General features: G+C 71.1%; 49 protein-coding genes and 1 rRNA gene (1 of these 50 running past the window's edge). 22 read left to right on the forward strand and 28 right to left on the reverse strand.

Annotated features, from left to right (window positions below):
• Together rrf and ABEA43_RS60585 are read left to right on the forward strand one after the other, a co-directional pair.
• Positions 1–85 (forward strand): 5S ribosomal RNA (gene rrf / locus ABEA43_RS60580); the annotation flags it as partial.
• Between the two features lie 805 nt (positions 86–890).
• Positions 891–4340: a tetratricopeptide repeat protein gene (locus tag ABEA43_RS60585; RefSeq protein WP_345577477.1), complete on the forward strand. Its 3450-nt coding sequence runs from the start codon at positions 891–893 to the stop codon at positions 4338–4340.
• 8 nt (positions 4341–4348) lie between these two features.
• Here the strand turns inward: ABEA43_RS60585 and ABEA43_RS60590 are convergent, their stop codons facing one another.
• Positions 4349–4975, reverse strand: coding sequence for a LysE family translocator (locus ABEA43_RS60590; RefSeq protein ID WP_345577480.1), 627 nt, complete (start codon positions 4973–4975; stop codon positions 4349–4351).
• A 100-nt stretch (positions 4976–5075) separates the two neighbouring features.
• Here ABEA43_RS60590 and ABEA43_RS60595 point away from each other — a divergent pair, with 100 nt between their 5' ends.
• Positions 5076–5531 (forward strand): Lrp/AsnC family transcriptional regulator, encoded by a 456-nt coding sequence (locus ABEA43_RS60595; protein ID WP_345577483.1) that lies wholly within the window; start codon positions 5076–5078, stop codon positions 5529–5531.
• Between the two features lie 53 nt (positions 5532–5584).
• Here the strand turns inward: ABEA43_RS60595 and ABEA43_RS60600 are convergent, their stop codons facing one another.
• On the reverse strand, positions 5585–7054 hold the full coding sequence (locus tag ABEA43_RS60600) for a phosphodiester glycosidase family protein (protein ID WP_345577486.1): 1470 nt from the start codon (positions 7052–7054) through the stop codon (positions 5585–5587).
• Between the two features lie 257 nt (positions 7055–7311).
• On the opposite strand from ABEA43_RS60600, the gene trpS reads away from it, so the two are divergent.
• Positions 7312–8274 carry a tryptophan--tRNA ligase gene (trpS, locus tag ABEA43_RS60605; protein WP_345577489.1) on the forward strand — a complete coding sequence of 321 codons (963 nt, stop codon included), beginning with the start codon at positions 7312–7314 and terminating at the stop codon, positions 8272–8274.
• A 64-nt stretch (positions 8275–8338) separates the two neighbouring features.
• Here trpS and ABEA43_RS60610 read toward each other — a convergent pair whose 3' ends face one another.
• The 5 genes from ABEA43_RS60610 to ABEA43_RS60630 all read right to left on the reverse strand — a co-directional run bounded on the left by ABEA43_RS60610 (position 8339) and on the right by ABEA43_RS60630 (position 13826).
• Positions 8339–9367 carry a methyltransferase gene (locus ABEA43_RS60610; RefSeq protein WP_345577492.1) on the reverse strand — a complete coding sequence of 343 codons (1029 nt, stop codon included), beginning with the start codon at positions 9365–9367 and terminating at the stop codon, positions 8339–8341.
• 22 nt (positions 9368–9389) lie between these two features.
• Positions 9390–9773 carry a cupin domain-containing protein gene (locus ABEA43_RS60615; RefSeq protein WP_345577495.1) on the reverse strand — a complete coding sequence of 128 codons (384 nt, stop codon included), beginning with the start codon at positions 9771–9773 and terminating at the stop codon, positions 9390–9392.
• 27 nt (positions 9774–9800) lie between these two features.
• Positions 9801–11417 (reverse strand): PucR family transcriptional regulator, encoded by a 1617-nt coding sequence (locus ABEA43_RS60620; protein WP_345577498.1) that lies wholly within the window; start codon positions 11415–11417, stop codon positions 9801–9803.
• Positions 11418–11483: 66 nt separating this feature from the next.
• Positions 11484–13112, reverse strand: coding sequence for an AMP-binding protein (locus tag ABEA43_RS60625; RefSeq protein WP_345577501.1), 1629 nt, complete (start codon positions 13110–13112; stop codon positions 11484–11486).
• A gap of 12 nt (positions 13113–13124) precedes the next feature.
• On the reverse strand, positions 13125–13826 hold the full coding sequence (locus ABEA43_RS60630) for a TetR/AcrR family transcriptional regulator (RefSeq protein WP_345577504.1): 702 nt from the start codon (positions 13824–13826) through the stop codon (positions 13125–13127).
• Between the two features lie 54 nt (positions 13827–13880).
• Here ABEA43_RS60630 and ABEA43_RS60635 point away from each other — a divergent pair, with 54 nt between their 5' ends.
• Positions 13881–15335 carry an MFS transporter gene (locus ABEA43_RS60635; protein WP_345577507.1) on the forward strand — a complete coding sequence of 485 codons (1455 nt, stop codon included), beginning with the start codon at positions 13881–13883 and terminating at the stop codon, positions 15333–15335.
• Here the strand turns inward: ABEA43_RS60635 and ABEA43_RS60640 are convergent.
• On the reverse strand, positions 15332–16159 hold the full coding sequence (locus tag ABEA43_RS60640; RefSeq protein WP_345577511.1) for an alternative oxidase: 828 nt from the start codon (positions 16157–16159) through the stop codon (positions 15332–15334). The two genes, ABEA43_RS60635 and ABEA43_RS60640, sit on opposite strands and share 4 nt — an antisense overlap.
• A gap of 104 nt (positions 16160–16263) precedes the next feature.
• On the opposite strand from ABEA43_RS60640, the gene ABEA43_RS60645 reads away from it, so the two are divergent.
• The 3 genes from ABEA43_RS60645 to ABEA43_RS60655 all read left to right on the forward strand — a co-directional run bounded on the left by ABEA43_RS60645 (position 16264) and on the right by ABEA43_RS60655 (position 20308).
• Positions 16264–17544 (forward strand): aspartate aminotransferase family protein, encoded by a 1281-nt coding sequence (locus tag ABEA43_RS60645; RefSeq protein WP_345577514.1) that lies wholly within the window; start codon positions 16264–16266, stop codon positions 17542–17544.
• Positions 17541–19046, forward strand: a complete 1506-nt coding sequence (locus tag ABEA43_RS60650; RefSeq protein WP_345577517.1) for a CoA-acylating methylmalonate-semialdehyde dehydrogenase — start codon at positions 17541–17543, stop codon at positions 19044–19046. Before ABEA43_RS60645 ends, ABEA43_RS60650 begins: the two co-directional genes overlap by 4 nt.
• An 80-nt stretch (positions 19047–19126) precedes the next feature.
• The gene (locus ABEA43_RS60655) at positions 19127–20308 is read left to right on the forward strand and encodes an extracellular solute-binding protein (RefSeq protein ID WP_345577520.1); all 1182 of its coding nucleotides are present in this window, start codon (positions 19127–19129) and stop codon (positions 20306–20308) included.
• A 159-nt stretch (positions 20309–20467) separates the two neighbouring features.
• Here the strand turns inward: ABEA43_RS60655 and ABEA43_RS60660 are convergent, their stop codons facing one another.
• Both ABEA43_RS60660 and gabT read right to left on the reverse strand, forming a co-directional pair.
• On the reverse strand, positions 20468–20668 hold the full coding sequence (locus tag ABEA43_RS60660) for a hypothetical protein (protein WP_345577523.1): 201 nt from the start codon (positions 20666–20668) through the stop codon (positions 20468–20470).
• 211 nt (positions 20669–20879) lie between these two features.
• Positions 20880–22208: a 4-aminobutyrate--2-oxoglutarate transaminase gene (gene gabT / locus ABEA43_RS60665; protein WP_345577526.1), complete on the reverse strand. Its 1329-nt coding sequence runs from the start codon at positions 22206–22208 to the stop codon at positions 20880–20882.
• 90 nt (positions 22209–22298) lie between these two features.
• Between gabT and ABEA43_RS60670 the strand changes: the two genes are divergently transcribed.
• Positions 22299–24224, forward strand: a complete 1926-nt coding sequence (locus ABEA43_RS60670; RefSeq protein WP_345577529.1) for a PucR family transcriptional regulator ligand-binding domain-containing protein — start codon at positions 22299–22301, stop codon at positions 24222–24224.
• Positions 24225–24280: 56 nt separating this feature from the next.
• Here the strand turns inward: ABEA43_RS60670 and ABEA43_RS60675 are convergent, their stop codons facing one another.
• The gene (locus ABEA43_RS60675; RefSeq protein WP_345577533.1) at positions 24281–24907 is read right to left on the reverse strand and encodes a TetR/AcrR family transcriptional regulator; all 627 of its coding nucleotides are present in this window, start codon (positions 24905–24907) and stop codon (positions 24281–24283) included.
• Between the two features lie 291 nt (positions 24908–25198).
• Here ABEA43_RS60675 and ABEA43_RS60680 point away from each other — a divergent pair, with 291 nt between their 5' ends.
• Positions 25199–26626, forward strand: a complete 1428-nt coding sequence (locus ABEA43_RS60680) for an aldehyde dehydrogenase family protein (protein ID WP_345577536.1) — start codon at positions 25199–25201, stop codon at positions 26624–26626.
• A gap of 11 nt (positions 26627–26637) precedes the next feature.
• Here ABEA43_RS60680 and ABEA43_RS60685 read toward each other — a convergent pair whose 3' ends face one another.
• The 3 genes from ABEA43_RS60685 to ABEA43_RS60695 all read right to left on the reverse strand — a co-directional run bounded on the left by ABEA43_RS60685 (position 26638) and on the right by ABEA43_RS60695 (position 29335).
• On the reverse strand, positions 26638–27336 hold the full coding sequence (locus ABEA43_RS60685) for a hypothetical protein (protein WP_345577539.1): 699 nt from the start codon (positions 27334–27336) through the stop codon (positions 26638–26640).
• Entirely contained in the window at positions 27333–28562 is a 1230-nt protein-coding gene (locus tag ABEA43_RS60690) for an AAA family ATPase (protein WP_345577542.1), read from the reverse strand. The genes ABEA43_RS60685 and ABEA43_RS60690 overlap by 4 nt, the downstream gene beginning before the upstream one ends.
• Before the next feature lie 164 nt (positions 28563–28726).
• The gene (locus tag ABEA43_RS60695; protein WP_345577545.1) at positions 28727–29335 is read right to left on the reverse strand and encodes a hypothetical protein; all 609 of its coding nucleotides are present in this window, start codon (positions 29333–29335) and stop codon (positions 28727–28729) included.
• 101 nt (positions 29336–29436) lie between these two features.
• On the opposite strand from ABEA43_RS60695, the gene ABEA43_RS60700 reads away from it, so the two are divergent.
• Positions 29437–29625, forward strand: coding sequence for a hypothetical protein (locus ABEA43_RS60700; RefSeq protein ID WP_345577548.1), 189 nt, complete (start codon positions 29437–29439; stop codon positions 29623–29625).
• A gap of 219 nt (positions 29626–29844) precedes the next feature.
• Here ABEA43_RS60700 and ispG read toward each other — a convergent pair whose 3' ends face one another.
• Together ispG and dxr are read right to left on the reverse strand one after the other, a co-directional pair.
• On the reverse strand, positions 29845–31008 hold the full coding sequence (gene ispG, locus ABEA43_RS60705; protein ID WP_345577551.1) for a flavodoxin-dependent (E)-4-hydroxy-3-methylbut-2-enyl-diphosphate synthase: 1164 nt from the start codon (positions 31006–31008) through the stop codon (positions 29845–29847).
• Between the two features lie 39 nt (positions 31009–31047).
• Positions 31048–32241: a 1-deoxy-D-xylulose-5-phosphate reductoisomerase gene (dxr, locus tag ABEA43_RS60710; protein ID WP_345577553.1), complete on the reverse strand. Its 1194-nt coding sequence runs from the start codon at positions 32239–32241 to the stop codon at positions 31048–31050.
• A gap of 196 nt (positions 32242–32437) precedes the next feature.
• Between dxr and ABEA43_RS60715 the strand changes: the two genes are divergently transcribed.
• The 4 genes from ABEA43_RS60715 (at position 32438) to ABEA43_RS60730 (ending at position 37337) form a co-directional block, all read left to right on the forward strand.
• A complete protein-coding gene (locus ABEA43_RS60715; RefSeq protein ID WP_345577556.1) occupies positions 32438–33490 on the forward strand; it encodes a trypsin-like serine peptidase in 1053 nt (350 codons plus the stop codon).
• Positions 33491–33545: 55 nt separating this feature from the next.
• Complete coding sequence (locus tag ABEA43_RS60720; protein ID WP_345577559.1) at positions 33546–34718, forward strand: trypsin-like serine peptidase; 1173 nt, start codon at positions 33546–33548, stop codon at positions 34716–34718.
• A 110-nt stretch (positions 34719–34828) separates the two neighbouring features.
• Positions 34829–36421: an alpha/beta hydrolase gene (locus ABEA43_RS60725; protein ID WP_345577562.1), complete on the forward strand. Its 1593-nt coding sequence runs from the start codon at positions 34829–34831 to the stop codon at positions 36419–36421.
• A gap of 73 nt (positions 36422–36494) precedes the next feature.
• A complete protein-coding gene (locus tag ABEA43_RS60730) occupies positions 36495–37337 on the forward strand; it encodes a GNAT family N-acetyltransferase (protein WP_345577703.1) in 843 nt (280 codons plus the stop codon).
• A gap of 15 nt (positions 37338–37352) precedes the next feature.
• On the opposite strand, the gene ABEA43_RS60735 is transcribed toward ABEA43_RS60730, so the two are convergent.
• The 4 genes from ABEA43_RS60735 to ABEA43_RS60750 form a co-directional block, all read right to left on the reverse strand.
• Positions 37353–37730 (reverse strand): DUF3037 domain-containing protein, encoded by a 378-nt coding sequence (locus tag ABEA43_RS60735; protein ID WP_425570660.1) that lies wholly within the window; start codon positions 37728–37730, stop codon positions 37353–37355.
• Entirely contained in the window at positions 37727–38548 is an 822-nt protein-coding gene (locus ABEA43_RS60740; RefSeq protein WP_345577565.1) for a HipA family kinase, read from the reverse strand. The genes ABEA43_RS60735 and ABEA43_RS60740 overlap by 4 nt, the downstream gene beginning before the upstream one ends.
• Before the next feature lie 68 nt (positions 38549–38616).
• Positions 38617–39486 carry a TIGR03619 family F420-dependent LLM class oxidoreductase gene (locus ABEA43_RS60745; RefSeq protein ID WP_345577568.1) on the reverse strand — a complete coding sequence of 290 codons (870 nt, stop codon included), beginning with the start codon at positions 39484–39486 and terminating at the stop codon, positions 38617–38619.
• A complete protein-coding gene (locus tag ABEA43_RS60750; protein WP_345577571.1) occupies positions 39483–40730 on the reverse strand; it encodes an LLM class flavin-dependent oxidoreductase in 1248 nt (415 codons plus the stop codon). Before ABEA43_RS60750 ends, ABEA43_RS60745 begins: the two co-directional genes overlap by 4 nt.
• Before the next feature lie 88 nt (positions 40731–40818).
• On the opposite strand from ABEA43_RS60750, the gene ABEA43_RS60755 reads away from it, so the two are divergent.
• The 3 genes from ABEA43_RS60755 to ABEA43_RS60765 all read left to right on the forward strand — a co-directional run bounded on the left by ABEA43_RS60755 (position 40819) and on the right by ABEA43_RS60765 (position 45350).
• Complete coding sequence (locus tag ABEA43_RS60755) at positions 40819–41628, forward strand: TIGR03619 family F420-dependent LLM class oxidoreductase (RefSeq protein WP_345577574.1); 810 nt, start codon at positions 40819–40821, stop codon at positions 41626–41628.
• Between the two features lie 20 nt (positions 41629–41648).
• Positions 41649–43097, forward strand: coding sequence for a serine/threonine-protein kinase (locus tag ABEA43_RS60760; protein WP_345577577.1), 1449 nt, complete (start codon positions 41649–41651; stop codon positions 43095–43097).
• Positions 43098–43205: 108 nt separating this feature from the next.
• Entirely contained in the window at positions 43206–45350 is a 2145-nt protein-coding gene (locus tag ABEA43_RS60765) for a protein kinase domain-containing protein (RefSeq protein ID WP_345577580.1), read from the forward strand.
• Positions 45351–45489: 139 nt separating this feature from the next.
• On the opposite strand, the gene ABEA43_RS60770 is transcribed toward ABEA43_RS60765, so the two are convergent.
• Positions 45490–46719, reverse strand: coding sequence for a Gfo/Idh/MocA family protein (locus ABEA43_RS60770; RefSeq protein ID WP_345577583.1), 1230 nt, complete (start codon positions 46717–46719; stop codon positions 45490–45492).
• A 100-nt stretch (positions 46720–46819) separates the two neighbouring features.
• On the opposite strand from ABEA43_RS60770, the gene ABEA43_RS60775 reads away from it, so the two are divergent.
• The gene (locus ABEA43_RS60775; protein ID WP_345577585.1) at positions 46820–47917 is read left to right on the forward strand and encodes an ROK family transcriptional regulator; all 1098 of its coding nucleotides are present in this window, start codon (positions 46820–46822) and stop codon (positions 47915–47917) included.
• Positions 47918–47970: 53 nt separating this feature from the next.
• Here the strand turns inward: ABEA43_RS60775 and ABEA43_RS60780 are convergent, their stop codons facing one another.
• Positions 47971–48492, reverse strand: a complete 522-nt coding sequence (locus ABEA43_RS60780) for a TetR family transcriptional regulator (protein ID WP_345577587.1) — start codon at positions 48490–48492, stop codon at positions 47971–47973.
• Between the two features lie 153 nt (positions 48493–48645).
• Between ABEA43_RS60780 and ABEA43_RS60785 the strand changes: the two genes are divergently transcribed.
• Positions 48646–50805, forward strand: a complete 2160-nt coding sequence (locus ABEA43_RS60785; RefSeq protein ID WP_345577590.1) for an MMPL family transporter — start codon at positions 48646–48648, stop codon at positions 50803–50805.
• Positions 50806–50840: 35 nt separating this feature from the next.
• On the opposite strand, the gene ABEA43_RS60790 is transcribed toward ABEA43_RS60785, so the two are convergent.
• From ABEA43_RS60790 to ABEA43_RS60815, 6 genes are read right to left on the reverse strand one after another with little or no spacing between them, the layout of a single operon-like run.
• The gene (locus tag ABEA43_RS60790) at positions 50841–51140 is read right to left on the reverse strand and encodes a hypothetical protein (RefSeq protein ID WP_345577593.1); all 300 of its coding nucleotides are present in this window, start codon (positions 51138–51140) and stop codon (positions 50841–50843) included.
• A gap of 49 nt (positions 51141–51189) precedes the next feature.
• Positions 51190–51507, reverse strand: a complete 318-nt coding sequence (locus tag ABEA43_RS60795) for a hypothetical protein (RefSeq protein WP_345577597.1) — start codon at positions 51505–51507, stop codon at positions 51190–51192.
• A gap of 51 nt (positions 51508–51558) precedes the next feature.
• The gene (locus tag ABEA43_RS60800; RefSeq protein WP_345577600.1) at positions 51559–52206 is read right to left on the reverse strand and encodes an ArsR/SmtB family transcription factor; all 648 of its coding nucleotides are present in this window, start codon (positions 52204–52206) and stop codon (positions 51559–51561) included.
• The gene (locus tag ABEA43_RS60805; protein ID WP_345577603.1) at positions 52206–52700 is read right to left on the reverse strand and encodes a cupin domain-containing protein; all 495 of its coding nucleotides are present in this window, start codon (positions 52698–52700) and stop codon (positions 52206–52208) included. The genes ABEA43_RS60800 and ABEA43_RS60805 overlap by 1 nt, the downstream gene beginning before the upstream one ends.
• A gap of 37 nt (positions 52701–52737) precedes the next feature.
• Complete coding sequence (locus ABEA43_RS60810; RefSeq protein ID WP_345577606.1) at positions 52738–52893, reverse strand: hypothetical protein; 156 nt, start codon at positions 52891–52893, stop codon at positions 52738–52740.
• 51 nt (positions 52894–52944) lie between these two features.
• On the reverse strand, positions 52945–54033 hold the full coding sequence (locus ABEA43_RS60815; protein WP_345577609.1) for an alcohol dehydrogenase catalytic domain-containing protein: 1089 nt from the start codon (positions 54031–54033) through the stop codon (positions 52945–52947).
• A 131-nt stretch (positions 54034–54164) separates the two neighbouring features.
• On the opposite strand from ABEA43_RS60815, the gene ABEA43_RS60820 reads away from it, so the two are divergent.
• Both ABEA43_RS60820 and ABEA43_RS60825 read left to right on the forward strand, forming a co-directional pair.
• Positions 54165–55406, forward strand: a complete 1242-nt coding sequence (locus ABEA43_RS60820; protein ID WP_345577612.1) for an ABC transporter substrate-binding protein — start codon at positions 54165–54167, stop codon at positions 55404–55406.
• Positions 55403–57449 carry the 5' portion of an ABC transporter permease subunit gene (locus ABEA43_RS60825; RefSeq protein ID WP_345577615.1) on the forward strand. Its footprint extends 722 nt past the window's final position, so the window shows 2047 of its 2769 coding nt (coding positions 1–2047); it begins with the start codon at positions 55403–55405; its stop codon lies beyond the right edge, outside the window. Before ABEA43_RS60820 ends, ABEA43_RS60825 begins: the two co-directional genes overlap by 4 nt.

The following is a 57449-nucleotide window of genomic DNA, read 5'->3' on the forward strand; positions in this document are numbered from 1 at the left end:
TTACATTCCGAACCCGGAAGTTAAGCTTCTCTGCGCCGATGGTACTGCACTCGGGAGGGTGTGGGAGAGTAGGTCACCGCCGGACAATCTTTTGAAGGGGCTCGACGCTGAACGCGTCGGGCCCTTTCTGTTTTTCAGGAGCGAATCGGGCCTTTTCTGCTTACCGGGGCATGCTTGTCTTCCGGTGGCGACCCCCACGCGACGCCGTCACTCTTGGGAGTGTGACGGCACCCCCTTCGCCGGCGCGACGTAACCGACGGCGCCCGCGTTTCCTGACTGCTCTGGTCATGGCTTTGTCGATCGTCCTGTTGATGGCAGGACTTGTCGGGTTGTTCGCCGCGCCATTAGGTCTGTCCGGGCGGTTGCTGGAAGTGCTGGACGAGTGGGCCGGCAGGATCAGCATTCTCGTGGGGCTCGCGGGTCTGCTGTCGGCAGGCGCGGTGACGTGGGTTCGACGCCGTTCGCACACCAAGGCTCGGCCACCGGCTGGATCGTCCGGGCAACTGTCCAATCAGTCCTCCGAGCAACCGTCTGAACATCCCGCCGGCATTCCGTCGGAACGGTCCTCCGGGATTTCCTCTGGGCGTCCCGGCGGGAATTCGTCTGAGCATCCGGGTATGGACTCGGCCGACCTGGCCGGCGGCAACGCTGCCGAGTTGGTGGAGGGGGATTCTGGTGGGTTGCGACCGGGCCCCTCTGATGGACCGGGCGGAGACACGTCTGAGGGATCGGGCGGGAACGCGTCTGGATTGGGCGGGGACGCGCCTGAGGGATCGGGCGGGGACGCGCCTGAACGGTCGGGAGAGAGGTCCCCTGGAGGGCCAGGTGACGCGGCCGGAGAGGATGGTGAGACGGCCGAGGGGGGTGCGGAGGCGAGCGAGTCCCCTGCCGTGGGTGAGGTGGATGCGGGTGGGGAGCGGGCGATCGCGGTAGGCGGGGACAACACCGGGGTGGCGTTGACCGGCGACAGCGCGACCGCCATCACCGACGTGCACATCGACGTCGCCGGCGACGTACACCTGCCGTCCCGCCCCCAAGTCCCCACCCGCCCCATGCAGCTACCCCCCAGGCCACCCCAGCTGCTCGGCCGGGACGAGATGGTCGAAGGGCTGCGCGAGCGGCTGACCGGTGGCGGCGTCGAGCCGCGCGTGGTCGTGGTGCACGGCCTCGGTGGGGTCGGCAAGACGAGCCTGACGCTGGAGTACGCCTACCGCTACCAGCAGGGTTACCGCCTCGTCTGGCAGTTGCCGGCCGTGGAACCGGCCGTTCTGTCGGCTGCGTTCGCCCGCCTGGCGGCGCTGCTGGGCCTGCGGGAGACGGTCGACGCGGCCGACCCGGTCGACCAGGTGCACGCCGTGCTGGCCGCCAGCCCGGAGCCGTGGTTACTGATCTTCGACAACGCGCCGGAGGCTCACGTGCTGGGCCCTTTCCTGCCGCCGGCGGGGCCGGGGCATGTGCTGGTCACCAGCCGGTCCGGGAACTGGCCGCCGGCGCAGGGGCTGGAGCTGCCCGTGCTGGACCTGGAGCCGGCGACGGCCCTGGTGCTGGTGCGGTCCGGGCAGGACGACGACGCGGCGGCGGCCCAGGTGGCGGTCGAGCTCGGCGCGCTGCCCCTGGCGCTGGAGCAGGCCGGCGCGTTCATGGCGGACACGGGGCTGACCATCGCCGAATACCACGACCTGCTGCACCGCCAGCGCGCCGAGCTGCTCGCCCAGGGGCAGGCGTGGGGATACCGCGAGCGCGTCACGACCACGTGGCAGCTCGCCTTCGAACGCCTGGCCCGCACCAGTCCGGAGGCGATCGCGTTGCTGCGCGTGCTGGCCTGCTACGCCCACGAGGCCGTCCCGTACCACCTGCTGCTCTCCCCGCTCGAACGGCGTTCGCCGCGCGGGCTGTTCAGCGACGACATGAGGCGGCAGCGGGCGTACGGGAGGCTGCCGAGCTCGACGGTGCGCCGGCTGCGTGACTCCCGTCCCTGGCTGAGTGCGCTGGCGGTGATGCAGGAGCTGCCGAGAAACCCTGTCACGGTCAACGTCGCCGTGAGCGCGTTGCGCCGCCACAGTCTCATCGGCCAGCCGGTGGACGGCACGGTCTCGGTGCACCGCCTGGTCCAGGCCGTCACCCTCGACCAGCTCGCCCCCCGGGAGCGACGCCGCTGGAAGGACGCCGCCGCCGTGCTCCTGGAGACGGTGCTGCCCGACGACCCCGCGCCGGCGGCGAACTGGCCACGGTACGCGTACCTGCTGCCGCACATCCGTACGGTGCTCACCGCCGACTCGCCCGGCATGGACAAGACCGCACGGTACCTGGGCGCGAGCGGGGACTACCGGACGGCCAGATCCCTGTATCTGGAGATCTGCGAGGCGCTCACCGCGAAACTGGGCGCGGAGCACCCCTCCACGCTGACCGCCCGGCACGAGCTGGCGCGCTGGACAGGGGAGCTGGGGGACGCGGCGGCGGCCCGCGAGCAGTACGCGGCGCTGCTGCCCATCCGCGAACGCGTCCAGGGCCCGGAGCACCCCTCCACGCTGACCATCCGGCACGAATTGGCGCGGTGGACAGGGGAGCTGGGGGACGCGGCGGCGGCCCGCGAGCAGTACGCCGTCCTGCTGCCCATCCGCGAGCGCGTCCAGGGCGCTGAGCATCCCGACACCCTGACCATCCGGCACGAGCTGGCGCGGTGGACCGGTGAGCTGGGGGATGCGGCGGCGGCCAGGGACCTCTACGCGGAGCTGGTCCCCGTTCGCGAACGCGTGCAGGGGCCCGACCACCCCGACACCCTGACGGCCAGGGCGAACCTGGCGCAGTGGACCGGCGAGGCGGGCAACGCGGTCGCCGCCCGCGACCAGTATGCCGCGCTGCTGCCGACCAGGGAGCGCGTGCTCGGTCTGGAGCACCCCGTCACGCTCACCGTCCGGGCGAACCTCGCGCAGTGGACCGGCGAGGCCGGCGACTCGGCCGCGGCCCGCGACCAGTACGCCGCCCTGCTCCCCATCTACGAACGCGTGCTCGGCCCCCAGCACCCCGACACCCTGACCACCCGCCACAGCCTCGCGCAATGGACCGGCAAGGCGGGCGACCCGGTGGCGGCCCGCGACCAGTACGCCGCCCTGCTCCCCGTCCGCAGGCACGTCTCCGGCCCCGAGCACCCCGACACCCTCATCACCCAGGCCAACCTCGCCCAGTGGACCGGCCAGGCGGGGGATCCGGCGGCGGCCAGGGACCAGTACGCGGCGCTGCTGCCCATCCGCGAACGCGTCCAGGGCCCGGAGCATCCCTCCACGCTGATCAACCGGCACGAGCTGGCCCGCTGGACGGGTGAGCTGGGGAAGGCGGTGGCGGCCCGGGACCAGTACGCGGCGCTGCTCGTCGTACGCGAGCGTGTCTCCGGCCCCGACCACCCCGACACGCTCACCATCCGGCACGAGCTGGCCCGCTGGACGGGCGAGCTGGGGGACGCGGCCGCGGCCAGGGACCTCTACGCGGAGCTGGTCCCCGTCCGCGAACGCGTGCAGGGCTCCGCCCATCCCGACACCCTCACCGCCCGCGCGAACCTCGCCCAGTGGACCGGCCAGGCGGGCGACCCGGCGGCGGCCCGCGACCACTGCGCCGCCCTGCTGCCCATCCGGGAGCGGGTCCTCGGCGCCGAGCACCCGTCCACGCTGATCACCCGTCATGAGCTGGCCCGCTGGACGGGCGAGCTGGGCGATGCCGCGTCGGCCCGGGACCAGTACGCGGACCTGCTCGTACGCCGTGAGCGCACCTCGGGCCCCGAGCATCCCGACACCCTGACCACGAGGCACAACCTGGCGTACTGGACCGGCCAGGCGGGTGACGCGGCGGCGGCGCGGGACCAGTGCTCGGCGCTCCTGCCGGTCAGGGAACGCGTGCTCGGCCCCGAATCCCCCGACACGCTCATCACCCGGCACAACCTGGCGTACTGGACGGGTCAGGCGGGTGACGCGGCGGCGGCGCGCGACCAGTACGCGGTCCTGCTGCCCATCAGGGAACGCGTGCTCGGCCCGCACCACCCCGACACGCTGACCATCCGGCACGAGCTGGCCCGCTGGACCGGCGAGCTGGGCGATCACGCGGCGGCCAGGGACCAGTACGCCTCCCTCCTGCCGGACCGGGAACGGGTCCAGGGCCGCGACCACCCCGACACCCTGACGGCCTGCGCGAACCTCGCCTACTGGACCGGCCGGTCGGGCGACCCGGCGGCGGCCCGCGATCTGTGCGCCGCGCTGCTGCCCGTCAGGGAGCGGGTGCTCGGCCCGGACCATCCCGCGACCGTCACCACCGGCGAGCAGCTCATCTACTGGACAGAGCAGGCCCGATGAGGGCGGTGCTAGTGAGCGCCGAGCGTGGCCGCCGCGACCACGAGGAGCAGGGTGCCCGAGACGGCCGAGATCCGGCGCGCCGCTCTCGGGGTCCCCGCCAGGGCCCGGCCGGCGCGCGCCGTCGCGACGGCGACCAGGCCGTACAGGATGGCGCAGTTCACGACGTGGAGCAGGCCGAGCGCGGTGAGCTGGAAGCCGAGCGGGACGCCCGTGCCCGGTGCGATGAACTGCGGCATCAGTGACAGGTAGAGCAGCAGGCCCTTCGGGTTGAGCAGGGCCGTGAGCATGCTCTGCCGCAGCACCGTGCCCGTCGGCTGCGCGCTCATCCCGGCCGCGAGCGCGGCGGGCCGCCGCAGCGCCGCCAGGGTCCTGATCGCGAGGAACACCAGGTACGCGGCTCCGGCGTAGCGCATCGCGGGCAAAGCCGCGGGTACGGCCTGAAGCGCGGCGGCGAGCCCGGCGGCGGCCAGGACGGTGTGCACGGCGTAGCCCGAGCAGATGCCCGCCACCGCGGTCAGGCCCGTCCTGCGGCCCTGGCCGAGCGAGCGGGCCAGCACGTAGAGCATGTCGGGACCCGGGGTGCAGATCAGCAGCAGATCCATGCCGAGGAACAGCAAAATCAGCCGGGTGTCCACGAGATCCTCCTTCGTCCACGTCCGACGGTAGTTCAGGAGGCGTGGCAGGCGATGGTGGATTCGTGCCGAGCGCGGGAGGATCGTGGCAGGATATTGCGTCGTGGACAGCATCGACCGCAGGATCCTCCAAGAGCTCCAACGGGACGGGCGGCTCAGCAACACCGAGCTGGCCGACCGGGTGGGGCTCACGCCGTCGCCGTGCCTGCGCCGGGTCCGGCAGCTGGAGGAGTCAGGGGTCATCCGCGGCTATCGGGCGCTGCTCGACGGCGCGGCGGTGGGGCGCGGGTTCCAGGCGTTCGTCACGGTGGTGATGAGGTACGAGGATCACGACACGGTGGCGGAGTTCGAGCGCCAGGTGGCGGGGATGGCGGAGGTGGTGGAGGCGCACCGGATGTTCGGCGATCCGGACTTCCTGCTGCGGGTGGCCGTCGCGGATCTGGCGGCCTACGAGCGTTTCTACAGCGAAAGGCTGTCCGGGCTGCCGGGGGTGGCGCAGCTGACCTCGCATCTGGCGATGAAGGCGGTTAAGGCGGACACAGGGCTGCCGGTGACCTGACCGTACGAAAAAAGGGGCCCACAGCGTGTGGACCCCTTTTCCGTGCGGAGGTGTCAGCTGGGCAGGACGAGCAGCGCGTCGCCCACGCCGCGCTCGGCCCCGTCAGAAGGCCGGTTGACCAGCTTGTTGCCGACGATCATCGCCGTCGAGCCGCCCCCGTCCAGGTTGATGGCCTGGGTCGCGCCCAGCCAGCGCATGAACTGGGCCGCCTCGACGAAGTTCGCCCCGACCGTCACCCCGGGCTGGCGGCCGTCGATGGTGGCCAGGATCAGGCTGCCGTTCCTGGTCGTGCCGAGGAGGGTCCGCGGGTGGCGGCGCAGGATCATGTTCATGGAGTCGTGGCCGTCGCGCTTGGCGGTGATCTTCACCTTGCCGTTGCGCACGAGACCGACGCCGCCCGCGATGACGTTCAGGTCGGGGGTCAGCTTGAGCGCCTTCTTGGTGCGCAGGTCCACGACCTTGGTCTCGACCTGCACGGTCCAGTCCTGGAAGGCGTGCTCGTTGAGCCAGTCGGAGGCCACGCCGTTGCCGTGCAGCACGCGCATCCCGGCGGCCACCGCGCCGCCCGAGGCGCGCAGGCCGGTGACCTTGCCGTTGGCGTCGATGACGGCGTCGGTCCCACCGGTGGGCGTCTTGGCTCCGTACTCCTCCGTGTACAGCACCAGCTCGTCCGTGACGGTGGCCCGGTTGATGCCGTTGACCTCGACCTTCTCGCCGTCCTGGGAGATCGCGGTCACGGTCGTCTTGAGCTCCGTGATCTTGGCGCTCCGGCCTCTGAGCACCACCGCGGAGCGGCCGGGGACGGCCTCGCTCAGCAGCTTGCCGCCCACGACGGACGCGCCGACGGGCTCGCCGCGCAGCGCCTTGGCGGTGTGGATGTTGAAGAAGCCGCCGTTGAGGCCGACCACCGCGTTGCGGGCCTTGGCCATCGACGAGACCGTCTCCCGCTTGGCCACGCTGGTGCCGAGCGAGGCGGCGTACGAGCCGCGGAACGCCCCGGCGTCGATCAGGACGACCTTGGCGTCCCAGGGGCCGGTGGTCTTGAGCCCGTCGTCGCCCAGGTAGTCGACCTTGACCTTCAGGCCGGCTTCCTTGAGCTTCTTGGCCGTGTCGTCGGCCTTCTTCTTGTCGTCGAAGGACCAGAGGCCGACCCGCACCATGTAGACGGTCTGTGAGGGGGCGTCGGCGACGCTGGGCCTGATCACCTTCTGCAGGCTGGCGCTCTCCCCGGTGGCCTCCACCTCGGCGACCCGGGCCTCGGCGGTCGGCAGCGTTCCGTAGTCGCGGCCGCTGGGCATCAGGATGGTCACCGTGTAGCCGTCGGTGGACGAGCCCGCCTTCACGTCGTACAGGTCGATGCCCTGCGTGACGGCCGTCATCGTCTTGGTCGGCACCGGCCGGGTGCCCAGCGGGAACTTGGCCGACGGGAACTTCACCGACAGCTGCGCCGCGGCCGCGGGCAGCGTGGTGAGAGTGAGTGCCGCGGCTATGGCCAGGCCGCCGGCGAGGGTACGTCGAGACATGAATTCTCCAGAGGGCGGTAAAGGGACCGCACCATCCTGGCGAGATCAAGGTGTCCAGGGCAGCAGAACACGCGAAACGGTTAAAGCAGTTACGAGATTGACACCCCGGGCGGATACGATTGGTGTATGTCACGCATCAGCATGTGGTGGCGGCCGACCGACGGCCGCTGATTTCCCATGCGCGGGCCGTCTCCGAGACGGCCACCGATGCGCTGCGGGCTCTCTCCGGGACGGCATGACCTCTAGGAGAGAGTGCGATGAACGATCTCGTTCTGACGGGCGACCGCCCGACCGGCCCGCTGCATCTGGGCCACTACTTCGGCTCGCTGGCCAACCGGGTGAGGCTGCAGGACGAATACCCGATGTACGTGCTGATCGCCGACTATCAGGTGATCACCGACCGTGACCTGCCCGGTGAGATCCAGCGGAACATCACCGGCCTGCTCCTCGACTACCTGGCGATCGGGCTCGACCCGGCCAAGGTCACGATCTTCCAGCACAGCGCCATCCCCGAGCTGAACCAGCTCCTGCTGCCGTTCCTGAGCCTGATCTCGGTGGCCGAGCTGCGGCGCAACCCCACGGTGAAGGACGAGATCGCGCACAGCTTGCAGCAGGCGGTCAGCGGCCTGATGTTCACCTATCCGGTGCATCAGGCGGCCGACATCCTGTTCTGCAAGGGCACGCTGGTGCCGGTCGGCAAGGACCAGCTCCCGCACGTCGAGGTGACGCGGCTCGTGGCGCGCCGCTTCAACGAGCGCTACGGCGAGGTGTTCCCGCTGCCCGAGGCCATGATGGGGGTGCACCCGCTGCTCAAGGGCCTGGACGGCGGCAAGATGAGCAAGAGCCGCGGCAACGCGATCGCCCTGTCGGCCACCGAGGACGAGACGGCCGCCCTCATCCGCAAGGCCCGTACGGACTCCGAGCGGCTGATCACGTTCGACGAGGAGGGCAGGCCCGGGGTGGCGACCCTGCTCACGCTGGCCGGCCTCTGCCTGGGCCGCCCGCCGCAGGAGCTCGCCGACGAGATCGGGGACGGGGGCGCCGCCGCGCTCAAGAAGCTGGTCACCGAGGCGGTCAACGAGTTCCTGCGGCCGATCAGGAAACGGCGGGCCGAGCACACGGAGGCGGACGTCCGTGAGCTCCTCGCCGCGGGCAACCGGCGGGCCAGGGAGCGGGCGATCACCACCCTCGACGAGGTACGCGCGGCGATGGGCTTCTGAGCGCCGACGCTCTCCCGCGCCGGCGGCGTTTCCGCGATGCGCCGACGCGTCCCCGCGACGTGTTCTAGCGGCGGCGCGTCTGCGCGATGGCCAGCTCGGTGACCACCGATCGCAGCGGGCGGCGGTGCCGTGGCCGGTGGAAGCCCGCCTCCCGCAGCAGTCGCGCCACCTCCACGAACCTCCGCACCCGCCCGCCCGCCGCGACCCGGTAGTTCAGGTCCAGCAGGCCGAGCAGGGTGCGGCTGGCCCGCCCCGGCATGGCGCTGTCGCCGAACTGGTCGCCGACCACGATCGTGCCGCCCGGGTTGAGCGCCGCCGCCAGCCGCGGGAAGAGCGCGGCCACGGCCTCGTCGTCCAGCCCGTGCACGATGTTGAACAGCAGCACGACGTCGTACCCGCCGCCCAGGTCGTCCTCCAGGAAGGACCCGGCCCGCAGGGTCAGCCGGGGGTGCTCGGCCGCCGCTTCGAGCGCCCGCGGCAGGTCGAGCACGGTGGCGCGCAGCTCGGGATGGCGTCCGAGCAGCGCCAGGCTGAACACGCCGTGGCCGCCGCCCACGTCCAGCACCCGCCTGGCGCCGCGCGGCACCGGGATGGCCCGGGCGGTGGCCGGGGCCTGCCGCCTGGCCACCGCCGCCGTCCACGCCTGGAACGAGCGCGACAGCCCGGGGTCGCTTTCGAGCAGCTCGTAGAAGGGCGTGGCGGGCGAGCCGTCGCGTACGGTCTTCTCCAGCCGCGGCCAGACCACGCACGCGGTACGCTCCCAGAACTCCAGCCCCGCCACCAGCGACGTCGGCGACCCGGTGGTGAACCACAGCCGCGACACACGGGTCAGCCGGTAGCGCCCGCGCCTGTCCCGCAGGTAGCCGAGCCCGGCCAGGGCGCGTAACAGCATGGTCGTGGTACGGGCGTCGAGGTTCAGCCTGGCGGCCAGCTCGTCGCCGCTGGACGGGCGTTCGTCCAGGGCGTCGAAGACTCCTATCCGAGCCGCCGCGATGAGGGCGTGCAGGCCGAGCGCGTTGAAGTAGTCGAACATGGGCGGCACGACCGACAGCCGGTGGGCCGCCGCCTCCAGGGCGTTGATGAAGAGGGGCACACTTGCGACGGTAAGCGCAGGATCAGGCGGATCGGCGGGTCTGGTACACCTTGCGGACCGTCTCGTGCACGATCCACGTCGTCCTGGCGCCCGCGGCCAGCAGGCACACGTCTCCGGGCGTGATCTCGATCGTGGTGCCGCCCTCCACGGCGATCGTGGCCCGGCCGGACAGCACGACGAAGATCTCGTCGGACTCCACGTCCGTCACCACGCCGGGAGTGATCTCCCAGATGCCCCGGCCGTCGCCCAGCTCCAGCGAGGACGTGACGGGGTCGCCCGCGACGATCTGGTCGGGGTCGAGCGTCTCGGGGGTCAGCCGCACGTCGTGGACGGGAACGGAGAAGGCGCCCGCGGTGGCGAGCATGCGGCCGAGGTCGGCCACGTCAGGCATCAGGACATCAGACATATCGCCCATTTCAGCACATCAGCGCGCTCAACGTGACTCCCGGCGGAACGACTCCAGCGCCAGCAGTGCCACATGGAGCGAGAGACACGACTCCACGTCGTCGAGGTCGGTCTCAAGGATGCGTTCGAGGCGGCGCAGGCGGTCGTAGAAGGCCGGCCTGGACAGATGGGCCTTCTGCGCGGCGACCGCTTTGTTCCGGCCCGCGTCGAGATAGATGCGCAGGATCCTGGTCAGGTCGCCGCCCCGCTGCGCGTCGTGGGCCAGCAGCGGGCTGAGCTCGCGCTCCGCGAACGTCTGCAGCCTCGCGTCGTCGCGCAGCAGGTGGAGCAGGCCGCGCAGGCGCAGGTCGGGCAGCCGGTAGAAGGCCCGGCCGTCCGGCTGGCGCACCGCCACGTCGGCCACCTGCTCGGCTTCGAGGAAGCTGCGGCGTACGTCCTTGATGGACTCCACCACCGAGCCCGCCGCCAGCACGAACGCCGAGCCGGGCCGCCACAGCACGCGCAGCCGGTCGGCGAGCGCGGTCAGCGCGGGCTCGGCCTGGGTGCGCGGCGGGAGCGGCAGCAGGACCCCGACCCGTTCCTGGTCGAGCGCGCCGACGAGGGCCGGCAGGCGGGCGTCGCGGCAGGCGGCGGCGGTGGCCTCGGCCAGCTCGCCGAGCTGCGCCTGCCCGTCGAGCGCCTGGTCCACGGGGTCGGTGGGGCGGATCACCACGCTGATCAGCTTGCGCCCGGTGAGCGGCACGCCGACGGCGCGGGCGCGGGCGGCGGCCTCGTCGGGGTCGGCGTAGGCGTGGGTCAGGATGCCGGTGATGATCGTGCCGTGCGCCTGCCGTTCGAGCGACTCCTGGTGGCGCTCCAGCAGGCGGCCCAGCGCGAGCGTGGTGGCGGCGCGCTCGGCCAGCACCATGTCGCGCGGCGACGGCGTCGCGTCGCAGAGCAGGATCAGCCGCCCCCAGTCCTGCCCGCGCGCCCCGACCGTGGTGCACAGCCACCCGGAGGCCGGGTCGTACGCGGTGCGCTCGGCCGGAGCCACCGCCCTCGACCTGGTCTCCCACCCCGCCAGCAGGGTCCCCGCGTCGCGCCCGGCGGACTCGCAGGCCAGCACCTGGTGCGCGAGGTTCTCCAGCAGCACGGGCTTGCCGGACAGCCTGGCCACCTGGGCCAGCACCTCGGCGGGCGAGGCGCCCTCGACCGACAGCTCGGTGAACACCTCGTGCAGCTGCTCGGAGGCGCGCAGCTCCTCCAGCTGGATGTCGATGATGCGGGCGTGCACGGACTCGGTGATCTGCACGAACGGCGTCTCGCGGGTCAGCACGATGACCGGCAGCCCGTGCTCCTCGGCCGTCTTGACCACCACGCGCGGCAGCTCGCCGACGAACCTGCGGCCCAGCTCGACGATCAGGCCGGAGGCGCCGACGGAGGACAGCTCGCCGATGTAGTCGGCGAGCTTCTCCGGGTCCTCGGGCAGCGCGACGCCCGTGGTGAGCACCAGCTCCCCGCCGCGCAGCAGCTGGGCGATGTCGGCGATCTCGCCGACGTGCACCCACCGCACCCTGGTGTCGAGCCGGTCGGCGCCCGCGACCACGCGCGGGCTGCCCCGGCGCACGGTCTCCAGGGCGAGGACGTCGGCGATGGTGGGCAACACGGGGCAGAGCCTAGCCGATCAGCCTGTAAGAACGGCCAGAGGTCAATTTACAGAATGTACCCGTTGTCATGGATGGAGATCCTCTTCGCGGTATTCCTGCCTCGGTTCGCGTACGCGCAGCTCAACCCGGCGGATCTTGCCGGAGATCGTCTTCGGCAGCTCGCTGAATTCCAGCCGCCGCACCCGCTTGTACGGGGCCAGCTCCCGCCGGCAGTGCTCGAAGATCGACCGCGCGGTGCCCTCGTCCGGCTCGAACCCCGGGACGAGCGTCACGTACGCCTTCGGCACGGCCAGGCGTACCGGGTCCGGCGCGGGGACCACGGCCGCCTCGGCCACGGCCGCGTGCTCCAGCAGCACGCTCTCCAGCTCGAACGGCGAGATGCGGTAGTCGGAGGCCTTGAAGACGTCGTCGGTCCTGCCGACGTAGGTGATGTAGCCGTCCTGGTCGCGGGTGGCGACGTCGCCGGTGTGGTAGAAACCGCCGCGCATAGCTTCACTAGATCCACCGACATATCCGGACATGAGGCCGAGGGGGCGGCGGTCGTCCAGCGGCAGGCAGATCTCGCCGTCGTCCCCCTGCTCCCCGGTGACCGGGTCGACGAGCGCGACCTCGTAGCCGGGCAGCGGCCGGCCCATCGAGCCCGGCCTGACCGGCTCGTCAGGCGGGTTGCCGATCTGCGCGGTCGTCTCGGTCTGCCCGTAGCCGTCCCTGATCGTGATGCCCCACGCCTTGGCCACCTGGTCGATGATCTCGGGGTTGAGCGGCTCGCCGGCGGCCACGGCCGTACGCAGGGGGAGCTGCCACGCCGACAGGTCCTCCTGGATGAGCATCCGCCACACGGTCGGCGGCGCGCAGAACGTGGTGACCCGCTCGTCCCGCAGCACCTCCAGCAGCGCGGGCGCGGAGAAGCGCTGGTAGTCGTGGATCAGCACGGTGGCCCCGGCGTTCCACGGCGCGAACACGTTGCTCCAGGCGTGCTTGGCCCACCCCGGTGAGGACACGTTGAGGTGCACGTCGCCCGGCCGGAGCCCGATCCAGAACATGGTCGACAGGTGCCCGGCCGGATAGGACGCGTGCGTGTGCTCGACCAGCTTCGGCTGCGAGGTGGTGCCCGAGGTGAAGTAGAGCAGCAGCGTGTCGCCGGCCGGCGTCGGCGCGCCGGGGGTGAAGCGCTCACTCGCCTCGTAGGCCTCGTGGTACGGCAGCCAGTTGTAGGCGTCGCCGACCGCGATCCTCGTGTACGCGCCGCTCCCGAACTTGCCCGCGTCGGCCGCGTTGGCGATCACGTGGGAGACGCCGCCCCGCTCGACGCGTTCTGCGATGTCCTTGGCGGTCAGCAGCGTCGTCGCCGGGATGATGACCGCGCCCAGCTTCATCGCGGCCAGCAGCGACTCCCACAGCTCGGCCTGGTTGCCGAGCATGAGCAGGATCCGGTCGCCCCGGCGCACCCCCTGCTCGTGCAGCCAGTTGGCGACCTGGTTGGAGCGGGCCGACAGCTCGGCGAAGGTGTAGGAGGCGCTGCTCGCGCCCACGATCTTGAGAGCGACGGCGCCGGGCGTCTCGGCGGCCAGCACCCCGTCGAACCAGTCGAGCGCCCAGTTGAACTCGGTGAGCTGCGGCCAGCGGAACTCGCGGCGGGCGGCGGCGGGCTCGGCGCCGAGGAGGAAGTCACGGGCAGCACGAAAATCGCTCATGCCCGGATCCTGCTACGTCACCAGCCGCCGCTCAAGGCCGTCGAGCACGGACGCCAGACCGAACTCGAAACACATCTCGCGCATTGCCCGGGGATCGTCGTATGCGTCCTGGTGGACGCCCTCCAGGAGATCGGGGTACTCGGCCACCGCCCTGACGACGGACGCGTGCATCTCCTCGGCGTCGTAGTCGGGGCCGTTCGTCGCGGCGTCCCAGGCGATCTCCGGGATCGTCATGCCGAACACGAAGGCGGTCAGCGTGGAGTTGGCGTAGTCGACCTCCAGCCCGGCGAACCCGGCCGCCTTGAACGTCTTGCGCATCAGGTCGGTGACGCGCAGCGCCTGCGGGCCGAGCGCGGGCACCCGGCCGATCAGGTCGGCCGACCACGGGTGGCGCAGGATGACCTGGCGCATGCCGCGGGCCATGGCGGAGGCGGAGCCGCGCCAGCCGACCTCGCCGGGATCGGGGACGGGCATCTCGCCCCAGACCTCGTCGTAGGCCAGCTCCAGCAGCTCGTCCTTGTTGGCGACGTACCAGTAGAGGCTGGTGGCACCCGCGCTCAGCTTCGCGCCGAGCTTGCGCATGCTCAGCCCGGCATGCCCCTCCTCGTCGAGCAGCTGGATCGCGGCGCGGACGATCTCCTCGCGACTGCGCCCTGGGCTCGTGGCCTTGCGTGGCTCGCGGAGCCAGACGGAGGTGAGCGGCTTGCCGGTCATCCTCCCAGGATAAATCCACTCGCACAGTGTGCGAGTTTGTCGTACGGTGTGCGAGTGAACTCGAACACCGTACGAGACCCACGCCGATGGTGGATTCTCGTCGTCCTCTGCCTCTCGCTGCTGGTGCTGACCGTGGACGGCACCGTGCTCAACCTGGCGATCCCCTCCCTGATCACGGAGCTGGACGCCACGCCCTCCGACATCCAGTGGATCCTGGACGCCTACGTCCTGGTCTTCGCCGGTCTCCTGCTGACCGCCGGCAGCCTGTCCGACCGGTACGGCCGCAGGAAGTTCCTCGTCATCGGCCTGGCCTTCTTCGGCGGCGCGTCGTTGCTCGCCGTGCTGGCCTCCGAGCCCTGGCAGGTCATCGGCGCCCGCGCCCTGATGGGCGTCGGCGGCTCGATCCTGATGCCCTCGACCCTGTCGATCCTGATGACCGTCTTCGACGAGGACGAGCGGCGCAAGGCCATGGCCATCTGGGGCAGCGTCGCCATGCTCGGCGTGATCGCGGGGCCGACGCTGGGCGGCTTCATGCTGGAGCACTACTGGTGGGGCTCGGTCTTCCTGCTGAACATCCCGATCGCGGTGCTGGCGATCATCGCGGCGTTCGCGCTGATGCCGGAGACGCGCAGCGGCGGGCGCCGCGTCGACCCCGTCGGCGTGGTGCTGTCGATCGTCGGTCTGACCTCGGCCGTCTACGTCATCATCGAGCGGGAGTGGAACCCGCTGGTCATCGGGCTGGCCGTGGTCGCGCTGGCGGCCTTCGTGATCTGGGAGCGGCGGCAGGAGCACCCGATGCTGCCGCTTGAGCTGTTCAGGAACCGCAACTTCAGCGGCGCGTCGTTCTCGATCCTGCTGATGTCGTTCGGGGCCGGGGCCGTCATGCTGATGCTCACCCAGTACCTGCAGTTCGTGCTGGGCTACGGCGAGCTGCAGGCGGGGCTGGCCATGCTGCCGCAGGCGGCGGCCGCGGTGCTCTTCAACGGGATCGGCGCGACGCTCGGCAAGCAGCTCAGCAACCGGGTGCTGATCTCGGCCGGGCTGCTCGTGATGGGCGGCGGGTTCGTGCTGATGGCGACCACCACCGGCTACCTGCCGCTGATGACCGGGCTGGTGCTCATGGGCGCGGGCGGCGGCCTGGCGGGGCCCTCCGCCTACGCCTCGCTGATGGGGGCGATCCCGCTGGAGCACGCGGGCGTCGGCTCCGCGCTGAATGACACCGTGCAGCAGGTCGGCCTGGCCATGAGCATCGCCGTCCTGGGCAGCGTGCTGGCCGGGGTGTTCACCTCGTCCATGCCGGACGGCGTGCCCCCGGCGGCGCAGGAGTCGATCGGGGAGGCGTTCAAGCTCGGCATCGTGGGGCCAGCCAAGGCGGCGTTCACCGATGCGATGCACGTCGGGTCGTGGGTCGGCGCCGGATTCAGCGTGGCCGCCGCGCTGCTCGCGGTCATCGTGCTGCGCCCGGCGGCTCCTGCCGCCGCTCCGGAGCCCGCCGCCGCGGAGGTCTAGCGGACACGGGGCTCCCTCATGCTCTCCAGGCTGTCGAGCTTGTGGGTGCGCTCGTCGTGGCCGATCTGCCGCAGCAGGTCGGCCACCGAGCGGTAGCGGCCGTACTCGGCGGCGTAGGTGCCGGGGTCGGGGACGAAGTCCAGGTCGGGGTTCTCGGCCACGAACGTCATGTACTCGTGCTCGGCGTGGTCCTCGAACTCGGCGTTCAGCCGGTAGCTCCAGTCCGGCCTGAGCAGGAACAGCATCCACGACACGTGGTAGTAGAAGAACGCGATCGCCCACGGCGCGGCCTTGTGCAGCAGCCACGTCTGCCGCTGCCCGGTGCGCTGCACGAGGTCCTGCACGATCAGCAGATGCCACTGCTCGTTGTCCTGGTCGGCGCGGGCCTCCACGATGCGCTCGAAGACCCTCCTGGCCAGCGCCGAGCGGCCCGCGTGCCGGTGCACCGCCCAGTAGCCCATGCGCTCCCACGCCTGGTACGGCACCCGGGCGATGATCTCCAGCATGGCGAACTTCGTGTACGAGCCCTTCTTGCCGTACATCAGGTCCACCGGCTTGAACATCATCTTCGCCAGCAGGCTGTAGGCCATCCGAGGGCTGTCCATCGTGTCCTGCTGGGCGCGGCGGAGCCGGTCGCGGTCGAGCTTGGGCGGGCCGGAGGGCGCTTCGGGGCGGTGGTCGACGGTGACGGTCATCTCGATCTCCTTGTTCGTGATGATCCGATGGTCGCGGACGGGAGTGCGCCGCGTCGTCGCCCGCCAGTCGCGATCGCAGGTGCCTCCGGGGGTGTATCGGGCCGGTGTTCCGTACATCGCCAGGCGCACGGGGGATCCCCTAAGGGGCGGACTTACATCTTGTAAGGTGATTTGACCGCGTGCCGACAGGTTGCGGTTAGGAGCACGCGGGCCGGACCGGGATACTCGATACCATGTCGGAGCTTCTCGCGCGCCACCGGGCAGTCATGCCCAACTGGCTGGCACTCAACTACCACGACCCCATCGAGATCGTCGGCGGCAAGGGCAATCGCGTCCTCGACGCCGACGGCAAGAGCTACCTCGACTTCTTCGCCGGCATCCTGACCAACATGATCGGCTACGACGTGCCCGAGGTGCGCGAGGCCGTGGAGCGCCAGCTCGCCACCGGAGTGGTCCACACCAGCACCGTCTATCTGCTGCGCGGCCAGATCGAGCTGGCCGAGAAGATCGCGCGGCTCTCCGGCATCCCCGACGCCAAGGTCTTCTTCACCAACTCCGGCACCGAGGCCAACGAGACGGCGCTGCTGCTGTCCACGTACGCGCGCAAGAGCGACCAGGTCCTCGCCATGCGGCAGAGCTACCACGGGCGCAGCTTCGGCGCGATCAGCGTCACCTCCAACCGCGCGTGGAAGAACAACTCGCTCTCCCCGCTCAACGTGCACTTCCTGCACGGCGCCGACCGGCACCTCACCCAGTTCAAGGGCCTGTCCGACGCCGACTACATCAAGGCGTGCACGGACGACCTGCGCCACGTGCTGGCCACGTCGGTGTCCAACGACGTCGCCGCGCTGATCGCCGAGCCGATCCAGGGCGTGGGCGGGTTCACGATGGCGCCCGACGGGTTGTTCGCCGCGTACAAGGAGGTGCTCGACGAGCAGGGCATCCACTTCATCTCGGACGAGGTGCAGACCGGCTGGGGCCGTACGGGCAGCGCGTTCTTCGGCATCCAGAACCACGGCGTGACCCCCGACATGATCACGTTCGCCAAGGGGCTCGGCAACGGCTTCGCGGTCGGCGGCGTCGTGGCCCGCGGCGACCTGATGGACGCCCCGCACGCCGTCGGCCTGTCCACCTTCGGCGGCAACCCGATCTCCATGGCCGCCGCGAACGCCACCCTCGACTACGTCCTCGACCACGACCTGCAGGCCAACGCCGCGCGCACCGGCGCGATCATCATCGGCGGGCTCAAGGAGGCGGCCGGGCGGCTGCCGGTCATCAAGGACGTGCGCGGCAAGGGCCTGATGTTCGCGATCGAGCTGGAGAGCCCCGCCCAGGCCGCCCGCTTCATGGAGGAGACCAAGAAGGCCGGCCTCCTCGCGGGCAAGGGCGGCCTGTACGGCAACGCCATCAGGATGGCCCCGCCCCTCACCCTCACGGTGGACGAGGCGGCCGAGGGCCTGGCCATCATCGTGCACGCACTCGAAGTCATCGACGCGGAGGCAGCAGCTCAGTGAAGTCCGTCAGCCACTGGATCAACGGAGACCTCGCCGGGGGCGGCGACCGTACGTCGGAGCTCTTCGACCCGGCCACCGGAGAGGTCAGCGGGCACGTGACGCTGGCCTCGGCGGCCGACGTGGACGCCGCCGTGGCGGCGGCCGTCGCCGCCTTCCCCGCCTGGCGGGACGCGTCGCTGGTCAAGCGGTCGCAGGTGCTGTTCCGCTTCCGCGAGCTCATGTACGCCCACCGCGACGAGCTGGCCGCGCTGATCTCCGCCGAGCACGGCAAGGTCCACTCCGACGCGCTCGGCGAGGTGGCCAGGGGCCTGGAGGTCGTGGAGTTCGCCTGCGGGATCCCCCACCTGCTCAAGGGCGGCTACTCCGAAGGCGTCTCGACCAGGGTCGACTCCTACTCGATGCGCCAGCCGCTCGGCGTCGTGGCCGGGATCACGCCGTTCAACTTCCCGGCCATGGTGCCGATGTGGATGTACCCCGTCGCGATCGCGTGCGGGAACGCCTTCGTGCTCAAGCCCTCGGAGAAGGACCCGTCGGCGTCGCTGCTCATGGCGCGGCTCTGGCAGGAGGCCGGGCTGCCCGACGGCGTGTTCAACGTCGTGCAGGGCGACAAGGTCGCCGTGGACCGGCTGCTGGAGCACCCCGACGTGCGCGGCGTCTCGTTCGTCGGCTCCACCCCGATCGCCCGCTACGTCTACGAGACCGGCACCGCGCACGGCAAGCGGGTGCAGGCGCTCGGCGGCGCCAAGAACCACATGCTGGTGCTCCCCGACGCCGACCTCGACCTGGTGGCCGACTCGGCGGTGTCGGCCGGGTTCGGCTCGGCGGGCGAGCGCTGCATGGCGATCTCCGTCGTGCTGGCCGTGGACCCGATCGGCGACGAGCTCGTCCAGAAGATCGTCGAACGCGTCGACCAGCTCGTGATCGGCCCGGGCGACAACCCCGAGTCCCAGATGGGGCCGCTCGTCACCGAGGCCCACCGCGACAAGGTCGCCTCCTACCTCGACCTCGGCGTCGAGGAGGGGGCCAAGCTGGTCGTGGACGGCCGCGAGACGCCCGTGCTGGGCGGCGGCAAGGCGGCGGGCACGCCCGGCTTCTGGCTCGGCCCGACCGTGCTCGACCACGTCCCGGCCGGCTCCCGGACGCACGTCGACGAGATCTTCGGCCCGGTGCTGTCGGTCGTGCGCGTCGGCTCGTACGAGGAAGGGGTGGAGCTGATCAACGGCGGCCTGTACGGCAACGGCACCGCGATCTTCACCAACGACGGCGGCGCGGCCAGGCGCTTCCAGAACGAGGTGGAGGTCGGCATGATCGGCATCAACGTGCCGATCCCGGTGCCGATGGCCTTCTACAGCTTCGGCGGCTGGAAGTCCTCCCTGTTCGGCGACACGCACGTGCACGGCACCGAGGGCGTCCACTTCTACACCCGGGGCAAGGTCGTCACCTCGCGCTGGCTCGACCCCTCGCACGGCGGCGTGAACCTCGGCTTTCCCACGAACAAGTAGCGATTCCGGCCGGGACGGACAAGAGTCCGTCCCGGCCGCTTCCCCGGTAAGATCCAGCAGGACGGACTTGGGGGGACTTCGTGAATCGTCGCCGTGCATATGCCCTGGCGCTGGGCGCTGCCGCGCTGGCTGCCGGCATGGGCGCGGCGAACCCGACGCCGGACCCCGCGGTGAGCTCCAAGCCGAGACCCACGCTCTCGATCACCGTCCGGAAGAGCCCCACGCCCACGCCGACACCTACCCCCACGGCGACGCAGAGCGACGGCACGCTGCAGATCCTCACCTACCGCGGCTACGCCGAATACGGCGGCACCAGTCCCAAGGTCAACTGGGTGGGCTCGTTCGAGAAGGAGACCGGCTGCCGGATCGCCCGGCTCGACACCGTGCAGACCGCCGAGGAGATGGCCGCCAGGGTCGGCGAGCGCCCCTACGACCTGGTGTCCGCCGGGCCCGCGCTGGCCGCGAGCCTGATCCAGAACAAGCAGGTGCAGGCCATCGACCCGGCCAAGGTCACCGGCTACGAGGACACCGAGGAGCGCTTCCGCGACATGTCCACCGTGTCGGGCAAGGTGTACGGCGTGCCCTACCTGTGGGGATATCAGGAGTTCATCTACGACTCGGCCATGGTCAAGGGGGGCGACCTCAAGCAGGCGTTCGCCTCCGATCGCGTGGCGCTCAAGGACAGCCCGCTGAGCATCGCCGACGCCGCGCTGGCCGAGGGCTCGGCCGACAAGCCGTTCGAGCTCACCAAGGAGCAGCTCGACCGGACGATGGCGCTGCTGGAGTCGCACAAGGAGCGCACCTACTGGAAATACCCGATCGACCTGATCAAGGCGTTCGCCACCGGGTCGATCGACTACGCGCAGGCCACCCCGTACTATCGCCTGCTCCTGCAGAACGCGGGCAAGCAGATCAAGACCCTGGAGACGCGCAAGAACACGGGGTGGGTGGACTCCTGGATGCTCGGCGCGAACCTGCCCGACACCACCTGCGCCTACCGGTGGCTCAACTGGGTGACCGCGCCGGGCGCGCAGCGCGACGCCGCCGCCTGGGCCGGGCTGGCCCCCGCCAGCGACAAGGCGTGCAAGGGGCGGGCCAAGCCGATGTGCGAGGCGTACGGGATGAGCGGCGGAGGGAAGTCCAAGCGGCTCGACCGCGTCGTGTTCGCCGAGCGGCCGCCCGGCGGTTGCCGGGCCGAGGACGGGGAATGCACTGACTATGACACTTGGACGCGACGGTGGAGCGCACTCGTCGCCGAGTGAGTGGGGGCCGCCGATCCCCACCTGACCGTGCCGCGGGCGCGCCCTTCCCCCCGCTGGGTGCGACCTGCAGAGACGCCCCGGGCCTTCCCCCCGTCCCGGGGCGTTTCGCTGGCCTTTGCCGTCGTCTCCGTTTTCCAGCTTCAGCGGGACTTTCCAGCTTCAGCGGGACGGGAAGGCCACGACGGTGGCCATCGGGGCGGGCATGAGGGCCTCCGCGCAGTCGCCGCAGGCGTGCACCGAGGAGTCGTCGGGGAGCCGGCCCACGCGCACGCGTGGGCGTGGCCACCTCTTGTGGCAGACGACGCAGGCGTCGCCGTCGCGCTGGGCCCCGGTGAGGCCCTCAGGGTCGAACGTCAACATGTCCCGCGCCGTTCTGGTCGGACCCCAGTTCATCACGCTCCCAGCAGCCGTCGCCCATCCGTATATCGCAACCGTTATAACCCTGACCGAGGCCGTGAGCGTCTAGGTGCGCGTCAAGTCAGGGTGAATTCTCTACCCGAGTGACGGTAGTTACACCAACAAAATCGGGCATCCAGCCGCAAGCTGGATGCCCGATTCGAAGGGATTTCGGCTAAAGCTCGGCGATCGCCTTCTCCAGAATGCCGAGGCCCTCTTCGAGCAGGTGCTCGGGGATGACCAGGGGCGGCAGGAAGCGCAGCACGTTCCCGTACGTGCCCGCGGTCAGGACCAGCAGGCCCTCCGCGTGGCAGCGCTTGACGACGGCCTGCACGGCGGTCGGGTTCGGCTCCTTGGTGCCGGGCTCGACCAGCTCGATCGCGATCATCGCGCCCCGGCCACGCACGTCGCCGATCACGGCGAAGCGCTCCTGGAGCGCCCTGAGCCGGGGGAGCATGATGTCGCCGATGCGGCGGGCCTTGGCGACCAGGTCCTCCTCCTCGATGGTCTCCAGCACGCCGAGGGCGGCCTCGCAGGCGACGGGGTTGCCGCCGTACGTGCCGCCGAGGCCGCCGACGTGCACCTGGTCCATGATCTCCGCGCGGCCGGTGATGGCGGCCAGCGGCAGCCCGCCCGCGATGCCCTTGGCGGTGGTGATGATGTCGGGCACCACGCCCTCGTCCTCGCAGGCGAACAGGGTGCCCGTCCTGGCGAAGCCGGTCTGCACCTCGTCGGCCACGAACACGATGCCGTTGGCCTTGCAGAACTCCGCCATCCGCGGCAGAAAGCCCTTGGCCGGCTCGATGAAGCCGCCCTCGCCCGCGATCGGCTCGATCACGACGGCGGCCACGTTCTCGGCGCCGATCTGCTTGTTGATCATGTCGATGGCCTGCTCGGCGGCCTCTTCCGCGCAGTTCTCCGGGCCGCTCGGCCAGCGGAACGGGTAGGCCAGCGGCACCCGGTACACCTCGGGCGCGAACGGGCCGAACTTGTGCTTGTACGGCATGTTCTTGGCCGTCAGCGTCATCGTGAGCAGCGTGCGGCCGTGGTAGCCGTGGTCGAACACCACCACAGCCGGGCGGCCCGTGGCATGCCTGGCGATCTTGACCGCGTTCTCGACGGCCTCGGCGCCGGAGCTCACCAGGAACGTGCGCTTCTCGTGGTCGCCGGGGGTCAGCTCGTTGAGCTTCTCGCACACCTGCACATAGGACTCGTACGGGGTGACCATGAAACAGGTGTGGGTGAAGTCGGCGACCTGCTTCTGGACGCGTTCGACGACCTTGGGGGCGGCGTTGCCGACGTTCGTCACGGCGATGCCGGAGCCGAAGTCGATCAGCGAGTTCCCGTCGGCGTCCTGCACCACGCCGCCGCCCGCGCGGGTGACGAAGATCGGCAGGGTGGTGCCGATGCCGGGTGGGACGGCGGCCTGCTTGCGGGCCAGCAGCTCCTGCGACTTGGGGCCTGGGATCGCGGTCACGACGCGCCGCTCCTGGGGAATGCTCATGGTCCGACGGTACGGCGGGCTCCCACCTGCGCCGATAGGTCGATATGTCACACTAGGGGTGCTCGTCTTTGCCGGAATGGACAAACTCGCATGCCGCCTTCGCTGCAGACCGTGGTGCGCCGTATGGGGATGCGGCCGCTGGCCGGGACCTCCGGTCGCGGGAAGCTGGATGCCGTGGTGCGGTGGGTGGCGGTGAGCGAGCTCGCGGACCCTACACCGTACCTGGAGGGGGACGAGCTGCTCCTCACCACCGGCATGCGGATGGAAGGCGACTTGTCCAGCCACGTCTTGTCCAGCTACGTCGCCCGGCTGGTGGCGCGGGGCGTGGCCGGGCTCGGGTTCGGTGTCGGGGTCTCGCACGAGCACGTGCCCGAGGCGCTCATCGAGGCCGCTGAGGCGGCCGGTCTGCCGTTGCTGGAGGTGCCGCGGGAGACGCCGTTCATCGCGATCGGCAAGGCGGTGAGCGAGCTGCTGGCGGCCGAGCAGTACGAGGAGATCAGCCGCGCCTTCGCGGCGCAGGGGCGGCTGACGCGGGCGGCGCTGCGGCCCGAGGGGATGCACGCGGTGATCGACCGGCTGGCCAAGGAGGTCGGGGGCTGGGCGGCGCTGCTGGACGAGGCGGGGGAGGTGCGGCACGCGACGCGGGGGGCGAAGACGGAGGCGGTGGCGGCCGAACTCGCCCGCCTCCGCACCACCCGCCCTCCTGGTCCCGGCCCGTCCTCTGGTGGCGGCCGGTCCTCTGGGGCTGGCCGGTCGTCTGGTGGCGGCCGGTCCTCTGGGACAGGCACGTCTTCCGGGGTCGGACGGCCGGCTGGGGCCGGTCGCTTCGCCGATGCCGGCGGGGGCGGTCTGCCTGCGGGGGATCGGCCGCCGGCCAGCCTGGCGTTGTCGGGGCCTGACGAGCACATCGTGGTGCAGCCGCTGGGTGGCGGGGCACGTCCGCGCGGCTTCTTCGCCGTTGGGGCCGGGCGGCCCTTCACGCCGGTCGCACACACGGTGATCAACGCGGCGGGGTCGCTGCTCACGCTGGCCATGGAGCAGGGCCGAGCCCAGCTCGAGGCCGCGCGGCGGGTCCGGGGCGCCGTCCTGGAGCTGCTGCTGTCCGGGGCCGAGAACCAGGCGCGCGCGGTGCTGGAGCCGCTCGGCGGACGGCTGCCGCGGGAGCCGCTGGTGGTGCTCGCGGCAGGCGCGGAGGCGCTCGACGCACTGGAGGCCCACGCCTTCGCCGCCCTCCGCACCACCGACGAGACGGTGGCGGTCGCGCTGGTGCCCGCAGGCGAGCTGCCAGCCGAGCCGAGGGCCGAGCTGACGGCCGAGCCGACGGGACGCGCGGCCGGTCGGGTGACGGGACGCGCGGCCGATCAGCCGACCGATCAGCCGACCGAGCACGAGGGCGGTCAGCGGACCGGGGAGCCCGCTGGGCACGTGGCCGGCCAGACGGCGGACGAGTCGGCTGGGCAGATGGCCGGTCGGGCGATGGACGAGTCGGCGGTGCGGGTGGCGGGTGAGGTGGCGCGGGAGGCGGACGGGCCTGTCGGCGTCAGCCTGCCGTGCGGGTACGCGGCGGCGGCGCTGCACGGGGCGGTCGACCAGGCGAGGCGTGCGCTGGCGGCGGCCCGGGGCGGGCGTACGAACGGAGGGACGGGCCGCGACGCGGGCGGCTCCGGCGGGAAGGGCGGGGGAGCGGCGGATCTCGGGGGCCGGGTCGTGCGGTTCGGCGAGCTGGCCGGGCAGGGGCTCCTGGGGTTGCTCGACGCGGGCGCCGCCCAGGCGTTCTCCGCCGCGGCGCTGGCGCCCCTCACCCGGTACGGCTCCAGGGCCGACCTGGTCGAGTCGCTGCGGGCGTACCTGGAGAGCAACGGGCACTGGGACGCGGCGGCGCAGCGGCTCGGCGTGCACCGCCACACGCTGCGCTACCGCATGAGACGCGTCGCCGAGCTGCTCGGCCGCGACCTCGACGACCCCGGCGTACGGGCTGAGTTGTGGCTAGCCCTGGAAGCGGCCCGCCGCCACTGAACGGCCCGCAGAACGGGCCGCACCGGACAGAAAGGTGTTCTGTTCGGTACGGAGGGCTACTTCTTCTTCTCCACCAGGAAGCAGCAGATGGTCGCCGTCGTGACCGTCTCGTACGTGCGGTCGTCGCGCAGGTGCCCGGCCCGTTCGAGGCTGATCGCCCCCTGGGCCGCCGCCCACAGCGCGTCCGCGATCTTGCGGGGCTGCGTCGGGATGAGGTACCCGGACGAGATGCAGTCGGCGATCACCCGGTCCAGGATGTTCAGTGCCGCGCGGGCCAGGGTCCTGGCGCGCTCGCTGGGCTCGAAGCCGGGGATCGCCCGCTCGAACATGAGGCTGTAGTAGCCGGGCTCGGACAGGCACGCCTGCCGGTACGCGGGCCCGAGCGCGGTGAGGTGCTCCAGCGGGTTCCGGCGTGGTGACACAGCCTCAAGAAACCGGCGGAAGCGCTCGAACCCCTCCAGATAAAGCGCTTCCGCCAGACCCTCCCGGTTGCCGAACATCGTGTAGATCACGGTCGTCGTGCACCCCGCCTCGGCGGCGATCCTGCGCATGGTCAGGCTCTCGGCCCCGTCCGACGCGAGCAGGTTCACCGCCACGTCGAGAAGGCGGGAGCGGAGCTCGTCGTGGCTTGCGCGCTCACCCAAGAGGTAGGCGCCTTGCAGTCCCAGCGGCACTGAGGTCATGAGACCTCCCATGTGGCCAAGGACCAACGCATCCTTGTGACCTCACGTTGTTCGGTCACGGGGCCCACGCCTTTCTGATCGGGGGCCCACCGCACTGGAGACCCGCACCCGGTGACTTAGCCATGGCGGAGATCGCTCAAACCACTCCGCATGGTAAACATCCCGAATTAGGTCTACTTCTGTTACATCGTGGGTATACCACGGAGCTTGTACTTAACGGTGAGGCCTCGTGGGAGGCTTGTGCACCGTGGTGTAAATCCCCGATCCTCCGCTTGGCATAACGTCATGGGTATGGACGTGCGTACCTTCTGGCTGGCCGGCCGCGCCGCGACCGGCGACACCGAGCTCACTGTGACCAACCCCCATGACGGTCGCGAGGTCGGCCGGCACTCCGTACCGACAGATGCCCAGGTCGAAGCGGCCATCGCGGCCGCTCACGAGGTGGCGGGGCAGGCCGCCGCGCTGCCGGTGCACGTACGGGCCGAGGCGCTGGCCCACGTCTCGCGCCGCCTGTCGGAGCGGGCCGACGAGATCGCCCGGCTCATCACCGCCGAGAACGGCAAACCGATCTTCTGGGCGCGCGGCGAGGTCGGCCGGGCCGTCGCCACGTTCCGCTTCGCCGCGGAGGAGGCCCGCCGCTGGTCGGGCGACGTTCAGCGGCTCGACACCGAGCCGGCCGCGGCCGGGCGCCTGGCGTACGTGTCGTGGGTGCCGTACGGGCCCGTGCTGGCCATCACCCCGTTCAACTTCCCGCTGAACCTGGTCGCGCACAAGGTCGCCCCCGCCATCGCGGTCGGCGCCCCCGTCATCGTCAAGCCCGCCCCCGCCACGCCCCTGTCGTCACTCGTGCTCGGGGAGATCCTGGCCGAGACCGACCTGCCCGCAGGGATGTTCTCGGTGCTGCCGATCGAGAACGAGCGCGCCTCCGCGCTGGTGCAGGACCCGAGGCTGCCGGTGGTGTCGTTCACCGGCTCCGCGCCCGTCGGGTACGCCATCGCCGACCAGGTCCCGCGCAAGCACGTGACGCTGGAGCTGGGCGGCAACGCGGCCGCGGTCGTGCTGGCCGACGCCGACCTCGACTGGGCGGCCCAGCGCATCGCCCTCTACTCCAACTACCAGGCCGGCCAGAGCTGCATCGCGGTGCAGCGGGTGATCGTCGAGCAGCCGGTCTACGACGCCTTCGTCGAGCGCCTGCTGCCCGCCGTGTCCGCCCTCGTCACCGGTGACCCGTCGGACGAGAAGACTCAGGTGGGCCCGCTGGTCTCGGAGCACGCCGCGGAGCGGGTGGACCAATGGGTCCAGGAGGCCGTCGCGTCCGGGGCCCGCGTCCTGGCGGGCGGCACCCGCGAGGGGGCGACGTACGCGCCGACGGTGCTGGACGGTGTCCCGCAGGACGCCAAGGTCGCCTGCGAGGAGGTCTTCGGACCCGTCATGATCCTCCAGCCGGCCGCCTCGATCGACGAGGCGTACGCGCTGGTCAACGACTCGAAGTATGGTCTGCAGGCCGGGGTGTTCACCCGCTCGCTGGACGCCGCCTTCCGCGCCAACCGGGAGCTGGAGGTGGGCGGCGTGATCATCGGCGACGTGCCTTCGTACCGGGCGGACCAGATGCCCTACGGCGGGGTGAAGGACTCGGGGATCGGACGCGAGGGGCTGCACTCGGCCATGGCGGACCTCACGTACGAGAAGGTCATGGTCCTGACGGGACTCTCGCTCTGAAGCCCAGGCGGTCACTCGCGCTTCTGGAAGCGCGAGTGGCCGTTGGGAAGGTGGTGCGTACAGCACTCGATCGCGCTGCTGCGGAATTGGGCGTAAGACAGGTTCTGGCCTGCCGGGCGGCTGAGCAACCTGAGCTCGACCGCCTTCTCCAGGATGAGCGGCGCGTCGGACTCCCGATAACGTCCGGCCGAGACTTCCGATTTCAGCACCTTTTTAGGGTCTTCGAGGCGTCCTGTGTCCTTACCCCGATATTTGGCAGGGACCGACCAGGACGGCGCGAACGCACTCAACGCCTCAGGGAAAAGCAGGAGCCACGCTTCGATCTCAGCAACGGCCAGCACATAATGGGCCGTTCCTGACCGCATGGACGCCGCCAGGGCCTTCTCCACTCGTTCCCGGATCGCTGGATGCTGGTCACTGTCCACGCCGTCGAGGTCTTCATGCACGAACACGCAGGCGACGTCCGTCTCCTCCAAAGCGGCCCGGGCGCGAACCTTGGCCGCCAGCGTCTCGGCCCTGGCGGCCAAGACGGCGCTGCTCGCCTGATGAAGGGTGGGCTTGTCGTTGATCTCCACGATGCGGCCACGCATGTCCGGGCACCACTGCTCCAGCAGCACCCGCATGCTGCGCCGGTCGTTGCGATCCTCACCTGCGAGAACGACGATCGGCTTTCGTGTCGCCTTGACGCGGGTGCTGCCGCGACGGTTCACAGATCACCGCCCAGAGCCCCTGAGAACCAGAGCTCCCCGAGCGGAAGCCCCTCACTGGCACGGACGATCTGCTCGACCTTGTTCCTGGAGATCGCCGGAATCAGTGACGAGCCGTCGTCGCCGCGCTCGCACACGATGAGCTCCTCCGGTTTGAGCCGATCGGCCAGGGCCGGCGAGTGAGTGGCGATGATGAATTGCGTCTTGTCACCCGCCTCACGCACCCGCTCCACGAGCAACTCCAGCACCTGAGGGTGCAGCCCGTGATCGATCTCCTCCACGCACGTCAAAGCGGGTGGGTACGGGTCGTGCAGCATGGCGAGCAGCCCCAGCAGCCGGATGGTCCCGAAAGAGGCGTCCGGCAGCGGCGTCGGCTCGCGCAACCCCCGCTCTTGCAGCATCGCCAGCACAGTGGGCTGACCGGCCAGCCGTACGTGGTCGAACTCGATGGCCTCCAACTGGGGCAACACGTCGGCCACATCAGCGTGCAACCGCTCCCAGGCGTCCGGGTGGTTGGCGCTCAGCCAGAGGAGAAAGGTCGAGAGGTTCGAGGCGTCACTCGCGATGCCATCGCCCGATCTGAGCGGAGCGAGAGTCGGTTGCGCCGCTGCACGGACGTTTACTTCAAAGATCCGAAAGCCCCGCAGCAGCCCAGCGACCTGCTCCGTGATCGGCCCGAACTTCTCGTCGCTCAGCCTCGGCAGCGTGGACAGCCCGCTACTCAACGGCTGGATCCCGATCTCATCTCCCGGCTGTTCGGGAAGCGGCGCTGAAGTATCGGGACCCGCGGCGCGGGTGATCGCCGAATTACCCGAGACCGTGATCGTCCGCAACACGTGCCGGTCCGCGCTGGAGCGAAAGGTCTCTTCCCTGGTGAAGGGCGCTCCGGTGATCCGCAGGTCGTACTCTTCCTGCCGGTCGCCTGGGGTGGGGGACCATGACCCTTTTATGCCGATTCGCAGATATGTGGCCGGTTCGGTGCCGCCGTGGAAGACGAGCCGTTCGAATCCGCCACGCGCGTCCAGCGCCGGGACCAGATCCGTGTGCACGATGTCAGCCAGAAACCGGAAGACTTCGAGCACGTTCGTCTTGCCCGCGCCGTTCGGCCCGACGAGTACGTTGACCGGCCCCAGCGGCAGAGTGACCTGCCGGAGGCTGCGGAAGTTCTCCACTTCCAAAGAGAACAACCGATGATCCGTCACCGTGCTCACCCGCTCCACATCCCGCATGACTTCGTCCGCTCCACCAGCGGCAACAAGGCTACGCGTGCTCTCCGCCCGTTGTCGTGCCGCTTACCGCAAGCTGTGGGCCCGGAGCGTCTCATCCAACTCCCGGACGTGAGTGTTGCCCGCCCAGGGCTCCAGCCGGGTGCGCGTTCGGGTGATCTGGTCGGTCAGGCGAGCCGAGCTGTGCTGCGAGGCGATCTCCGCGGCCTCCGACAGCCGCGCCGTCGCCTCGGAAACCTCCTTGGCCAGGGCCAGCGCGGCCGCGTATCGGACGAGCGCGAATCCGCGGTCTGGTCGTCGGCTCGGCGGGCGTGCAGGGTGAGCTTCTCGAACGTGCGCGCTGTCATCTCGTCCACGCGCCAGGTCTTCCGCAGCACTCCGGCCAGGCGTTCTTCCTCGTCCGGGGTGAGCACACGCAGGAGGTCGAGCGCCGGGGCGCCGCCGAGCACCAGAGCCAGTTCGAAGAGCAGCTCGCGTCGTTTCACGTCGGTCTCCTCGGCACCGATGGCGCGCGGCGGCCCGCGCCCTGGCCAAGCCTCGAAGTCGTACAGCCGGGACTCCCGCAGCGAGGCTGTGCCCGCGGGGTCGGCGTCGTTGACGACGGACACCACGTCGGCGGCGGTGCGGCCGTGTGCCGGCCGGTAGAGCCGTAACGGGCTCACCGTGTGGGTGAGTGCGAGCACCTCGGCGACCTGATCCCACGTGAAGCCTTTGCTACGCAGGCGCTTGCTCCACGCGCGAGCCCGCAGCAGCACCCGATTGCCCTCACCGGACATCACGCACCCCCTCTGGCCTGGGATTGCATACGTATTCCGCCGCCGTATTCGTTCCCGGGCAACGTGAGCCGCGTGCCATCCAGCGCGAGCTCATCGATGCGATGATCGACCTGCACCCCGGCGGGCTGGTCTGGCGGCGTACGTTCGCCGGATCCACCGACCAGATCCCGCGCGTGCGCCACTTCGCCCGCTGCCTCCTGGCCGACTCCCCGTGCCAGGACGACGCCGAATCGATCGTCGCCGAACTCGCCGCCAACGCCCTCCAGCACACCGCCAGTGGCCACCCATAGGGGCACCTTCATCGTGGAGATCACCCGCAGCACGAGGACGATCACTGTGGCCGTCTACGACTGCGGATGGGGCGGCGTCCCGCGGGTCGAGACGGAGACGCGCCGAGGACGAGCGCGGGCGTGGTCTGGCCGTTGTCGCCGCGATCGCCGATCAGGTCGGGTGCGAAGGCGCCGACGAGGTGGGACACCAGGTCTGGGCCAGAATCTCCGCGTAGAGGCTTAGCCCACGGTGACGGTGGGGGACGAGTCGTCGTCGAGGTCGACCTCGACGCCCATCTCCTCGGCCAACCGCAGCGCCTCCTCGATCAGCGTCTCGACGATCTGCGACTCCGGCACCGTCTTGATGACCTCGCCCTTGACGAAGATCTGGCCCTTGCCGTTGCCGGAGGCCACGCCCAGGTCGGCCTCGCGGGCCTCCCCGGGGCCGTTGACGACGCAGCCCATCACGGCCACCCGCAGCGGGACCTTCATGCCCTCCAGGCCCGCCTGGACCTGCTCGGCGAGCGTGTAGACGTCCACCTGCGCGCGCCCGCAGGACGGGCAGGAGACGATCTCCAGGCCGCGCTCGCGCAGCCCGAGCGACTCCAGGATCTGGGCGCCGACCTTGACCTCCTCCACCGGAGGCGCGGACAGGGAGACCCTGATCGTGTCGCCGATCCCCTCGGCCAGCAGGGCTCCGAAGGCGACGGCGGACTTGATCGTCCCCTGGAAGGCGGGACCGGCCTCGGTGACGCCCAGGTGCAGCGGGTAGTCGCACTGGGCGGCCAGCAGCCGGTACGCGTTGATCATGACGACCGGGTCGTTGTGCTTGACGGAGATCTTGATGTCGCGGAACCCGTGCTCCTCGAACAGCGAGCACTCCCACAGCGCCGACTCCACCAGCGCGTCGGGCGTGGCCTTGCCGTACTTCTGCAGCAGGCGGGGGTCGAGCGAGCCGGCGTTGACGCCGATCCTGATCGGTACGCCGTGGTCGGCGGCAGCGCGGGCGATCTCGCCCACCTTGTCGTCGAATTTCTTGATGTTGCCCGGGTTGACCCGGACGGCCGCGCAGCCCGCCTCGATGGCGGCGAAGACGTACTTCGGCTGGAAATGGATGTCGGCGATGACCGGGATCTGCGACTTCTTGGCGATGATCGGCAACGCGTCGGCGTCGTCCTGCGACGGCACCGCCACCCGGACGATCTGGCAACCGGACGCGGTGAGCTCGGCGATCTGCTGCAAGGTGGCGTTGATGTCGGCGGTCACCGTGGTCGTCATCGACTGCACCGAGACCGGCGCGTCGCCGCCCACGGGCACGTTGCCGACCATGATCTGGCGGGAGTGGCGGCGTTCGGCGAGCGGCTTCGGGCGAACCGTCGGAATGCCGAGAGCTACAGGAGACATTTCAACCCTTAATGTGACGACGGTTTCCAGTTTAGGTAGTCAGCGGGACTGCCCGACTGTGAGTTCGGCCGCACGCGCACGGGCCCAGGCGTCGGCCGCCAGCACCTCGTCCACGGAGCCGGCCGGGGTGACCTCATGCTCCGTCACGACCTGGGCCACGGTGTCGACGATCGCCAGGAAGGGCAGCGCGCCCCGCATGAACGCCTCCACGCACGCCTCGTTGGCCGCGTTGTAGACGGCGGGCGCGGTGCCGCCCGCGCTGCCGACGTGCCTGGCCAGCGCGACCGACGGGAACGCCCGGTCGTCCAGCGGCTCGAACGTCCACGTGTGCGCCTTGGTCCAGTCGATGGGCCGCGCCGCGCCGGGGATGCGGTGCGGGTGGCCGAGCGCCATCGCGATCGGCAGCCGCATGTCGGGCGGGCTGGCCTGCGCGATCGTGGAGCCGTCGACGTATTCGACCATGGAGTGGATGATCGACTGCGGGTGGACGACCACCTCGATCCGGTCGAACCCCAGGTCGAACAGCAGATGTGCCTCGATCACCTCCAGCCCCTTGTTGACCAGGGTGGCGGAGTTGATGGTGATCACCGGGCCCATGGACCAGGTGGGGTGGGCCAGCGCCATCTCGGGCGTGACGTCGGCCATCTCCTCGCGCTTCATGCCCCTGAACGGCCCGCCGCTGGCGGTGATCACCAGCTGGCGGACGCTCTCGGGGTCGTGGCCGTCCGGCCCGGAGGCCCACAGGCACTGCTGGATCGCCGAGTGCTCGGAGTCGACCGCCAGGATCTGGCCCGGCTTGGCCAGCCGCTTGACCAGCGGCCCGCCGATGATCAGGGACTCCTTGTTGGCCAGCGCGAGCGTCCTGCCCGCCTCCAGCGCGACCAGCGTGGAGGTCAGCCCGAGCGCGCCGGTGATGCCGTTGAGCACCATGTCGCACTCCCAGCCGGCCACCGCCGCGACGCCGTCCTGGCCGCCGAGCACCGTGGGCGCGACGCCGTGCGCCGCCAGCGCCTCCTTCAGCGCGGGAACGGCCGAGGCGTCGGCCACCGCCACGACCTCGACCCCGAACTCGGCCGCCTGCCTGGCCAGCGACTCGACCTTGGCGCCGCCTGCCGCGAGCCCCGCGACCCGGAACGCGCCAGGGCCGGCGGTGGCGATGACGTCGAGGGCCTGGGTGCCGATCGAACCGGTGGAGCCGAGCACGACGACTGAGCGGAGGGTCTCTTCATGCACGTGTCCATTGTCCCCGCTGCGCGGCGCAGTCGGGCACGCGGGACCCGTCGTACCGGAAGTCCCGCAGTTATGTGACTCGAGATAACACAGTGAATTTGTGCCCGAATATCGCTATATCGGTATGCGCATATCTTGAGAAATCGGGATATTGGTGCCGCTACTTTCCAAGCCCAGGTCCGGTTTCGGGAGGTACGTAATGCACCGCAGACTTGCTCTGCTCTCCACCCTCACGCTCGTCGCGGGGAGCGTGGTCCTGTTGCTCCCCGCGGGAGGGGCGCAGGCCGACGCCCGCGCGTCCGCGCAGGTTTCCTTACAGGCGCGGCCGAAGCCGGCGCAGCACGCGGCGGCGGACTCGGCGTCCGAGCAGCGGCAGGTGCTGACGTACTGGACCGAGCGCAGGATGGAGGCGGCACCGCCGCTGGACGCACCGAGACCCCAGCAAGGCAAGGGCGGGCTGGCGGCGGATGCGGGGCAGCCTGGAGAGCCCACCGAGGGCACCCCGTGGACGGCGCCGCCCACCAGCGCTCCCAGCGGCGGTGGCGCCGCGGCGGTGCAATCGGCCAGGAGCCCGGGTGAGCCGTGGGCCGGCGGCGGCACGGTCGTGCGGACCACCGGGCGGGTCTTCTTCACCACGCAGGGGCGCAACGCCTCGTGCTCGGGCTCGGCGGTGACCAGCGCGAACAAGAGCGTGGTGCTCACCGCGGGCCACTGCGTGAAGCTGAACGGCGCCTTCCACACGAACTGGGTCTTCGTGCCGGGCTACAACGCCGGCAACCGCCCCTTCGGCACCTGGGCCGCCACCAGACTGCTGACCACGCCGCAGTGGAACGCCAGTGAGGACATCGGTTTCGACGTCGCCGCCGCCGTGGTCGCGCCGCTGCAGGGCAAGACGCTGGTGGACGCCGTGGGCGGCCAGGGCGTGGCCTTCAACCAGCAACGACGCCAGCAGATGTACGCGTTCGGCTATCCGGCGGCAGCACCCTACGACGGCTCGAAGCTGATCTACTGCAGCGGCCGGGCCTTCGACGACTTCCTGCTGACCGACGACCTCGGCCTGACCTGCAACATGACGGGCGGATCGAGCGGCGGCCCCTGGATGCTGAATTTCAACGAATCGACCGGACTCGGCACGCAGAATTCCGTCAACAGCTTCAAATACAACTTCGCCGCCAATTGGATGTTCGGCCCATATTTCGGGAACGAGGCGCAGGCCGTCTACCAAGCCGCCCAAACCACCGGCGCACTCTGAGCAACTTACCGAAAGTAGTCACAAGAACACATCTCGTAGTGCACACTCGGGGGGCATGACCTTGAGCACCCCCCTGCTTGCGGCAGCTCCGCTCCTGGCGGGGCTGTTGGGCCCCGCCCTCATCGGCGCGGCCCCCGGTTCGCAGCAGGCCGATCGACCCGCCGTCGCACCCGTCCACGAGCCACGGCGGGCCAGGACCGAGATAGTCGAGCACGCGGCCGCCCGCACCGCGGCCGAGCAGCAGCGCGTGCTCGACTACTGGACGCCGGAGCGGATGGCCAAGGCGCTGCCGATCGGCCTGCTCGACCTCGTGACGAGCGCCGACGGCCTGCTGGGCGGCGGTCTGACCGGCGCGGCTCGTACGGCCCCCAAGACCGGCGCCGCTCCCAGGACCCGTTCCGCGGCCGAGGCCCGCACGGTTTCCGAGGCCCGCACGGTTTCCGAGGCGCGCAAGCTGCCCGTCTCACCTCGCGTACTCAAGGGACTGGCCCCCGCGCGGGACCTCGCCGTCCCGCTCAGGACCGGCGCCAAGCCGCTGACCAGCACCGTCGGCTCCCGATGGGTCACCGGCGGCCTGGTGGCCAAGACGACGGGCCGCGTGTTCCTGACCGTCGGCGGGGCCGACTTCGTCTGCTCCGCGAGCACGATCAGGAGCGCCAACAGGGACGTCGTCGTCACCGCCGGCCACTGCGTCAAGGACGGCGCGGGCGAGTGGGCCGCGAACTGGACGTTCGTCCCCGGCTACGGGACGGGCAGTGAGCAGCCGTACGGCCAGTACGCGGCCCGCCGCATGTTCGTCGCAGGCCCCTGGTCGCGCAGCGGCGACGACGACTACGACGTGGGCATGGTCGCCCTGGCCACGTCCAAGGGCCGGCACGTGGCCGACGCCGTGGGCACCCAGGAGATCGGCTTCAACGTGGCCCGCGGCGGCCAGGCGTTCGGCTTCGGCTACCCGGCCGACCCGCCGTACGACGGCGGCCACCTCGTCTACTGCGCGGGACGGCTGAAGGACGACCCGCACGGCCAGACCCGCGACCAGGGGCTGGGCTGCGACATGACGGCGGGTTCGAGCGGCGGCCCCTGGATGACCGCGTTCGACGCCGCGACCGGCAAGGGCACGATCACGTCGCTGAGCAGCTTCAAGTACGTCGACGACCAGCGCACGATGTACGGCCCCTACCTGGGCGACGCCGCCAAGTCCCTCTACGCGACGGCGCAGCGCGCATAACCGGCTGCAATGGACCGATGACAGAATGGCAAGCTTTTCCCCATACCCGCAGTCGTCACCGGGCCGCCCACGGGAGCATCGCAAGGCCTTATGACAAGGAAGGGGAACGGGTGAAGCGGCTAGTGGGGGTTGTCGCCGGTATCGCGGTGCTGGTTGCCGGGATGGCGAGCGCGGACAATGCGATGGCCCGCAAGGGGGCGCCGGCGTCCGCGGTGGTGTGGGGGACCTGTCCCGCGGTGGCGGGCAAGGCCGTGTCGGCCGAGCTCGAATGCGCCACCGTGAAGGTGCCGCTCGACTACCGCGAGCCCATGGGCCAGTCGATCAAACTGGCACTCAACCGGATCAGGGCCAAGGTCTCCAGGGACGCCAATCACCTGGGCACGCTCCTGGTGAACCCGGGCGGGCCCGGGGCGTCGGGACGGAACCTGACGGAGTTCGTATCCTCGGCGCTGCCCGAGGGGCTGGGCCAGCGCTACGACGTCGTCGGCTTCGACCCGCGCGGGGTCGGCGGCAGCGAGCCGGCCGTGCACTGTGTGGACCCGGCCACCTATTACAAGGCCCCGAGGCCCGACGCGGTGCCGCACGGGCGGGCGGCGGAGAAGACGCTGCTGGCCAGGGCCACCGAGTACGCCGGCCGCTGCGGCAACCTCTGGTCGTGGCTGCTCCCGCACCTCACGACCGAGAACTCCGCCAGGGACATGGACGCGATCCGCGCCGCGCTCGGCGAGGAGAAGATCAGCTACCTCGGCTACTCGTACGGCACCTACCTCGGCGCCGTCTACGCCACGCTCTTCCCGAGCCGGGTCAAGCGCCTCGTCATGGACAGCACGGTCGATCCCACCACCGTCTGGTACGAGTCGAACCTCAAGCAGGACCGCGCCTTCGAACGCCGGCACCGGCTCTTCCTCGCCTGGACGGCCAAGCACAACAGCGTCTACAAGCTGGGCGCCACCGCCAAGCAGGCGTCCTTCGCCTATTACGCGATGCGCGACCGGTTGCGCGCCCGCCCGGCCGGCGGGATCGTCGGGCCGAGCGAGCTCGACGACACCTTCACCGTGGCCGGGTACAGCGACAAGATCTGGCCGCAGTTCGCCCAGGCCTGGTCCTCGTACGTGCGCCAGGGCGACGTGAAGAGCCTGCTCGACATCTACAACCGGCACGGCAAGCAGGACGCGGAGGACGAGAACGGCTACGCCATCTACCTGGGCGTGCAGTGCCGCGACGCCAAGTGGCCGCGCCAGTGGGACAGGTGGCGGACCGACATGGTCCGGCTGCACTCCCGAGCGCCGTTCCTGACCTGGCCGAACGCCTGGTTCAACGCCCCCTGCGCCTTCTGGCCGGTACGCGGCGGGCAGCCGGTCCAGGTGCACGGGTCGCCGAAGCTGCCGCCGTTCCTCATCCTCCAGTCGCGCGACGACGCCGCGACGCCGTACAAGGGGGCGATGAAGATGCGCGAGCAGTTCCCGAAGGCGCGCATGGTGATCGACGGCGGCGGCAACCACGGGGTGTCGCTGGCGGGCAACACCTGCGTGGACGGGCATCTGGCGGCGTACCTGCGGGACGGAACGCTGCCCAGGCAGGACGCGTCGTGCGCGACGCTGCCCGAGCCACGCCCGGCCGCGCACATGACCTCGGTGACCCCCCAGAACCAGCCCGATCTCCTCGGGATCCTCGGTGTGCTGGGGCTTGTCGCCCGGAGGTAGACGTCAAGAATGGGTTACTGTGGGCAGTGCCGGATGAGCTAATCGGTAACCCTTCGCGTAGTCTGACCATGTGATGCTGCGTACATCGGCGTCGCGCGTGCTCGACGACAGCGACCGGGACGAAGTCCTCGCCCTGCTGGACTCCGATCCGGTCGCCAACGTCTTCGTCTCCTCCAGAGTGCGGGCCGTCGGACTCAATCCGGCCAGGCTCGGCGGGCAGATGTGGGGGTTCGGACCGCGCGGTGGCCTCGTGTCACTTTGTTACGCCGGGGCCAACATGGTGCCGGTCAACGCCGGTCCCGAAGCCGTGCACGCCTTCGCCGACCGGGCCAGGAAACAGGGGCGGCGGTGCTCGTCCATCGTGGGCCCCGTCGATGCCGTCTCGCTGCTCTGGGAGCGGCTGGAGCCGCACTGGGGCAGGGCCCGGGCGATCCGCTGGGCACAGCCGGTGATGGCCACCTCGCGCCGCTCGCCGGTGCCGCCCGACCCTCTCGTACGCCGGGTGCGGCCGGAGGAGTTCGACGTCCTGCTGCCGGCGTGCGTGGCCATGTTCACGGAGGAGGTCGGCGTCTCGCCCAATCTCGGCGACGGCGGCGCCCTCTACCGGACCAGGGTCGCCGAGCTCATCAGGATCGGCCGCTCCTACGCCCGCATCGACGACGGGAAAGTCGTGTTCAAGGCGGAGGTGGGGGCCGTCACGCCGCACGCGTGCCAGATCCAGGGCGTCTGGGTCGCCCCCGAGCTGCGCGGCAAGGGGCACGCGGTGGCGGGCATGGCCGCCGTGGTCGAGGCCGCGATGAGCTGCTTCGCCCCCGTGGTCTCGCTCTACGTCAACGACTACAACCATTCCGCGCGGTCCGTCTACCGCAAGGTGGGCTTCCACGAGGTCGACACGTTCATGTCGGTGCTCTTCTAGCCTCTTCCGCGAGGGTCAGAGGCGGACGAGCTTGTCGAAGAGCCTGGCCAGCTCGGTGCCGGGGTCGGCGGTGAGGCCCGCGTGCACCGGCCCCGCCTGCACGATCGTGCTGCGCGGCGCGGTCAGCCAGCGGAACCTGCCGCCGAGGGGCTCGCCGGCCAGCGGCCCTGCCTCGTCCCCGCAGGCCAGCTCGTACGCGCCCAGCGCGCGGCGCACCGCGTCGACGTCGGCCCCCGGGTCGAGGGCCCGCAGCCGGACGGGGTCCAGCTCGACCCGAGCGCACAGGTAGCCGCGCGGCTGGCAATAGAGCAGCACGCCCGCGTTGATCAGCTCGCCCCGCTCCACCCTGGGCATCACGCGGATCGCCGCGTACTCGTAGACGTCCCTGGTCACCGGCTGCCCCCGTCGCGTGTGCCGCGCCAGAACTCGCCGACGGACCCGGGGCCGGAGCGTGGCGTCCGCTCCTCACTGCGTACGAGCCATTCGCCAGGCCCGTGCGCCCGCCGCAGCAGATGATCGACGTACGCCTCGCGCACCGCCCCTGGCGAGTCGAAGCCGGGCTCGTCGCACAGCCACTCGTCGGGCACCAGCTCCGTCACGGTCTCCAGCAGCTCCCTGTCGATCTTCCCGGCCAGCAGGGCGCCCGCGCCCGCCACATCGGTCGCGAAAGGTGCGAGCACGTGATCGTCCGCGTCGAACGGCCGCTGCGGGTCGGCCGTGCGCCAGTTGTGGTGGAACCAGAGCGCCGCGCCGTGGTCGATCAGCCAGGTCTCATGGTGCCAGACCAGCAGGTTGGGGTTGCGCCAGCTCCGGTCGATGTTGTGGATGAGCCCGTCGAACCACACCACCCTGGAGGCCAGCACCGGATCGGCCACCCACGCCAGCGGCTCGAACCCGAGCGCGCCCGGCAGGAAGTCGATCGCCAGGTTGAGGCCGGTGCTGGCCTTGAGCAGGTCCTGGACCTCCTCGTCCGGCTCCCTGATGCCGAGCTGCGGATCGAGGTCGATGAGTTTCAGCTCCGGCACCCTGAGCCCGAGCCTGCGCCCGAGCTCGGCGGCGATGATCTCGGCGACGAGCACCCGCCGCCCCTGACCCGCCTCGCGGAACTTCACGACGTACGTGCCCAGATCGTCGGCCTCGACGACGCCGGGCAGCGATCCGCCCTCCCGCAGCGGGGTCACGTAACGGGTGGCCGCGATCTTTTCCAGCACGAGATGAGGCTATCGTCCCTTCTCAGTGGCGCGGGAGCCCGGTCCGGCGCCTGACGGGCCCTGGGCGGTCAGGACTTGGCGATGACCTCCTCGGCGAAGCGCTCCATGGTGGCGATCTTGAGCTCCAGGCTGCCCTCGCCGTAGCGGGCCTTCTCCTCCGGGGTGGCCAGCCACCACGGGGCGGCCATGGTGCCGGTCACGCCCTTGGCGGCGAAGTGCCGGTAGGTGTCCGCGTCGGGGAGCACCGCCAGCGGGGCGATGATGTCGAAGTGCCCGGTCCTGCCGTTCTCGTCCAGGTGCCGCCGCAGCGTGTCCAGCACCGGGTCGAGCTGCTCCTCCGTGTAGATGCGGTTGCCGATCCAGCCGTCGCCCAGCCGGGCGGCCCTGCGCAGGGCGGCCTCGCTGTCGCCGCCCACGTACACGGGGATGGGGGCGGCGGGCGTCGGCGAGATCGACAGCGCGGGCAGGCCGTCCGGGCTGACCGTCTCACCGGCCCAGAGCGAGCGCAGCACCGGCAGCATCTCGTCGAGCCGCCGTCCGCGCGTGTGGAAGTCCTGCCCGGTGCCGGTGAACTCCTCCTTGCACCAGCCCACCCCCACCCCGAACGTGACCCGGTCGTGTGACAGCACCGCCGCCGTGGACACCTGCTTGGCCACGGTGAACAGGTCGCGGGCCGGCGCGATGTAGACGTTGGGGGAGTAGCGCAGCGAGGTGGTCACCGCCGCCATCGCCCCGATCGTCACCCACACGTCGGGCCAGTGCGTGCGCGCGTCCCAGCGCGGCCGCCCCGACCGCGAGTACGGGTAGGGCGTGGCGAAATCGGCGTAGAAGAGGTGATCGGACAGCGTCAGCGTGTCGAACCCGCACCGCTCGGCCGTCTTCGCCAGCTCCATGAACTGGCCGGTGTCGACGAAGGAGGCGCCCAGCCAGAATTTCATTGGAACTCCGGGATGACCTTGGTGGCGAACAGCTCCAGGTTGCGCTTGACCGTGTCGAGCGGCAGCACGCCCTGCTGACCTTGCATGTACAGCCCGAACCATTCCAGGTCGGGCATCCGGTCGAGCATCCGCTGGATGCCGCGCTTGATGTCGTCGGGAGTGCCGAACAGGGCCATCTCCACGTCGTTCATCCGCTTGGCGTCGCCCTTCTCCGGGGAGATGGGCTTGTGTTTCTCGTCCTCCTTCTTCCGCAGCACCTCCAGATAGCCGAAGGGGCCGAAGAAGGCGGCGAAGTCCTTGGGGATGCTGCGGCCGAAGGTGTTGATGGCCTCCTCGGTGGTGTCCGCGATCCCGACGATCTTGAGGATGCCGGTGTGCTCGCCCAGTTTGTACTGGCGGCCCTGCCTGGCGGACTCCTCCTGGTACAGCTTGGCCTTGGCGGCGTGGTCGTCGGGGTTGGGGGTGAACATCCACGGCAGGATGTTCTCCTGCGCGGCCCTGATCACCGACCGGTCCGAGATCGTGAACGGCTGCCACAGCTCGGGATGCGGGTTCTGGTACGGCCTGGGGCAGACGGAGACGGCCACCACCTTCCCGTCCTCCGACAGCTCGTCGGGCGCGCCGAAGGTCTTGGTCCACTCCTGCGCGGGCCAGCCCTCGATGCCCTCGTACGGGAAGGGCACCTGGTAGTCGAGCACGTCGGACTTGTAGCGGAGGGTCTCCTGCGTCCACGCCATCTTCATGATCTTCAGCACCTCGCCGAAGACGTCGAAGTTGCGCGTGTCGCTCGCCGAGCCGTCCGAGCGGGCGGCGGCCGCGTGCCAGCGCTGGCCCAGGACGTTCATCCAGCGGTTCTGGTAGCCGCGCGCCACCCCCAGCCGCAGCCGTCCCTTGCTGAACTGGTCGAGCAGCGCCACGTCCTCGGCCGCTCTGATCGGGTCCCAGGCGGGCAGCACCAGGCCGAGCGGCGCGAGCAGGATCCGCTCGGTCCTGGCGGCCAGGTCGGTCAGGAACATCAGCGGGTTGACCGAGAACTCCATGCCCTCCGAATGGAAGTGGTGCTCTGTCATCATCAGCGCGTCGAACCCGATCTGGTCGGCGTGGACGGCTATCTCCCGTACCTCGTGCAGCAGCTTCTGATAGGACTCCGTGTCGCGGCCGATAGGGCGCTTGGCCTTGGCGTTCTCCTCGGCCGCGTATCCGGAGCCTGGAATCTGCGGATTCAGGAAGATAGAAAACTTCACCGGGGACCTCTTTCCGCGAGATGGTCTTTCGCAAGGTACTCTGGAAATCTTAGCCGAGCAATCGCTTGGTTGACGACGAGGAGGCGGCATGAGGCTGGGCGTCACGATGTTCGCCACCGATCTGGCCATGCCGGTCCAGGACCTGGCCGTGGCGGCGGAGGAGCGCGGCTTCGACTCGCTCTACCTGCCCGAGCACACCCACATCCCCGTCTCCCGCCGCACCCCGCCCGCCGGGGGTCAGGGGGAGCTGCCCGAGGAGTACAAGCGGACGCTCGACCCCCTCGTCGCCCTGTCCTTCGCCGCCGCCGCGACCCGGCGGCTGCGCGTGGGGACCGGCATCCTGCTCGCCGCCCAGCGCGACCCCATCGTCACCGCCAAGGCCATCGCCACCCTCGACCACCTGTCCGGCGGCCGCGTGGTGGTCGGGGTCGGCTTCGGCTGGAACGTCGAGGAGATCGAGAACCACGGCGTCCCGTACGGTCGCCGCCGCGAGGTGGCCAGGCGCAACGTGCTGGCGATGCGGGCGTTGTGGCGGGAGGAGGTGGCCGCGTTCGACGGGTTCGAGCCGTCCTGGTCCTGGCCCAAGCCGATCGCGAGCCCGCCCGTCCATGTGGGCGGCGCGGCGGGGCCGAAGCTGTTCGCCCACGTCGCCGAGTACGCCGACGGCTGGATGCCCATCGGCGGCGCGGGGATCAAGGCGGCGCTGCCCGCGCTGCGCGAGGCGTGCGAGAAGGCCGGTCGGCCGATGGCCGAGGTGATCCCGTTCGGGACGCGGCCGACGAGGGAGAAGCTGGACTACTACGCCGGGCTCGGGATCGAGGAGGCGGTGGCCACGCTGCCCAGTGGTCCGGCCGGCGTGGTGCTGCGGGCGCTGGACGAATACGCAGAGCTCACTTGATGGCGGCATAATGATGGGATATGTCCGAGCTTCGTGCCGATGACCCGAGGCAGCTGGGGTCGTACCGGCTGTCACGCAGGCTCGGCCAGGGCGGTCAGGGCGTGGTCTACCTCGGCCGGTCCGAGCAGGGGACGCCGGCCGCGATCAAGCTCATGCACGCCACGCTGTCGGACGACCCCGCCGTGCGGCGCAGGTTCCTCGGCGAGGTCGAGGCGGTGCGCAGGGTGGCGGCGTTCTGCACGGCGCAGCTCCTCGACGCCGATCTCGAAGGTGACCGGCCCTATCTGGTCAGCGAGTACGTCGAAGGCCCCTCGCTGCGCGAGCACGTGATCGCCGAGGGGCCCCGGGAGGGCGGCTCGCTCGACCGCCTGGCCATCGGCACCGCCACCGCGCTCGGCGCGATCCACCGCGCGGGGGTCGTGCACAGGGACTTCAAGCCGGGCAACGTGCTGCTCGGGATCGACGGGCCGCGCGTGATCGACTTCGGCATCTCCCGGCTCCTCGGCACCTCCGCGACCACGAACCTGATCCCCATGGGCACCCCGGCCTACCTGCCGCCCGAGCGCATCAAGGGCGAGCAGGCCGGACCGGCGGCCGACCTGTGGGCCTGGGGGCTGACCGTCGCGTACACGGCCACGGGGCGGCACGCGTACACGGCGGACACCCACCAGGAGGTGCTGGCCAGGGTCCTGTACGGGAAGCCGGACCTGGGGGCGCTGACCGGGCGGCTGCGCGAGATCGTGGAGGCCTGCCTGGCGCCGGAGCCGGGGGACCGGCCGGACGCGGAGGAGGTGCTGCGGCGGCTCCTGGGGCAGGAGGGCGTGACCGGGGACGTGCTGTCGTCCGGCGCGATGGCCGCCGTCGGCGGCCACGCCGACCGCTCCCCGGCCGTCGCGCGCTCCGGCGTGTCCCGGGCCGACGCCGGGCGGGCGCTGATCGCCGCGCTGAACCCGGCCGCCGCGGGGACCGGGCCGATCGAGGATCCCGACCCGACCACCAGCTTTCCCGCCATCGTGGCCGCGGACCACCCCGAGAAGCCCGGCGTGGCCGCCGAGGCGGTACGCGCCAGGCGGCCGCGCGCCTGGCAGGTGATCGTCGCGCTGGCCGGGCTGGCCATGGGGGTGGCCGGGTTCGCCATCTGGCTGCGCGGCGCGCAGGGACCGGGGCTGGAAGGGACGTGGACCGGCTCGGCCCAGCATTTCACCGCGAACCGGATCTTCCCCGTCGAGGTACGCCTGGGCGCGGACGGCGGCGACATGCGCTGGGGCGCCGACCTGCACTGCACCGGCCGGGTCGGGCGCACGGACAGCGGCATGGTGTTCACCGTCGATCAGGTCACGGGCAGCGAGTGCTATCCGGGGACGCTGCGGCTGCTCCCGACGGCCGACGCGAACCAGATGGACATCAAGGTGACTCGCGAAGGTAAGGACGAAGTGACGTATTCCGGCAAGGTCGCGCGTACCTCCTGACTCTCTGTGTCACGGTCAGGCCGCGATTGGCCTGCGCACCGTTGACTGATCGCGGCCGGTTGCTTTCATTAGAGAGCAGGAACGGGTGGCGGCGAGGGGAGGCGGCCCGTGCCAACGGCGCAGCCGCTCAGAACGGGGGACCCGCACCGTCTCGGGGAGTACGAGCTTGCCGGACGGCTGGGCGAGGGCGGACAGGGAGCCGTGTTCCTCGGTTCTAGAGACGACGAGACATACGCGGTCAAGTTACTGCACGGACCGGTGGGGGACGAGCGGCAGGCGTTCCTGCGCGAGGTGGAGCTGGCCAAGCACGTGGCCAGGTTCTGCACGGCGCAGGTGGTCGGCGCGGGGTTCGACGACGGCCGGGCGTACATCGTGAGCGAGTACATCGACGGGCCCTCGCTGCACCGGGAGGTCGCGCTCACCGGGCCGCGGCGCGGCGGCGCGCTCGAACGGCTGGCCGTCAGCACGGCCACCGCGCTCACCGCGATCCATCGCGCGGGCATCGTCCACAGGGACTTCAAGCCGCAGAACGTGCTGCTCGGCTCCGACGGGCCGCGGGTGATCGACTTCGGCCTGGCCAGGGCGCTGGACGCGGCGGCCACGATGAGCGGCAGGGGTGTGGGGACTCCGGCGTACATGGCGCCCGAGCAGATCACGGCGTCGGCCGTCACGGGGGCGGCGGACGTGTTCTCGTGGGGCGCGACGATGTGCTTCGCGGCCAACGCCTCGGCGCCGTTCGGGCAGGACTCGGTGGCGCCGGTGCTGCACCGCATCCTGACCGCCGCGCCCGCGCTCGGCCGCCTGGACGGGCGGCTGCGGACGCTGGTGGAGGCGTGCCTGGACAAGGACGCCAGGAACCGGCCGAGCAGCAGGGAGCTGCTGTTCTCGCTGCTCGGGAGCACGGACGAGATCCCGGCTGAGGTGCTGAGGTCGCCGCCCGCCCCCATCCTGCGCGTCCCGCCGCCGCTCATCCCCGAGCCCCGGCCGGCCACCTCCACCCCTGACCCGGAGCCCGATCCGGGATCCGGTTCGGGGCCTGGCCTGGGGTCTGCGCCGGGATCTGGCCTGGGAGCTGGCCTTGGGTCTGGGCCGGGATCTGGTCTGGGGTCTGGGCCGGAGTCTGGGCTGGGGTCTGGGCTTGGGCTTGGGTCTGGGCCGACGCCCAGGGTGCCGCTGGCCGAGCCTGAGGCGACGGGCGCGCCGGGCGGCTACCGGCTGGCCTCCTCCTATGGCGCGGAGGAGCCGCAGCGCGCGGGGGGCTCTCATGACGGTGGCCCGTCGGCCGGGTCCGCCGGGCCGTTCGGCCAGGGGAGCGGGAACGGGAGCGGGCCCGTGGCGGCGCGGCGGCCCAGGGCCGGGTGGCCGCGGGCGGCCATCGCGGTCTGCGCGGCCCTGCTGGTCACGGCCGCCGTCCTGATCACCGTGATCATGCCGACGATGGGCGAGGACAAGCAGACGAACCAGGCGGGCGGACCCTCCGCGCCGTCGCCCTCGCGGTCGCTGCCCTCCAAGACCACGCACAACAGGTCCACGCCGCCCAAGACCAAGGCGACGCAGGAGGATCGCAAGCCCACCGCGGACCCGCCGGTGGCGCAGCCGGTGACGGTGCCGATCCCGGCGCTGACGGGGATGGACAGGGCGGCCGCGACCAGGGCGATCAAGGAGGCCGGGCTGGTGCCGGGCGGCGTCGCCAAAATCGACTCGGCCAGGAAGATCGGCCAGGTGGTCGGCAGCAGGCCCGCCGCGGGTACCGTCGTCGGCAAGGGCACCAAGGTCTCGCTGGAGGTGTCGGCGGGCCTGGCCGTGCCCGCGCTCGCCGGGCTCCAGCGCAGGGCCGCGGAGGAGGCGCTGACCGGGGCGGGGCTCCAGGCCGGTCTGATCACCCGCGTCTGCTCCCCCCAGCAGAACGGCCGGGTGCTCGCCACCCAGCCCCGGGCGGGCAGCCGGGTCTCCGGCCGCGCCACGGTGGCTCTCACCGTGGCGCGTCAGGGCGCCCCGGTGCCCTCGGTCGTCGGGCAGGCGCGCGAGAGCGGGCGGGCCGCGCTGGTCGCGGCGGGCTTCACGGTCGGCTCCAGGGAGCAGGTCGTGGACGACGAGTCGAAGGTGGGCACGATCCTGAGCCAGAGCGTCCCGTCCGGCACATGCGCCAAGGCCGGGGCCGAGGTCCTGATCGTGGTCGGCCTGGCCGGTCAGTCCGGCCCCGACCCCAACGAGCCCACGGAGACCCCGACCGGCCCGGCCACCGCCCAGTGACACCTCTCCTGCGGCTACCCGGCCGCAGCGTCGGGTTTCCTGCGGCCACCCGGGCACGGTGCCGGGTCTCCTGCGGTCACCCGGGCGCGGTGCCGGGTTTCCTGCGGTCACCCGGGTGCGGTGCCGGGCAGGCTGAGCCTTATCGGGGGGCTCCTTCCAGCGTCACGGTCTCGCCGGTCAGCCGTGATCTCTCGGCGGCCCAGGCGATGAGGTGGCTGTGCAGGCTCTCGCCGGGCGAGGAGAGGATCGACGAGCGGTCCCGCGTGGCGACCGCGGACAGGAACGCGTCCATCAGCCCTTCGTCACCGCCCCCATGGCCGCCCCCGGCCGTCGCGTCGCCCGTGGGCCGGGTCTCGACGGTCTCCGAGCGGCCGGTGACGAAGTCGTGGACGGTCAGGCGGTCGCCGTCGCCGTCGATCGACCCGCGGGTGCCGAAGATCCGGGTCTGCCGGTGCAGCGCCGGGGTGAAGGCGGTCATGGTGAACGACGCGGTCGTGCCGCCCTCGAACTCCATGTTCACGACCTGGTGGTCGACCACGTCGTTGTCGCAGTCGTAGACGCACCTGCCGTACGGGCCGGTCCTGAGCGCGTCGAGCACGCCCTGCTCGGAGACGTCGTCCGTGAGCACCGACAGCGGCCAGGCGGCCTTCCCGGCCAGCGGGAGGTAGATGCGCTTGGCCGAGTACGGGCAGGCCGCCTCGACCGCGCAGTCCAGGCAGCGCCCGGCCGCGCCCGCCGGCCGGTTCTCCGGGCGGAAGTGCTTGAGCCCGCCGAACGAGGAGACGCGGGTCACCTGCCTGCCGGTGAGGTGGACCAGCCAGTCGAGGTCGTGGCACGACTTGGCGAGCAGCATGAACGTCGACTCGTCCGTACGCCGCCAGTTGCCGCGCACGTATGAGTGCGCCTGGTGCCACCACCCGACCGGCTCCAGGTGCTGGATGCTGACGATCTCGCCGATCCGGCCCGCGTCGAGCAGCCCCTTGAGCGCCCGCGTGTACGGGGTGTAGCGCAGCACATGGCAGACGGCGAAGACCGCGTCGGACCGCTCGGCCGCCGCGACGATCGCCCGGCAGTCGTCCTCGGAGACCGCCATCGGCTTCTCCAGCAGGATGTCGTAACCCAGCTCGGCGAAGCGCACGGCGGGCTCGATGTGGTCGCGGTCCTGGGTGGCGATGACGACGGCGTCCGCCTGGCGGGGCAGCGCGGCCAGCTCACGCCAGCCGGAGTACTGCGCCGCCTCGGGGAACCTGCCGCGGCGGCTGTCCAGCGGATCCGCCACCGCGACCACCCGCGCCTGCCCGCTCTCGACGGCGTGGCGGGCGTAGGAGGTCCCCCGCGAGCCCGCGCCGACGACGGCGAGAGTGACCATGACGCCTCCACATATGTAACCAGTTTCCGTATGTCGGCCGATGCTAGGATCCAGCCTGCGTAGACGTCAATAGAGAAAGTTATGGGGAAGGGTCTCATAAGTGACGGAGCTCCGGCCGGGTGACGCGTCGCTCCTGCGCAAGGTCAACACCCAGGTCACGCTCAGAGCCCTGCGCCGCGCGGGTGTGGCCACGCTGACCCAGCTCGGCCGCGTCACCGGGCTGTCCAGGCAGACGGTCGAAGCGGTGCTCGACGAGCTGGGCGAACGCGGCTACGTCAGGGAGCTGCCGCCCGACGAGGGCGTCATGGGGCGGCCCGCGCGGCGCTTCGGGTTCCGCGCCGACGCCGGCTACGTCGTGGGCGTGGAGGTCGGCGGCGACGTCATCGTGGCCGCGCTGGCCGATCTGAACGGCGAGGTGATCGCCTGGGAGCGGGCCGTTGTCTCCGGCGACGCCGCGGCGCACGAGCGGCTGGAGGCGGCCCGGCGTACGTCACTGACGTGCGTGGACGGCGCGGGCGTGGCACGCAAGCACGTGTGGGCGGTCGCGGCGGGCACCCCGGGCATCGTGGACCGCACCGGGCGGGTGTCGCTGTCGATCACCCTGCCCGGCTGGACGGGCGTGGACCTGGCCGGGCTGGCGGAGCAGTGGTTCGGGTGCGCCGCACTGGCGGCCAACGACGCCAACCTCGCCGCGCTCGCCGAGCACTGGCGCGGCAGCGCGCAGCACGCCTCCGACATCGTGTACGTCCTGATCGGCCACCGGGCGGGCGCGGGCATCCTCATCGGCGGGCGGCTGCATCCCGGACGCAACGGGGCCGCCGGCGAGATCGGCACCCTGCGGCAGGTCGGCTGGGAGGACGCGGCCCGCGAGCTGGTCAAGGACGCCTCGGCGGCGCAGGTGTTCGAGGCGGCGCTGCGCGGCGAGCGCGAGGCCGTGCGCCGGGTCGACCGCTACGCCGAGCACCTGGCGATCGGCGCCTCCGCCCTCGCCCTGGCCGTCGACCCCGACCTGCTGGTGCTCGGGGGTGGTTACGCGCAGGCCGGCGACGTGCTGCTCGAACCGCTGCGCAGGCACCTGGCCGAGCTGTGCGTGAGCGCGCCTGAGGCGGTCACGTCCACGTTCGGGGACGAAGGGGTGGCGCTGGGCGCGGTACGCCTGGCGCTCGACCACGTCGAGCGCGAGATCCTCGGCCTCTGACGCTCCAACCGGCTCCAGCAACCGGGTCTGGTCGCCAGCTCCGGCAACCGGCTCTAGCAGCCGCGGACGGCTTCCAGCAGGACGGTCCTGACCTGCTCCTCCGGCAGGTCCATCGTCTTGACCACGCCCCACTGCAGCGCGCCGAGCAGCGCCCAGCTCCTCAGCCTGAGCTCCGGGCCGGGATCGTCGCCGGTCAGCTTGGCGAAGATCTCGTCCCTGAGCGTCCGGATCGTCACGCGCTCCGCGTCCTGCGGCACGGAGTCGTCGGCGGCCAGGTCCTCCATGAACAGGCGGATCACCGAGCGGTACCGCACCGCGAACCCGACCAGGGCCTCGACGAAGTCCGCCCGCGTGCCGTGGTCGGTGCCGAGCAGCACCAGCATGTCGCCGGCCGCGGGGGAGAGCAGCTCGGAGGCCAGGCGGTCCTTCGGATGGAAGTGATAGGCGACGGCGGTCTTGGTCAGGCCGACGGCGGCGGCGATGTCGGCCAGTGACGTGGCCGCGTAGCCGCGCTCGGCGAAGAGCTCTCTGGCAGCGGCCAGAATCCGGGTACGGGTGTCGTCGGCTGTGTTCATCGTCTCATTTCCCTGCGGGATAGAGCCTTCCGGTCATCCCCCGCTTTATCGTATGGCCTGTACGACCGTACAGGACGGGCGTCGGGTGGGGGCTGAGCGATGACGCGGTTGCTGGGACGGCTGGGTGGATGGTGTGCGCGCCACGGTCGGATCGTGCTGGTCTTATGGGTGATCGCGGCCGCCGCGCTGATGGGCAGCAGTCTGGCCTTCCCGAGCCCGACGAGCAATGACGCGAGCATTCCCGGCACCGATGCGCAGCGCGCGCACGACCTCATGAAGGAGGGCTTCGGGTCGGGATACGCGACGGGCGGCACGGTGCAGCTGCTCGTGTACTCCGCGGGCGGCCCGCTCATCGACGACGCGCGTAAGCGGGCCGTGGAGCAGTCCATCGACAGGCTGCGCACGATGCCGCACGTCGAGCAGGTGGACACGCCCTTCCGCCGCGGCGGCATCTCCTCCAACCTGCAGATCGGGCTCATCACCGTACGCATGCAGGGGCATGACCCGAACAAGCTCGCCCAGACCACGCAGACCCTGTCGAAGGCCGCGGACCCCGCGCGGGCCGCCGGGCTCGAAGTGGTGCCGGCCGACAGCTCCACCCCCGCCGACAAGGAGATCAAGACCGGGCCGAGCGAGATCATCGGCGTGGTGTGCGCGCTGCTGGTGCTGGTGTTCGCGTTCGGGACGCTGGTGGCCGCGCTGATCCCGATCTTCACCGCGATGATCAGCGTCGCGTCGGGCCTGGGCGTGATCGGGCTGCTCGGGTGGGTCGTGGACATGCCCAAGCAGGCCGGCATCATGGCCACGATGATCGGGCTCGGCGTGGGCATCGACTACGCGCTGTTCCTGCTGTCGCGCCATCGCCGGCTGCTGGCCGAGGGGGTGCCGGTCGTGGAGTCCGTACGCAGGACCGTGGCCAGCTCCGGCGGTGCGGTCGTCTTCGCGGGCGGCACGGTGATCATTGCGTTGAGCGCGCTGATGCTGGCCGGCTTCCCGCTGCTGGCCACGCTGGGCTGGGTCACCGGCATCTCGGTCGTCGCCGCGGTGCTGACGTCGGTCACGCTCGTACCCGCGCTGCTCGGAGTGCTCGGCCACCGCGTGAACGCGCTCAAGGTGCCCTTCCTGCGCGGCTCCGGCAAGGCGGGCACCGGCTGGGCGGGCCTCGGCTCGTGGGTGGCGCGCCGCCCCTGGCGGGTGCTGCTGGCCAGCGCGCTCGTGCTGGGGGCGCTGGCCGCGCCCGCGCTCGCGCTGAAGCTGGGCGCGCTCGACGAGGGCTACGGCGTCCAGGGCTCGGAGTCGAGGCGCGCCTACGAGCTGATGGCCACCGGCTTCGGCCCCGGCTCCAACGGGCCGCTGATCGTGGTGGCCGAGCTGCCCTCGAAGGTCGCGGACGCCAAGGACCCCATCGTGGACAACCTCGCTCGCGAGGTGGCGGACGTGGACGGCGTCGCGCATGTGAGCGAGCCCAAGGTCAACACCTCCGGCCGCTCGGTGCTGCTCCAGGTCGTCAGCGAGTACGCCCCCAGCGACAGCCGGGCCGCCGAGGTGGTCAGGGACGTCAGGGCCATCGCGCTGCCCGGCGTCCAGGTGCACGTCGGCGGGAAGGTCGCGGGGCTGACGGACGCCGGGGACCGGATGGCCGAGCGTACTCCGCTGGTGATCGGCGTGGTGGTGCTGCTGAGCGCCCTGCTCCTGCTGCTGGCCTTCCGCGCGCCCGTCGTGGCGATCAAGGCGGCGGTGATGAACCTGGTCTCGCTGGGCGCCGCGTTCGGGGCGCTGGCGATGGTGTTCTCGATCGGGCTGGGCAGCGGGCTGGTGGGCATGGATCCGCCGGTCAACTCCTCCTTCGTGCAGACGGTCTTCTTCTCGGTGCCGATCGAGAGCTATGTGCCGTTGATGCTATTTGCGGTGTTGTTCGGGCTGTCGATGGACTACGAGGTGTTCCTGCTGACGGCGGTGCGGCAGGCGTACCTGCGGCATGGGGACAACAAGCGGGCGGTGGCCGAGGGGCTCGGCTCGACCGGGCGGGTGATCACGTCGGCCGCGCTGATCATGGTGGCGGTGTTCGTGGCGTTCATCGCGTACCCGGATCCGATGGTGAAGACGTTCGGGGTGGGGCTGGCGGTGGCCATCGCGGTGGACGCCACGATCATCAGGGGCTTCCTGGTGCCCGCGACCATGGTGCTGCTGGGCCGGCTCAACTGGTGGTGCCCGCGGTGGCTGGACCGGATCCTGCCGAACCTGTCGGTGGAGGGCCACGAGGAGGACGAGCCCGCCCCGCGCCTGCCTGAGCCGGTCAAGGCGGGCGTCTGACGGCGCGGGCCGGTGCGGCCCGCGCCGTCGGACGGTCAGCCGATCTGTACGCAGTCCATCATCAGGACCTGGTCGGGGACGTCGGCCCGGCCGCCCCCCGTGCACCTGATCCTGATCGGGAACTGGCGGGTCTGGCCGATGACCTCGCCGGTGAAGTCGCCGTTGGTGACCGCGCCCGGCGAGGCCGCGCAGCCGCCGGTCAGCACGGTGGTCGCCGGATCACCGTGCAGAGTCTCACAGGTGTAGACGGGTGGGTCGGCCGCCTGGGCCGCGGACGGGGTGAACGCCGCGGCGGTCAGGGCGAGGGCGGCGGCGGACGTGACGAGACGGATCATGGAGCTCTCCTTGCATGGGGGATGTGAACCGGGGCCGGGAGCCCGGCCGTCAGTCCGGGTCGGCGAGGTTGCAGGCGGGGACCCAGCCGACGACGCCGGTCGTCGCGTTGCGGCCGTGGTGCCACAGGGTGCTCTCGAAGTTGTCGCACCGGTAGAGCTGGTGCTCCTCAGAGCGGTCGGAGTCGAAGCCCTGCCCCGCGTAGCCGAGGCCGTTGCGGCCGGAGCCCGCCCGCGGCTCGCTCCAGATGACCACGCCCTGGGCGCCGAAGTCGTACAGGCGTCTGGCCTCGGCGGCCTGGGCGTGGACCAGGCCGCCGAGCGCCAGGGTGGTGAGCAGACCGGCCATGGTGGCTCGTCTGACGTGCATGATTGCCTCCCTCTGTGATGTCGCTGTCGCTCACAGTAAGGGGGTGGCTACTCAATGTTCCAATGGTTTTTCCCGGCGCCGCCAGCCCAGGAAACCGCCGTCCAGGGGGCTGGCGTCGTAGCCGCGCTCGCGCAGCAGACGGACCGCTTCGGGGGAGACCACGCAGTACGGGCCGCCGCAGTACGCCACGATCCGCGCCTGTCTCGGCAGGTCGTCCAGCTGGTCGCGGAGCTCGGCCAGGGGCACCGAGATCGCTCCGGGGACGTGGCCGGCGGCGTAGTCGGCGGCCGGGCGTACGTCCATGACCAGCGTGGCCGGATCCGCGAGCCGGGAGGCCAGCTCGTCGGCGGTCACCCCCTCCAAGGAGCCCAGCCGGGCCCGCACCGCGTCGCGCAGGTCGGCGAGCCGACCGCCGGCGAACCCCTGGAACTCGCCCAGGAACCGCGACACCCGGGCGTCGGCCAGCCGATAGTAGACGCGGGTGCCCTCCCGCCTGCTGGTCACCAGGTGGGCGGCGCGCAGCTGCTGGAGCTGCGCCGAGGTGTTCTTCAGCGGGATCTCCGCCGACCGCGCCAGCTCCTCGACCGTGCGCTCGCGCTGGTCGAGCACGTCCAGCAGGCGCAGCCGCACCGGGCTGGCCAGCGCCTTGCCGATGCGGGCGAGCTGCTCGTAGATGGGCTCCTCGGGGAACTGCGGCATCAGACCATGTACTGGTCGTGCCGCAGGTAGAGCTCTGTCCATTCTTCGGGGGTGAGCTCGCGGCCGGTCGTGGCGATCTCCGCCAGCTCCTCGAAGTACGCCTCGCGCGGCGCACCCGGGGTGAACAGGATCAGCATCGAGGCCGGCTCGCCCGACTCGTTGCGGAAGCTGTGCACCCCGCCCTCGGGCAGGAACAGGAAGTCGCCCGGCTTGCCGTCGGCCCACTTGTCGCCGTTGAAGAGCCGGATCGTGCCGGACAGCACGTAGAACGACTCGGTCATGGTCCGGTGGAAGTGCGCGCCGGGGCCGGACGGGCGGGCGCTCATGTCCCACCGGTACAGGCCGTAGGCGCCGTTCGTGGAGCCGCCCGTGGCGAGGTAGTGCACCTTCGTGCCGCCCTCGCCCATGGACAGGTCCGGCGCCCGGCCGGACAGATCGAACGTGCCGCTGTGCTCGCCCGTCTCGCCGAAGTAGCGGGGCTCAGGGTAGGACATGGCGCCTCCTCTAGTTTTCTAAGGAAGCTTAGAATAGTCAGCGCAATTCCGGTAGGACCTGGGTGGCGATGAGTTCGAGCTGCGCGGGCTCTTCGGCCCGCCGCGCGTAGGCGCGGAACGCGCCGGGGTCGAACGTGCCCTCGGCGACCTGCTGGGGGAGGGAGACGGCGAACCGGATCGTCTTTTGTGTCATGTTCCCCTGATAGCCCCGTCCCGGCGGTCCGTCCAGCCTCGCACGCGGCGGTCAGAAGGTGATGACCGTCCTCGCGACGCTTCCTTGCCTGACGTGGGTCACGGCCTCGTTGATCTGGTCCAGGGGCAGCCGCTCCGAGATCAGCCCGCCCAGGTCCAGGCGGCCACGAAGGTACTGGCCCGCCAGCATGGGCAGGTCGCGGTGCGGTGCGGCGTCGCCGCCCTGGGTCCCCATCAGGCGGCGGGAGGAGAACAGCAGCCCGGTGTCCAGCTCCATCGGACGGCCCTGCGGCGGGCTGCCGACCATGACCGTGGTGCCGCCCGGCTGGGTCGCCGCGAACGCCTGCGCCAGGACGCCGGGCACGCCGGTCGCGTCGAAGGCGTAGTCCACGCCGCCCCGCACCAGCTCGCCCACCTGGCGGGGAAGATCCGTGGCCAGGACGGTGTGGGTGGCGCCGAAGCGCTCGGCCAGCTTGAGCTTCTGCTCGGCCACGTCGGCGGCGACGATCGTGGTCGCGCCGGCCAGCACCGCTCCCTGGACGACGTTCAGCCCCACGCCGCCGCAGCCCACGACGAGGACGCTGGCGCCGGGCGGGACGTGGGCGACGTTGAGCACCGCGCCGACGCCGGTCACGACGCCGCAGGCCAGCAGGCACAGGGCGTCGAAGGGGGCGTTCTTGGTGACCTTCACGCACATGAGCTCGCTGACGACCGAGTACTCGGCGAACGACCCGATGCCGATGAAGCGGCGGATCTCCTGCCCGTCGAGGGTGACCCTGGGCGGGCCGCCCATGATCGTGGGCAGCCTGGCGGGGCCCGAGCACAGGTGGAAGCGTCCGGAACCGCACTGACGGCAGTGCCCGCAGGGGCCGTTCATGGAGATGATGACGTGGTCGCCGGGTTTGACGGTGGTGACGCCCGTACCGACGCTTTCGACCACCCCGGCGCTCTCGTGACCGAGGATGAACGGCGGGCTGCTCACCACGGGGCTCTTGCCGTCGATGGCCTTGAGGTCGGACCCGCACACGCCCGAGGCCTTGATCTGCACGCGGACCTCGCCGGGGCCCGGATCGGCGATCTCGACCTCGCGCAGCTCCATCGGGGCGTGGAATCCGGTCAGCACGGCGGCGCGCATCAGCATGGGCCACACGGTAACCCGGCGCGAAATTGTGAGCAAGCGGTTGCTCGGTTGGCCGTTGACACCCCTCTTGGGCGAATTTACGCTCGGCACAAAACCAAGCGAGCGCTAGGCCAAATCGCGAGGAGGCCATCATGGTATGGCGGGGCCCAATGGTGGTCACGGCGGTGCTCACGCTGCTCGTCACAGGGTGCGCGGCGCAGCAGAAGAGCGCCGGCGGCGCGGCCGCCCCAGGCGTGACCGCCACCACGATAAAAATCGGCGGCGTGCTGACCAAGACCAGCGCCAGCGGCTACTCGACCAAGGACGCCGAGGTGGGCGCCAAGGCCAGGTTCGAGCGGGCCAACGCGGCCGGCGGCGTGCACGGCCGCAAGATCGAGTTCCTGGGCGCCGAGGACGACGGCCAGGACGCGGCCAAGGGCGACGCGGCGGCCAAGAAGCTGGTGCAGAAGGACCAGGTCTTCGCCCTCGTCCCCGTGCACGCCCCCAACTTCGGCGGCGCCGCCTTCCTGGAGCAGCAGGGCGTGCCCTGGTTCGGCTGGGCGACCGGGCCGCAATGGTGCGGCACGAAGACCGGCTTCGGCTACAACGGCTGCCTGGCGCCCAAGCCGGGCGCGGGCTCGCAGACGTGGTGGGGCAGGCAGATGGCCGACCTGCTCGGCGGCGCCGACGGCAAGGCCGTGTACGTCCAGACCAGCGACTCCAGCGGCAGCAAGTACGGCGGCACGACGATCTCCCAGTCGTTCACCGCGGCCGGCTTCAAGCTGGTCGGCGTGAACTCCGGCCTCCCCGCCGCCGCCCCGCCACCCGACTGGCTCCCGTACGTCAACAAGATCATGACCTCGAACGACGGCCAGGCCCCTGACATCGTCGTCTCCGTGATCGCGGGCACCAAGTTCAACGTCGGCCTGTACTCGGCGCTCAAGCGGGCCGGTTACCAGGGCGTGCTGACGGACGCGACCAGCTACGACGCCGCCATACTCAAGGACAAGGCCAGCGCGCAGGCCCTGGAGGGCGTGCTCGCCGCGCCGATGTTCGAGCCGTTCGAGTCCGCCGCCCCCGAGATCGCCCAGTTCAGGCAGGACGTCGAGAAGGTCGCGCCGGGCGCGGTGCCGACCCAGCACATGGCGATCGGCTACTGGGCCGCCGACATCTTCCTCGACATGCTGACCAAGACCGGCAAGGACCTGACCAGGGAGAAGTTCCTGGCCACGGGCAACGGCTCGTACCTGTACGAGAACGCCGGATTCGGCAGGATCCAGTACCCCCGGGACCACACCGAGCCGAGCGGCTGCGGCGCCCTGGTCAAGCTGGAGAACGGCGCCTTCCAGGTCGCCAAGAGCATGAAGTGCTTCGACAACGTGCCGCTCAAATGATCCTTGGCTATGTGCTCAGCGGCCTGGTCACCGGAGCAGTCTTCGCGATCATGGGATCGGGCCTGACGCTGTCGTACGCGGCGACCGGGGTGTTCAACTTCGCCCACGGCGCCGTCGGATTCCTGTCCGCCCTGCTGTTCTACGAGCTCAACGTGGCCGCCGGGCTGCCCGCGTGGCTGTCGGCCCTGGTCGCGGCCGGGCTGTTCGCGCCCGCGCTCGGCTATGTGCTGCACAAGAGCATGTTCCGCGGTCTGGCCCAGGCGGGGGAGACCGCGCAGATCGTCGCCACGATCGGGCTCACGATCGCGCTGCCCGCGCTCGGCCTGCTGGTCGTGGACCTGGCCGGGCTGCCGCCCGCGGACGCCACCTCGCTGCCGCGCGGCGTCGGGCCGCATCCCGCCGGGTCCTTCGAGCTGATGGGCGTCCCCCTGGACACCGACCAGCTCATCACGTTCTGCTTCTCGGCGGTGGCGGCGGCCGGGCTGTGGGCGTTCATGCGGCACACCCCGTACGGGCTGCGCATGCGGGCCTCCGTCGACCGCCGCCGGCTGGCCACGCTGCGGGGCATCGACGCCGACGCCACCTCCGCGCTGGCCTGGATGTTCGGCTCCGGCCTCGCCGGGCTGGCCGGGGTGCTGGCCGTGCCGGTGATCGGGCTGGACGCGACGGCGTACACCGTGCTGCTGTTCGCCTCGGCCACGGCGGCGGTGTTCGGGCGGCTGCGGTCGATCCCGTGGACGTTCGCGGCCGGGCTCGCGCTCGGCGTGGTCCAGAACCTGGTGGCCGGCTACACCGACTTCCTCCAGGAGGTCACCGGGCTGCGCACCGCCGTGCCGGTGATCCTGCTGTTCGCCGGCCTCGTGCTGCTGAACAGGTCACGCGCGCGCGTCGCGGGCAGCGCGGCCGAGGACGCGCCGCCGCCCGACCACCTGGCGGGGCTGCCGCCGTGGCGCCGGCGGCTGCCGTGGGCGCTGGGGCTGGCCGCGCTGCTGGCGTTCACCTTCACGGCGTCCGAGTACTACGCGGGCGTGGCCGCGCAGGGGCTCGTGCTGGCGCTGATCTTCTGCTCGTTCGTGGTGGTCACGGGGATCGGCGGCATGGTCAACCTGGCCCAGGCCGCGTTCGCCTCGATGGCGGCGCTGACCTGCGGGTGGGCGTTCTCCTCCGGGCTGCCGTTCATCGTGGCGATCCTGCTGGGCGTGCTGGCGGCCAGCGCGGTGGGGATGCTGGTGGCGCTGCCCGCGCTGCGGCTGGGCGGGCGGGTGCTGACGCTCGCCACGCTGGCCATGGCGCTGCTGGCCGACCAGGTGCTGTTCCAGGTGGACGCGTTCAGCAACGGGACGATCGGGTGGTCGCTGCCCGCGCTCGGGTTCGGCTTCGCGGACACCTCGGATCCGCGGGTGCGGGTGGTGGTGCTGCTCGTGCTGATCGGCGGGGTGGCGCTGCTCGTACGCAACCTGGAGCGGTCGGCGTCCGGGCGGGCGATCCTGGCGGTACGGTCCGCGCCCGCCGCGGCCACCACCTCCGGGCTGTCCGCGCCACGGACGAAGATCATGCTGTTCGCGCTGGCGTCGGCGATCGCCGGGCTGGGCGGGGTGCTGTTCGCGATCTCCAAGGGCTCGATCACCGCGACCGACCTGCCGGCCTTCTCCGGGTTCGTGTGGCTGGCCGTGGTGGTGCTGCAGGGGGTGCGCCGCATCGGCGGCGCGGTGCTCGGCGGGCTCGTCGCCGTCGTCGTGCCCGAGCTGCTGGCCAGCTGGGATCTGTCGGCGCACGTGGGGGCCATCCTGTTCGGGGCCGGGGGTGTGATCCTGGCCAAGCATCCCGACGGGGTGCTCACGCAGATCGCGGAGCTCCGCCACCGCCTTTCCGGGGAAGTGGCGGCACTCGCTGGGCGTGGCCCCACGGCGGAACGCGACCTCGCGCAGGAGCCGGTTCCCGGCCCTCGCCTGGTCGTGTCGGAACGCGCGCCCACAGAGCCAGCGGCGCCCACGGCGCCCACGGCTCCCATGGCGCCCACAGCGCCCACGGCTCCCACGGCTC

This window comes from Nonomuraea rosea (genome assembly GCF_039539705.1).
Taxonomy (GTDB): domain Bacteria; phylum Actinomycetota; class Actinomycetes; order Streptosporangiales; family Streptosporangiaceae; genus Nonomuraea; species Nonomuraea rosea.

Bases quoted from the DNA above. Each gene is read 5' to 3' on its own strand.
- ABEA43_RS60680 (WP_345577536.1), top strand. From the start codon at position 25,199: ATGGACGTGCGTACCTTCTGGCTGGCCGGCCGCGCCGCGACCGGCGAC.
- ABEA43_RS60600 (WP_345577486.1), bottom strand. From the start codon at position 7,054: ATGTCTCGACGTACCCTCGCCGGCGGCCTGGCCATAGCCGCGGCACTC.
- ABEA43_RS60780 (WP_345577587.1), bottom strand. From the start codon at position 48,492: ATGAACACAGCCGACGACACCCGTACCCGGATTCTGGCCGCTGCCAGA.
- ABEA43_RS60690 (WP_345577542.1), bottom strand. From the start codon at position 28,562: ATGCGGGATGTGGAGCGGGTGAGCACGGTGACGGATCATCGGTTGTTC.
- ABEA43_RS60700 (WP_345577548.1), top strand. From the start codon at position 29,437: ATGATCGACCTGCACCCCGGCGGGCTGGTCTGGCGGCGTACGTTCGCC.
- ABEA43_RS60730 (WP_345577703.1), top strand. From the start codon at position 36,495: ATGCTGCGTACATCGGCGTCGCGCGTGCTCGACGACAGCGACCGGGAC.
- ABEA43_RS60660 (WP_345577523.1), bottom strand. From the start codon at position 20,668: ATGTTGACGTTCGACCCTGAGGGCCTCACCGGGGCCCAGCGCGACGGC.
- ABEA43_RS60670 (WP_345577529.1), top strand. From the start codon at position 22,299: ATGCCGCCTTCGCTGCAGACCGTGGTGCGCCGTATGGGGATGCGGCCG.
- ABEA43_RS60815 (WP_345577609.1), bottom strand. From the start codon at position 54,033: ATGCTGATGCGCGCCGCCGTGCTGACCGGATTCCACGCCCCGATGGAG.
- ABEA43_RS60675 (WP_345577533.1), bottom strand. From the start codon at position 24,907: ATGACCTCAGTGCCGCTGGGACTGCAAGGCGCCTACCTCTTGGGTGAG.
- ABEA43_RS60755 (WP_345577574.1), top strand. From the start codon at position 40,819: ATGAGGCTGGGCGTCACGATGTTCGCCACCGATCTGGCCATGCCGGTC.
- ABEA43_RS60770 (WP_345577583.1), bottom strand. From the start codon at position 46,719: ATGGTCACTCTCGCCGTCGTCGGCGCGGGCTCGCGGGGGACCTCCTAC.
- ABEA43_RS60805 (WP_345577603.1), bottom strand. From the start codon at position 52,700: ATGTCCTACCCTGAGCCCCGCTACTTCGGCGAGACGGGCGAGCACAGC.
- ABEA43_RS60715 (WP_345577556.1), top strand. From the start codon at position 32,438: ATGCACCGCAGACTTGCTCTGCTCTCCACCCTCACGCTCGTCGCGGGG.
- ispG (WP_345577551.1), bottom strand. From the start codon at position 31,008: ATGTCTCCTGTAGCTCTCGGCATTCCGACGGTTCGCCCGAAGCCGCTC.
- ABEA43_RS60800 (WP_345577600.1), bottom strand. From the start codon at position 52,206: ATGCCGCAGTTCCCCGAGGAGCCCATCTACGAGCAGCTCGCCCGCATC.
- ABEA43_RS60760 (WP_345577577.1), top strand. From the start codon at position 41,649: ATGTCCGAGCTTCGTGCCGATGACCCGAGGCAGCTGGGGTCGTACCGG.
- ABEA43_RS60645 (WP_345577514.1), top strand. From the start codon at position 16,264: ATGTCGGAGCTTCTCGCGCGCCACCGGGCAGTCATGCCCAACTGGCTG.
- ABEA43_RS60695 (WP_345577545.1), bottom strand. From the start codon at position 29,335: ATGTCCGGTGAGGGCAATCGGGTGCTGCTGCGGGCTCGCGCGTGGAGC.
- ABEA43_RS60790 (WP_345577593.1), bottom strand. From the start codon at position 51,140: ATGATCCGTCTCGTCACGTCCGCCGCCGCCCTCGCCCTGACCGCCGCG.
- ABEA43_RS60820 (WP_345577612.1), top strand. From the start codon at position 54,165: ATGGTATGGCGGGGCCCAATGGTGGTCACGGCGGTGCTCACGCTGCTC.
- ABEA43_RS60615 (WP_345577495.1), bottom strand. From the start codon at position 9,773: ATGTCTGATGTCCTGATGCCTGACGTGGCCGACCTCGGCCGCATGCTC.
- trpS (WP_345577489.1), top strand. From the start codon at position 7,312: ATGAACGATCTCGTTCTGACGGGCGACCGCCCGACCGGCCCGCTGCAT.
- ABEA43_RS60795 (WP_345577597.1), bottom strand. From the start codon at position 51,507: ATGCACGTCAGACGAGCCACCATGGCCGGTCTGCTCACCACCCTGGCG.
- ABEA43_RS60745 (WP_345577568.1), bottom strand. From the start codon at position 39,486: ATGAAATTCTGGCTGGGCGCCTCCTTCGTCGACACCGGCCAGTTCATG.
- ABEA43_RS60625 (WP_345577501.1), bottom strand. From the start codon at position 13,112: ATGAGCGATTTTCGTGCTGCCCGTGACTTCCTCCTCGGCGCCGAGCCC.
- ABEA43_RS60630 (WP_345577504.1), bottom strand. From the start codon at position 13,826: ATGACCGGCAAGCCGCTCACCTCCGTCTGGCTCCGCGAGCCACGCAAG.
- ABEA43_RS60810 (WP_345577606.1), bottom strand. From the start codon at position 52,893: ATGACACAAAAGACGATCCGGTTCGCCGTCTCCCTCCCCCAGCAGGTC.
- gabT (WP_345577526.1), bottom strand. From the start codon at position 22,208: ATGAGCATTCCCCAGGAGCGGCGCGTCGTGACCGCGATCCCAGGCCCC.
- ABEA43_RS60720 (WP_345577559.1), top strand. From the start codon at position 33,546: ATGACCTTGAGCACCCCCCTGCTTGCGGCAGCTCCGCTCCTGGCGGGG.